This window comes from Flammeovirga sp. AWQ4_249, from assembly GCF_056161045.1.
Genome location: NZ_JBSWYJ010000029.1, coordinates 1 through 57,671, shown reverse-complemented (window position 1 = coordinate 57,671; position 57,671 = coordinate 1). Strand labels below are relative to the sequence as shown.

Annotated in this window: 46 protein-coding genes and 1 riboswitch (1 of these 47 running past the window's edge); of the genes, 13 read left to right on the top strand and 33 right to left on the bottom strand. The window is 31.8% G+C overall.

Annotated features, from left to right (window positions below):
- From ACXAHM_RS18650 to ACXAHM_RS18620, 7 genes are all read right to left on the bottom strand, one after another.
- Positions 1 to 1,253: the 5' portion of a sulfatase family protein gene (locus ACXAHM_RS18650; protein WP_474963018.1), read on the bottom strand. The gene continues 217 nt to the left of window position 1, outside the view; only the first 1,253 of its 1,470 coding nucleotides appear in the window; its start codon is at positions 1,251 to 1,253; the stop codon falls past the left edge of the window.
- Positions 1,254 to 1,257: 4 nt separating this feature from the next.
- Positions 1,258 to 2,811 (bottom strand): sulfatase, encoded by a 1,554-nt coding sequence (locus ACXAHM_RS18645; protein WP_474963016.1) that lies wholly within the window; start codon positions 2,809 to 2,811, stop codon positions 1,258 to 1,260.
- A 140-nt stretch (positions 2,812 to 2,951) separates the two neighbouring features.
- Positions 2,952 to 6,125, bottom strand: coding sequence for a beta-galactosidase, LacZ type (gene lacZ / locus ACXAHM_RS18640; protein ID WP_474963013.1), 3,174 nt, complete (start codon positions 6,123 to 6,125; stop codon positions 2,952 to 2,954).
- Between the two features lie 23 nt (positions 6,126 to 6,148).
- Positions 6,149 to 7,582 carry a sulfatase family protein gene (locus ACXAHM_RS18635; protein WP_474963010.1) on the bottom strand — a complete coding sequence of 478 codons (1,434 nt, stop codon included), beginning with the start codon at positions 7,580 to 7,582 and terminating at the stop codon, positions 6,149 to 6,151.
- A 224-nt stretch (positions 7,583 to 7,806) separates the two neighbouring features.
- Positions 7,807 to 8,454 carry a T9SS type A sorting domain-containing protein gene (locus tag ACXAHM_RS18630; RefSeq protein ID WP_474963008.1) on the bottom strand — a complete coding sequence of 216 codons (648 nt, stop codon included), beginning with the start codon at positions 8,452 to 8,454 and terminating at the stop codon, positions 7,807 to 7,809.
- Between the two features lie 10 nt (positions 8,455 to 8,464).
- Positions 8,465 to 9,997 (bottom strand): SUMF1/EgtB/PvdO family nonheme iron enzyme, encoded by a 1,533-nt coding sequence (locus ACXAHM_RS18625; RefSeq protein WP_474963006.1) that lies wholly within the window; start codon positions 9,995 to 9,997, stop codon positions 8,465 to 8,467.
- 188 nt (positions 9,998 to 10,185) lie between these two features.
- On the bottom strand, positions 10,186 to 10,560 hold the full coding sequence (locus tag ACXAHM_RS18620; RefSeq protein WP_474963004.1) for a hypothetical protein: 375 nt from the start codon (positions 10,558 to 10,560) through the stop codon (positions 10,186 to 10,188).
- A gap of 332 nt (positions 10,561 to 10,892) precedes the next feature.
- Here ACXAHM_RS18620 and ACXAHM_RS18615 point away from each other — a divergent pair, with 332 nt between their 5' ends.
- Both ACXAHM_RS18615 and ACXAHM_RS18610 read left to right on the top strand, forming a co-directional pair.
- A complete protein-coding gene (locus tag ACXAHM_RS18615) occupies positions 10,893 to 12,872 on the top strand; it encodes a beta-galactosidase (protein WP_474963002.1) in 1,980 nt (659 codons plus the stop codon).
- A 214-nt stretch (positions 12,873 to 13,086) separates the two neighbouring features.
- Positions 13,087 to 13,461, top strand: a complete 375-nt coding sequence (locus ACXAHM_RS18610; RefSeq protein ID WP_474963000.1) for a hypothetical protein — start codon at positions 13,087 to 13,089, stop codon at positions 13,459 to 13,461.
- 55 nt (positions 13,462 to 13,516) lie between these two features.
- On the opposite strand, the gene ACXAHM_RS18605 is transcribed toward ACXAHM_RS18610, so the two are convergent.
- Positions 13,517 to 15,226, bottom strand: a complete 1,710-nt coding sequence (locus tag ACXAHM_RS18605) for a hypothetical protein (RefSeq protein ID WP_474962997.1) — start codon at positions 15,224 to 15,226, stop codon at positions 13,517 to 13,519.
- A gap of 218 nt (positions 15,227 to 15,444) precedes the next feature.
- Positions 15,445 to 15,539, top strand: a riboswitch (SAM-I-IV-variant riboswitch).
- Between the two features lie 59 nt (positions 15,540 to 15,598).
- Here ACXAHM_RS18605 and ACXAHM_RS18600 point away from each other — a divergent pair.
- Both ACXAHM_RS18600 and ACXAHM_RS18595 read left to right on the top strand, forming a co-directional pair.
- On the top strand, positions 15,599 to 15,850 hold the full coding sequence (locus ACXAHM_RS18600) for a hypothetical protein (protein ID WP_474962995.1): 252 nt from the start codon (positions 15,599 to 15,601) through the stop codon (positions 15,848 to 15,850).
- A gap of 12 nt (positions 15,851 to 15,862) precedes the next feature.
- Positions 15,863 to 16,027 (top strand): hypothetical protein, encoded by a 165-nt coding sequence (locus ACXAHM_RS18595; protein WP_474962992.1) that lies wholly within the window; start codon positions 15,863 to 15,865, stop codon positions 16,025 to 16,027.
- Between the two features lie 62 nt (positions 16,028 to 16,089).
- Here the strand turns inward: ACXAHM_RS18595 and ACXAHM_RS18590 are convergent, their stop codons facing one another.
- A complete protein-coding gene (locus ACXAHM_RS18590; protein ID WP_474962990.1) occupies positions 16,090 to 17,475 on the bottom strand; it encodes a cation:dicarboxylate symporter family transporter in 1,386 nt (461 codons plus the stop codon).
- A gap of 239 nt (positions 17,476 to 17,714) precedes the next feature.
- Here ACXAHM_RS18590 and ACXAHM_RS18585 point away from each other — a divergent pair, with 239 nt between their 5' ends.
- From ACXAHM_RS18585 to ACXAHM_RS18575, 3 genes are all read left to right on the top strand, one after another.
- On the top strand, positions 17,715 to 18,206 hold the full coding sequence (locus ACXAHM_RS18585; protein ID WP_474962988.1) for an RNA polymerase sigma factor: 492 nt from the start codon (positions 17,715 to 17,717) through the stop codon (positions 18,204 to 18,206).
- Entirely contained in the window at positions 18,190 to 18,825 is a 636-nt protein-coding gene (locus tag ACXAHM_RS18580) for a hypothetical protein (protein WP_474962986.1), read from the top strand. Before ACXAHM_RS18585 ends, ACXAHM_RS18580 begins: the two co-directional genes overlap by 17 nt.
- Positions 18,826 to 18,930: 105 nt before the next feature.
- The gene (locus ACXAHM_RS18575; RefSeq protein ID WP_474962984.1) at positions 18,931 to 19,635 is read left to right on the top strand and encodes a cytidylate kinase-like family protein; all 705 of its coding nucleotides are present in this window, start codon (positions 18,931 to 18,933) and stop codon (positions 19,633 to 19,635) included.
- A 58-nt stretch (positions 19,636 to 19,693) separates the two neighbouring features.
- Here the strand turns inward: ACXAHM_RS18575 and ACXAHM_RS18570 are convergent, their stop codons facing one another.
- The 5 genes from ACXAHM_RS18570 to ACXAHM_RS18550 all read right to left on the bottom strand — a co-directional run bounded on the left by ACXAHM_RS18570 (position 19,694) and on the right by ACXAHM_RS18550 (position 24,249).
- On the bottom strand, positions 19,694 to 21,382 hold the full coding sequence (locus ACXAHM_RS18570; RefSeq protein WP_474962981.1) for a glycoside hydrolase family 3 protein: 1,689 nt from the start codon (positions 21,380 to 21,382) through the stop codon (positions 19,694 to 19,696).
- A gap of 26 nt (positions 21,383 to 21,408) precedes the next feature.
- Positions 21,409 to 21,687 (bottom strand): hypothetical protein, encoded by a 279-nt coding sequence (locus tag ACXAHM_RS18565; RefSeq protein ID WP_474962978.1) that lies wholly within the window; start codon positions 21,685 to 21,687, stop codon positions 21,409 to 21,411.
- Positions 21,688 to 21,754: 67 nt separating this feature from the next.
- Positions 21,755 to 22,402 (bottom strand): hypothetical protein, encoded by a 648-nt coding sequence (locus ACXAHM_RS18560; RefSeq protein ID WP_474962975.1) that lies wholly within the window; start codon positions 22,400 to 22,402, stop codon positions 21,755 to 21,757.
- A gap of 87 nt (positions 22,403 to 22,489) precedes the next feature.
- Entirely contained in the window at positions 22,490 to 23,596 is a 1,107-nt protein-coding gene (locus ACXAHM_RS18555) for a DUF2652 domain-containing protein (protein ID WP_474962973.1), read from the bottom strand.
- Between the two features lie 116 nt (positions 23,597 to 23,712).
- Positions 23,713 to 24,249 carry a hypothetical protein gene (locus ACXAHM_RS18550; protein ID WP_474962971.1) on the bottom strand — a complete coding sequence of 179 codons (537 nt, stop codon included), beginning with the start codon at positions 24,247 to 24,249 and terminating at the stop codon, positions 23,713 to 23,715.
- Between the two features lie 167 nt (positions 24,250 to 24,416).
- On the opposite strand from ACXAHM_RS18550, the gene ACXAHM_RS18545 reads away from it, so the two are divergent.
- On the top strand, positions 24,417 to 24,806 hold the full coding sequence (locus ACXAHM_RS18545) for a hypothetical protein (RefSeq protein WP_474962969.1): 390 nt from the start codon (positions 24,417 to 24,419) through the stop codon (positions 24,804 to 24,806).
- Between the two features lie 5 nt (positions 24,807 to 24,811).
- On the opposite strand, the gene ACXAHM_RS18540 is transcribed toward ACXAHM_RS18545, so the two are convergent.
- The 7 genes from ACXAHM_RS18540 to ACXAHM_RS18510 form a co-directional block, all read right to left on the bottom strand.
- On the bottom strand, positions 24,812 to 25,198 hold the full coding sequence (locus ACXAHM_RS18540) for a DUF3037 domain-containing protein (protein WP_474962967.1): 387 nt from the start codon (positions 25,196 to 25,198) through the stop codon (positions 24,812 to 24,814).
- Positions 25,188 to 25,967: a HipA family kinase gene (locus tag ACXAHM_RS18535; RefSeq protein ID WP_474962965.1), complete on the bottom strand. Its 780-nt coding sequence runs from the start codon at positions 25,965 to 25,967 to the stop codon at positions 25,188 to 25,190. The genes ACXAHM_RS18540 and ACXAHM_RS18535 overlap by 11 nt, the downstream gene beginning before the upstream one ends.
- 122 nt (positions 25,968 to 26,089) lie before the next feature.
- A complete protein-coding gene (locus ACXAHM_RS18530; protein ID WP_474962962.1) occupies positions 26,090 to 35,080 on the bottom strand; it encodes a T9SS type A sorting domain-containing protein in 8,991 nt (2,996 codons plus the stop codon).
- Between the two features lie 233 nt (positions 35,081 to 35,313).
- On the bottom strand, positions 35,314 to 37,065 hold the full coding sequence (gene arsA, locus ACXAHM_RS18525) for an arsenical pump-driving ATPase (RefSeq protein ID WP_474962960.1): 1,752 nt from the start codon (positions 37,063 to 37,065) through the stop codon (positions 35,314 to 35,316).
- A 48-nt stretch (positions 37,066 to 37,113) separates the two neighbouring features.
- Complete coding sequence (arsB, locus tag ACXAHM_RS18520; protein ID WP_474962958.1) at positions 37,114 to 38,196, bottom strand: ACR3 family arsenite efflux transporter; 1,083 nt, start codon at positions 38,194 to 38,196, stop codon at positions 37,114 to 37,116.
- A gap of 29 nt (positions 38,197 to 38,225) precedes the next feature.
- Positions 38,226 to 38,846: a low molecular weight phosphatase family protein gene (locus ACXAHM_RS18515; RefSeq protein WP_474962956.1), complete on the bottom strand. Its 621-nt coding sequence runs from the start codon at positions 38,844 to 38,846 to the stop codon at positions 38,226 to 38,228.
- Between the two features lie 18 nt (positions 38,847 to 38,864).
- The gene (locus ACXAHM_RS18510) at positions 38,865 to 39,197 is read right to left on the bottom strand and encodes an ArsR/SmtB family transcription factor (protein WP_474962954.1); all 333 of its coding nucleotides are present in this window, start codon (positions 39,195 to 39,197) and stop codon (positions 38,865 to 38,867) included.
- Between the two features lie 265 nt (positions 39,198 to 39,462).
- On the opposite strand from ACXAHM_RS18510, the gene ACXAHM_RS18505 reads away from it, so the two are divergent.
- On the top strand, positions 39,463 to 40,371 hold the full coding sequence (locus ACXAHM_RS18505) for a TSUP family transporter (RefSeq protein WP_474962952.1): 909 nt from the start codon (positions 39,463 to 39,465) through the stop codon (positions 40,369 to 40,371).
- Between the two features lie 42 nt (positions 40,372 to 40,413).
- Here the strand turns inward: ACXAHM_RS18505 and ACXAHM_RS18500 are convergent, their stop codons facing one another.
- The 9 genes from ACXAHM_RS18500 to ACXAHM_RS18460 all read right to left on the bottom strand — a co-directional run bounded on the left by ACXAHM_RS18500 (position 40,414) and on the right by ACXAHM_RS18460 (position 51,899).
- Positions 40,414 to 41,913 carry a sigma 54-interacting transcriptional regulator gene (locus tag ACXAHM_RS18500; RefSeq protein ID WP_474962950.1) on the bottom strand — a complete coding sequence of 500 codons (1,500 nt, stop codon included), beginning with the start codon at positions 41,911 to 41,913 and terminating at the stop codon, positions 40,414 to 40,416.
- Positions 41,914 to 41,930: 17 nt separating this feature from the next.
- The gene (locus tag ACXAHM_RS18495; RefSeq protein WP_474962946.1) at positions 41,931 to 43,031 is read right to left on the bottom strand and encodes a vWA domain-containing protein; all 1,101 of its coding nucleotides are present in this window, start codon (positions 43,029 to 43,031) and stop codon (positions 41,931 to 41,933) included.
- Between the two features lie 144 nt (positions 43,032 to 43,175).
- A complete protein-coding gene (locus ACXAHM_RS18490) occupies positions 43,176 to 43,718 on the bottom strand; it encodes a TetR/AcrR family transcriptional regulator (RefSeq protein WP_474962943.1) in 543 nt (180 codons plus the stop codon).
- 73 nt (positions 43,719 to 43,791) lie between these two features.
- Positions 43,792 to 44,352, bottom strand: a complete 561-nt coding sequence (locus ACXAHM_RS18485; protein WP_474962939.1) for a GNAT family N-acetyltransferase — start codon at positions 44,350 to 44,352, stop codon at positions 43,792 to 43,794.
- 215 nt (positions 44,353 to 44,567) lie between these two features.
- On the bottom strand, positions 44,568 to 45,728 hold the full coding sequence (locus tag ACXAHM_RS18480) for a hypothetical protein (RefSeq protein ID WP_474962935.1): 1,161 nt from the start codon (positions 45,726 to 45,728) through the stop codon (positions 44,568 to 44,570).
- A gap of 220 nt (positions 45,729 to 45,948) precedes the next feature.
- Positions 45,949 to 48,225 (bottom strand): Orn/Lys/Arg family decarboxylase, encoded by a 2,277-nt coding sequence (locus ACXAHM_RS18475; protein ID WP_474962933.1) that lies wholly within the window; start codon positions 48,223 to 48,225, stop codon positions 45,949 to 45,951.
- A 181-nt stretch (positions 48,226 to 48,406) separates the two neighbouring features.
- Positions 48,407 to 49,732, bottom strand: coding sequence for a H(+)/Cl(-) exchange transporter ClcA (gene clcA, locus ACXAHM_RS18470; RefSeq protein WP_474962931.1), 1,326 nt, complete (start codon positions 49,730 to 49,732; stop codon positions 48,407 to 48,409).
- Positions 49,733 to 50,133: 401 nt separating this feature from the next.
- On the bottom strand, positions 50,134 to 51,558 hold the full coding sequence (locus tag ACXAHM_RS18465; protein ID WP_474962929.1) for a basic amino acid/polyamine antiporter: 1,425 nt from the start codon (positions 51,556 to 51,558) through the stop codon (positions 50,134 to 50,136).
- A gap of 149 nt (positions 51,559 to 51,707) precedes the next feature.
- Complete coding sequence (locus ACXAHM_RS18460) at positions 51,708 to 51,899, bottom strand: hypothetical protein (RefSeq protein WP_474962927.1); 192 nt, start codon at positions 51,897 to 51,899, stop codon at positions 51,708 to 51,710.
- A gap of 383 nt (positions 51,900 to 52,282) precedes the next feature.
- Between ACXAHM_RS18460 and ACXAHM_RS18455 the strand changes: the two genes are divergently transcribed.
- From ACXAHM_RS18455 to ACXAHM_RS18445, 3 genes are all read left to right on the top strand, one after another.
- Positions 52,283 to 52,834, top strand: coding sequence for an HdeD family acid-resistance protein (locus ACXAHM_RS18455; protein WP_474962925.1), 552 nt, complete (start codon positions 52,283 to 52,285; stop codon positions 52,832 to 52,834).
- 86 nt (positions 52,835 to 52,920) lie between these two features.
- Entirely contained in the window at positions 52,921 to 53,472 is a 552-nt protein-coding gene (locus tag ACXAHM_RS18450) for an HdeD family acid-resistance protein (RefSeq protein WP_474962923.1), read from the top strand.
- A gap of 190 nt (positions 53,473 to 53,662) precedes the next feature.
- On the top strand, positions 53,663 to 54,208 hold the full coding sequence (locus ACXAHM_RS18445) for a hypothetical protein (RefSeq protein ID WP_474962921.1): 546 nt from the start codon (positions 53,663 to 53,665) through the stop codon (positions 54,206 to 54,208).
- A 38-nt stretch (positions 54,209 to 54,246) separates the two neighbouring features.
- On the opposite strand, the gene ACXAHM_RS18440 is transcribed toward ACXAHM_RS18445, so the two are convergent.
- From ACXAHM_RS18440 to ACXAHM_RS18430, 3 genes are all read right to left on the bottom strand, one after another.
- A complete protein-coding gene (locus ACXAHM_RS18440) occupies positions 54,247 to 54,732 on the bottom strand; it encodes a DUF1648 domain-containing protein (RefSeq protein ID WP_474962917.1) in 486 nt (161 codons plus the stop codon).
- 102 nt (positions 54,733 to 54,834) lie between these two features.
- On the bottom strand, positions 54,835 to 55,827 hold the full coding sequence (locus ACXAHM_RS18435; protein WP_474962913.1) for a TQO small subunit DoxD: 993 nt from the start codon (positions 55,825 to 55,827) through the stop codon (positions 54,835 to 54,837).
- An 83-nt stretch (positions 55,828 to 55,910) separates the two neighbouring features.
- Entirely contained in the window at positions 55,911 to 56,756 is an 846-nt protein-coding gene (locus ACXAHM_RS18430) for a helix-turn-helix domain-containing protein (RefSeq protein ID WP_474962911.1), read from the bottom strand.
- A 152-nt stretch (positions 56,757 to 56,908) separates the two neighbouring features.
- Between ACXAHM_RS18430 and ACXAHM_RS18425 the strand changes: the two genes are divergently transcribed.
- Positions 56,909 to 57,541 (top strand): peroxiredoxin family protein, encoded by a 633-nt coding sequence (locus ACXAHM_RS18425; RefSeq protein WP_474962909.1) that lies wholly within the window; start codon positions 56,909 to 56,911, stop codon positions 57,539 to 57,541.
- The last annotated feature ends 130 nt before the right edge of the window (positions 57,542 to 57,671 follow it).

Sequence of the window (57,671 nt, the reverse complement as noted above, 5' to 3'; positions counted from 1 at the left end):
GCTGTATTTTCTGCAAGATTTACTTTTTCTAAAGGATCATTTTTTAGATCATAAAGTTCTTCCTCAGGCTTAGCTTCAAAGAACCATTGTTGATATGGTGTCAACTTCCCTTCTTCTTTTAAAGAACGCATCACATGAATTGCTGGTCTATAAAACTCTAAATAAGCTTGATGAGCATCATAGGGTAATTCTGCTTTATTATTTTTAATGTAACGGAAATCCTTTGTGGAAATTGCATAAGATTCTTCCTCAATTTCATCCCATAAACCTCTGAATGATAATACTTCTTGACGGTTAAAATCTTTTTGAATAAATGATTGACCTGTCATCGCCTCTGGAATTTCAGCTCCTGCTAAATCTAAGATTGTAGCTGTTATATCTGGTGAACTGATGATTGCTTGCTCATTTATATGAGGTTTTACACTTTCGGGCCATTTCACAATTAATGGAATTCTTAAAGCAGAATCATACAAATAACCTTTACCTCGCACATTACATCTACCATTGTCGCCAATGATTATGATGACAGTATTTTCATACATTCCTTGTGCTTTCAATTCATCTACGATCATCTGAACTTCTGCATCAGCATATTCCATTTGATCTAAATATTTTGCCCAATCTAAACGAGTTTTAGGATGTTCAGCAATAAATTCTGGCAAAGCAACATCTTCAGTAGCTACAGGCTCTTTCGCTCTTTTTCTAATTCTATCCCACCAATCACCTCTATGTGTTACATGAAGGGTGATCTGCTGCATAAATGGCTGATCCTTTACTTCTGCTTTACCAAATTTATCAAATAATCCTCCGTCTTTTTCCCAATCTCCAACAGGCTTATACTTAAAGTTACAATCTGTTTTACGTCCTTTCTGCATGACTTTATCATGCCCCAAAATAGTCGTATACCCTTGTTGCTTTAGATAGTACGTATAGGGTTTGAATTGTTCTGGCAATTTCATATCCCTATTACTTCTATGGTGTTGAGTATTCGTTTTCAATTGATGAGTTCCCAACATCATTGCCGAACGGTTAGTAGAGCAAATTGAAGCTGTTCCAAAACAATTGTAGTATTGAGTACCTTCTTCAGCCAAAGCATTCATTGTTGGTGTAGATACACCCTTCATACCATAGCTTTCTGTATCTAAACTTACGTCTTCCAACATAATCCAGATGATATTTGGAGGAGTATCTTGTGCTTTAACACCTAAAGTGACAAGGCAAAAAATTAAGGTTAATAGTTTATTTATTTTCATCACTTTATAAGATTTGTTGACCAATAATTTTGTTCATTTCTTTTCTTAATCGCTGAATGTCTTTTTTGTAAGCAGGATCTTCTGCTACATTTGTCCACTCATATTGATCTTTACGGTGGTCATACAATTCTTCTTTGCCATTACCGTAATGGATATATCTGAAGTTTTCAGTTCTATATGAATAAATTTGACCTTCCACTGAGTTATCTTTAGAGTAAGCACCATATACACCAACAATACTTAATGCACCATTTGGTCCTTCCCACTTCGTTGTTTTCGGATTATCTATAAATGGTTTCAAACTGTATCCTCCATTTTTTGAAGAAGCTAATGTTTCATCTCTTTTGTTGCTCACTTCAATATTTGCGTAATCAAGAACAGTTGGATATAAATCCACTAAAGAAACAGGATGAGCTACTTTTGCTCCTTTTTTATTTTTAGGCGCTTTGATGACAAGAGGAATTCGGCAACTTTCTTCCCATGGTGAGTTTTTAAACAAATGTTCTTTCTCCCCCATTTGCCAACCATGATCAGAGGTTAAAATGATAATTGTGTTTTTAGATAATGATGATTTCTCTACTTGATCTACCACTTTCCCAATTTGAGCATCAACAAAAGCTACACATGCTAAGTAAGCTTGTAAGAATGTTTTTAATGCTAATTCTTGATCACCACCATACGATTCTTTCAACATACGGAAGTATTTTGCTCCTTTTTTATCACTTCCCATAATGGATTCAAAGAAAGTATCTTTTTTATCTTCAGGAATCCATTTGTCCAATTCTATTTTATCGATTGGAAACATATCAAAATACTTGTCTGGAGCATGTAAAGGTGTATGAGGTCTTACAAAACCAACACCTAAGAAGAAGGGTTCATCTTGTTTCTCTAATTCCTTTAATTTTTTAACAGCCCACTGTGCATGTTTTTCGTCATATAATAAATCTCTATCGTTGTCATTATTATAGCGAACAGGTCTTTTATTCCAACCTTCTACTATTTGTCCCATGCTAGATAAAGGACCAAAAGAACCATCAATTGGTCCAATCGTGTTATAAGGAGCAGGCACATCAGGATGTACAGACAGCTTCTCTCCATTAAAGGCAAATGGTCCATAATTGTGCTTTTCATTTAAGCCCCATTCTGACCAAATTTCTTTTTCATTTTTATGTAATAGCTTTCCTGAAGCTAAAGTTTTATAACCGTTTTCTTTAAGAATTTGAACGAATGTTTTATTGTTCTTTAGCCCTTTTTGTTTAGTATGAGGTATCCATCCAAAGTCTTTTGAATCGTGAGGATACACACCTGTAAATAGGCTATTTCTTGAAGGTTGACAAACTGGAACATTTGATTGTGCATTCATAAATTGAATACCACTTGCTGCCAATTTATCAATGTTAGGAGTCTTCGCTTGTGGATGTCCACCAAATACTCCTTGGTAATCGTTTAAGTCATCACACATGATAAACACGATATTGGGTTTATCTTGAGCAGATAGATTTGTAGTCAGACTTAGTAAAAAAGTCAGTAATGTACTGTAGTAAATAATTCTTTTCATATCATTAATCGGTATAGATGTTCATTAAAATTAAAATTGATTGATAATGAACTTGGCTAGAAAAGAGGTGGGTTCAAGCCTTATTTCTAAAGCTTGAACCCTGAAAAAGAGATTACTTTTTCATTTTATCTTTCTTTCAATTAAAGTGTATCTTCTGAAGAAACTTTAACGTTAAATTGTAGTTCACATTTCGATAAATCCAATAAGTATTTATCCTTAGTCCATCCATGTTTAGACCAACTGTTATCACCACCTACACCAATTTGTTGAGAATCAATATTGATGTAAACAAATTCTTTTGGTTGAATATCAATTGTATGTCTTTGTTGCTTCGCAAAACCAGCATCAAAATCTGAAGATGGATTTCTTAAAGTATTAAATTCAATAGTGTTTGAAGCCGTTACTTTTAATGTTTCACCTGCTTTTGATGACCATGCTACATTTCTTACATCAGTTCTATGTCCATTTTCTTGAGGACGAATGTAATCTACAAGCATATCTTCAACTGTAGTTGAGTATAAACCGACAAATGCACCTGAATTTCTATCCACGTAGTTTTCTAATGGACCACGACCATAATAAGTTACATTATTCATGTTCTTATCTATTGCGAATTGAATACCATATCTTGGAATATATTTCATCGCATTCGCATCCGAAGCTGTCAATTTAGAATTGAAATCAAAAGTACCATCAGTATAAACTACATATGTAACTGTATTTTTTGCACCTAATTCAGCATACTCAATTTCATACGTAACCTCAATTTGCTCACCTACTTTTTGCTGTCCTAAAAGTTTAACTTGTCCTTTTTCAGCAGCACCTTTAAACTTAAAGAATTTACCTCCAGCAGGCTTTCCTTTTTTCCATGCACCAAAGTCATTGTCCGTCAAAGCTCTCCAGAAAGTAAATTCTGGGCGTTCCTTTAACATCTCATTGTCTCCTTTTTTGATAGAAGCTAAACCAGCATCTTGTGTATCAAAAGTATAAACTAGACTTCCTGCTTGAACAGTAATTGTATTGTCTTTTGTTTCTTCTACTTTCAAATCAACTTTTTTAGCATGCGTCAGTGCAGTTTTCACACCTTCTTGCACTAAAATTTGGTCTGAAGCCACAACATATCCTTTCTCTAATAATGGAGAAGCTTCTTTTAATTTTATATAGAAGTTAACAAAATACTCGCTTTCAGTTGCTAATGCACTTGGAAGGTCAATAGCTAATGCTTTTGACTCTTGAGGTTTTACATTCAATTGATCAATAGACCCAGATTTTACCACTTTTCCATCTTGGATTAAGTCCCAATTCAATGCATAAGCAGAAAGATCTTCGAAGAAGTTTTCATTAAGAATTTGGAATTTCTTTTTGCTTACCGCTGAAACATGAATATTTTGATAAACATGTTTAATTTCTTGAATAGCTGGATGAGGAGCTCTATCTGATCCAATTACACCATTTGCACAGAAGTTGTTGTCTGTATGAATTGAATCTGGCTCATAATCACCTCCATATTGATAAAACACTGTACCATCTTCTGCTTTAGCTTCAAGACCTTGATCCATCCAATCCCAGATAAATCCACCTTGTACATTTCTATGTTTACGAACCCAATCCCAGTTGTCCTTGAAGTTACCATTTGAATTACCCATCGCATGAGAATACTCACACCAAATAAAAGGTCTTTGCTCTTCAATTGGCAATTTAGCTTGTTCTGCTAGGTAGTTTTTATCTACTCGATTAGTTAAACCATACATCCAAGAAGTGATATCAGTTGTACGCACTTTATCCATTCTTTCAGAACGTTCGTAATGTACAGGACGATCTAAATCATAAGCTTTAGCCCAGTCATAAGCATACTTAAAGTTATCTCCGTTACCTGCTTCATTTCCTAATGACCAATAAATGATTGAAGGGTGGTTGAAATCTCGCTTCACCATTCTTTTCACTCTATCTAAATGCTGCTCTTTATATTGAGGATCATTGGCTAACGTTTCATTCTTTTTGTAACCATAACCATGTGATTCAATATTTGCTTCATCCACTACATAGATACCGTACTCATCACAAAGTGCATAGAAGTAAGGATCATTTGGATAGTGAGATGTTCTTACCGCATTAAAATTATATTTTTTAAGATCAATAATATCTTGCAACATGCTCTCTTTAGTCACCACGTGACCATTTTGAGGATCATGCTCGTGACGGTTCACACCTTTAATTAAGATAGGCTGACCATTCACTAATAATTGACCATTTTTCACTTCAGAAGTTCTAAAACCAATTCTTTGGGCAGTAGCATCCACTACATTTCCTTCTTTATCTTTTAAGGAGATTTTTAATTGGTATAAACTTGGTGACTCTGCAGACCAAGTATTCACTTCTCCTACAGCTAAATCAGCTACTTCAATTTTACTTTCAGCTTCTTTTCCTAAAGCAACAGGATGTTTTGAAGTCTTAATTGTGTTGCCCTTAGCATCTATGACAGCAACTTCCAATTCATAACCTTTTACTTTTTTCTTTCCATTGTTTTTCAAATCAACATCGAAAGATAGTAAACCTTTAGAGTAAGTTTCTTTATCTAAAGAAGCCGTGATATTTAAATCATTGATTCTTGTTTGAGGAGCAGCATATAAATACACATCTCTTTCAATACCACTTACTCTCCAGAAATCTTGATCTTCTAAGTAAGAGCCATCTGACCAACGGTATACTTCAACAGCAATATCATTATCACCTTCCTTTACATACTGAGTAACATCAAACTCAATGGCAGTTTTCGAGCCTTGAGCATACCCTACTTTTTCACCATTTACCCAAACATAAAAAGCTGAATTCACACCCGCAAAATGTAAAAATACATCTTGCTCAATCCATTCTTTTGAAACTTTAAAAGAACGCTTGTAGCTACCTACTGGATTATTATGATGCGGAATGTTTGGAGCATCCATTTTAAATGGATATACGATATTTGTATAGATTGGATAACCATATCCTCTCATCTGCCAGTCTGAAGGTACATCAATATTTGCCCATTCCGACACATCATAATCAGTTTTATAAAAATCAGCTGGACGATCAGCCGGTTTGGGTACCCAATTAAATTTCCAAGTACCACTTAAAGATTGATAATCTTTTAACCCTTCAATATCCTTCGTAAATTTTGCTTCTTTACTATGATAAAAAGTGGCATGTGTAGGTAATGTATTTACTCTAATGATTTCTGGATTTTCCCATTCATTGAGTGTTTGTGCTTGTGCATTCACCAATGGTGCAGTTGCGACAAGAACACCTGCAAGTTTATAAAATAATTTGTTCATTCCTTTACTATGAAAAAATAAGTCTAGTATACTTCTGTTTTATATCGATCTGGATGTTGAGCATCGTATTTCTTACCTTGATTTAAACCAAGGTAAGTTGGATCAATCATCTGTTTCACCCAGTTGTCATATTCTTGTTGTAGTGCTTTCTTCTCTTTTTGCGAAAGCTCATTTTTTAAATTCTTTTCCTCAGCGTGATCTACTACTAAATCATAATATTGAACATTAGAAGCACCACTCTTTTTGTTTGTTTGTGAGATAAACTTTATGTTTCCTTTACGCACTGCATATTGATTTGAATCAAACATTCTCCAAGTCAATGTTTCGTGAGGAACTCCCTTTTGTTCACCATTTACAAATGGAATAATATTTACACCATCCAATTTATTTTTGGGGTGCGCATCTGCATAGGCTACCGCTGTTGCCATAATATCAAGAGAACTGATCATCTCATTATAGACTGTTCCTTTCTTTATTTTATTTGGCCAACGAATAGCAAAAGGCACTCTATTTCCTCCTTCGAAGATTGTTCCTTTTTCACCTCTCAATTCACCATTATTACCTCCCCATTTGTATTTTCCACCATTATCTGAAAGAAAAACGACAATTGTATTTTCAGCAATTCCCTTTTCATCTAACATATTCAATACTCTTCCTACACCATCATCTAAAGCAGAAACCATAGCACAATAGGTCTTTCTCTTGCCTTCTTCCATATTCGGAAAACGATCTAAATATTTCTGAGTGGCTTGTAAAGGTGAATGTGGAGCATTATAAGCTAAATACATGAAAAATGGTTCTTCTGAATTATTTTCAATAAACTTTGCTGCTTCTCTTGATAAACCATCAGTGATGTATTCTTTCTCCTCTACTCTTGTATCGTTGTGTAATAACTTTGTTCTGTAAGGATGGTATTGACTTGTGATTTTCGATATATCAGAAACGTCCAATAATTCAGGGAAGTAATTGTGTCCTCCTGTCAAGAAACCATAGAATTCATCAAAACCTCTTTTTAATGGTCTTAAGGCTTTGTGAGCCCCTAAATGCCATTTACCCAAAGCCATTGTTTTATAACCTTCACGTTTTAAAACTGTAGCCATTGTCTCTTCTTCAAGACTTAGTCCTTGTGTAATATCATTAGGCGCCCAAAGTGGATTTCTTCCAGAACCAAATCTATCTTGATATCTACCAGTGATTAGACCTGCACGAGAGGGACCACAAACAGAATAAGTCACATATCCATTTGTGAATTTTGCTCCTTCATTTGCAATACGATCTATATTTGGAGTAGGTATTTCTTTACTTCCATTGAAACCAACATCATTGTTGCCTAAATCGTCCGCAAGAATTACAATAACGTTAGGTTTTCCCTTTGTTTTTTCTGAGGTAGATGTACTCCGGAATGCCCAAAAACATAGCATTAAAAGGGTAGTCATCAAAAAGTAAAAATATTTCATTTCAAAAAATAAGATGTTCGTTTTACAATTAATCACTAATTACACAATCATACATATATTACCCAAATTTTTACTTATCAAAATCAATTATTAGTAGTTCAAGGTCAATATAATGTTAATCAAAGCTTGATTAGTGTCAATTGTAAAAAGTTATTAGCAAAAAACCACACTCAAAATTAAGCGTGGTTTTTTGTTGAAAATTGTAATTACATTTATTTAAATTCTTAATCTTTAAGGATTTTATAAGTAGCCTTTTTTGACTTTAAAATATAGAGTCCTTTTTCTAAAACCGTAAAATCATAAATGTAGAAAGAACTACCTTCCGACTTACCTAATTTAATTTCCTGACCATTAGAATTAAAAAGTTGTAATGTTTCTAATTCGTCTACATCAGCAGATACTGTTAGCGAAGTGATAACAGGATTTGGATAAGCTAATAATGTAGATTCAATCTTACTTGAGTTTACTCTAATAATAGTTGAATACTCGAATTGACCATCAAAATCAACTTGTTTTAAACGGTAGTAATTCTCTTTATTCCTTAATTTATCATCCGTAAAATTGTATCGTAATATAGTATTGGAATTACCTGAACCTTCAACTTTTCCAATGTTTTCCCATTCTCTTTTATTACTTGAATATTCAATCATAAAGTAGTCATTATTTTGCTCTGAAGCGGTTTCCCATTTTAGCAATACTTTGTTTTCTTCTAATTGAGCATTAAACGAAATCAAGTTCACAGGTAAATCTAATGAAGCAAAACCTACTTGATCTACTATAGTTGATCCACCTCCTTCTCCTCCAACATATTGTGCATGAAGAGAAAAGTTTGTAAATAATAAAATCGGTAATAATAAAATAATCTTTTTCATAGCATTAAAATTAATCAGCGTTTCTTACTCCTCTTCCTCCATAATGACCGTGTTGTCCTTTCAATGCATTGGCAGCAGCTACTCTGTCAGATACACGTAATAGGTTACTTTTATCCCAAAAACTACCACCTCGTGTTCCAGTACCAGTACCCACACTATCTGGCCAGAAAAATTCATCTGCCAAACCATTAATAAGTTCTCCATCACCATGAATTCCAGTGTAAGCTCTTCCTTCAGCATTACCAATAGATATCACCCATTCTCTTACATTATCGGACATTTGCATCACACCATAATACGTTGCTCCTGAAGTCAATCGGGTACTGATTGCTGTTGCAAAAATTCCTGATCTGTATGGACCCATATCATTGGATCTATCTATTAATTCTTTATAGTAATTAGCATTTCCACTGTTTGTAGAATCAGTAACTGAACCATATTTTCCTCCATCATCATTTTTTAATACATAGTCAACTGCATATATATCCGTGGTTCCCCAAGCATAATCATTATTGACAATTAGAGCTAAATCTGTATTTGGACCACGGCAAATTTTTTCGAATTCTAATTCTGTCATTGGTCTTAATCCCGCCCAATCCAAATAAGCAGAAAGGTCGGCCCAAGCTAAAAAATTATAAGCTCTATAAGGTGTTTCTGTTGTATAACCACTATTTGGCGCCCCATTAGTAGAATGTCTTTTTGTGGATGTTGTAGCTGCTCTTGCTTGTTGTTTGTAAGGATCAGAAAGTGAATTTAAAAAATCAATATAGGCACCATGCATTAATTCATATTTCATACAATAAATTGCTTGAAATCCTTTAGGAAAAGAAGAAGTTATTGGACCTCCTTGATCACCTCTTGTTTCCACTTGAGATGGAAAAACATTATAATATAAGCCATCTGTATTGTTTACTTCAATTTGCATTTCAGATTCAACAAGGTAAGGGTCATTAGAAGTTGAAGCATCATAAAAATGTGAAGATTCATTTCCACCAGAACCCAAAAAATACTTCCCTTCATTGATGTATACCATTTCGATCCCAAAAACTCTAATTTCAAATAAGTTATTATCCGAAACACCATCTTGACCATAATTCCATTTTACAATTGCATCATAAGTCACTTCCTCATTATTTAAATCTGCTGTTCCATCACTATGAATCATAGCACCGATACCAAATCCAATTCCTCTATCATCCCTAACGGAAATAGTAGGATTAGGAAAAGCTCCGGTATTTGCATCATATACTTCATTGCCTGAAAGTTCTATCGATGCATGATTCCATACATCAGTATCTTGTTCTTGGTATTTTATAAAAACCCATGCTGCATCCCAATTATTTGGTGCACTTGAAGTCAATCTCCATGAGTTTTTCCAACTTACCGTAAATTCTATATTCACTGTTTTATTTGACTTATCAATTGTTCCGATTTGAACATTTGAAATGGATAAATCATTTGCATAGAGTTTGATATCATTAAAAAGTAAAAGCTGAAAAAGTAGCATTAATACTAATCCTTTCAGAGTAGTTATTTGTTTCATAGCATTTCATATTAAAAGTTGTTAGTATTATAAAAGTAGAGAAATATTATTGAGTAAAGGACCACTATTTTGACACATAGTAGGAGATAATTTACATTATTTGCAATGTTATATGTATATAAAAAAAGACGATATCAATTAACTTGACATCGTCTTTTATAAGAACTATTTATCATAAAAAAGAAATATTACATCTCTTTTTGTTTCCAAAATTTAGTCGTAATTGCATTAAATTCTTTCCAGTCTTTTTTCGTCAATTTTGTTGCTTCTTTTGTTTGCTTTTGACGGTGAGGTGTCATTTTTTGATTAAACTCTTGTTGAGTAATCTTTCCTTGCTTTTTAAGACCACTATAGTATGAAGAATATCTAGAAAACTCTAAACGTATTTCGTATAATTTTGCTGTTTTTTCTTCATTCAAACCCCATTCTTTTGCTACAAAATCAGCAAATTCTTGAGAACTATCCATTGCCCATTGTGTCGCTGGTGGAACTTCATCTTGTGCCATTGCAAATTGAGCTACAAATAAAAAAGCGAAAGAGAATAATAAATTCTTTAGTTTCATCACAGTTTAATTTTAATCATTAAAAAATTATTGAAGGAATACCTTCCACTCCATTTATTAAAAAATCATTTCATTTCAAACCAATAAATGAAGTATGTGTTTCAATTTTGTATATCCAAATATTATATATCTAAAATTGATATTAAACACATTTATCAATAATAGTAAAAAAAACATTTATTCAGATCAAAATAGTACTTATTGTACAAAGAAACTAGAATTGAAAATATTAAGTCATCAAAATAATACTACTAAAAGTAAATTAGAGTATGTCGATATATAGCAAAATAGTATTAGTTTTGAGAAAACGTGATAAACTTATGAAAAAAGAAATGAATAAATTACTGTGTGCTATTTTTTTACTTTTATCTAACTCTGTTCTAGCACAAAATTTTGACAATCTAAATCCTTCAAAAGTATCCTCTTCTGATTGGACTAAAGTTCAATTGTCATCTGCTGATAAGCAAGGAATCAGAATTCGATATAATAATAACCCAATGGATTTAACAGCTTACGATAACGCTGGGATGTGGGTATATAATTCATCTAAAAAACCGTTAGATGTTACGCTCATCGTGAAAGGTACTGTGAATTATAAAAAACATACTTGTCGATATACTATTGCACCAAAAGATAGTGTCCTTACGCAAGTAATTTTAATGCGTTCCAAAAAATTAGTTTCTGAGGATTGGAAAAAACACCTAGGTGCTGTTTTTATGTATCCTTACAACATGCATCCACATTGGACAGCATTTGATAATAGTACGATAAAGGAGTTTAGTTTATTAATCAATTCAAAGGATAATAGACAATTTTCTATCAAAGCACCTCAAGGAATTGGAGAATACACTTTCGACCAACATCAAAATTATGACTTGCCTCTACCGTTAGTAGATAAAATGGGACAATTGAATAGTGAAGAATGGGAAGGAAAGTTAACCTCTACAACTCAGTTAGAAGAGCAAGGTAAAGCTGATCAAAAACAATTTATAGGTGCAGATTTTACAAATCCTGAATACAATAAATTTGGTGGTTGGAAAAATGGTCCTACGTTTGAAAAAACGGGTCATTTCTATACTAAAAAATATAAAGGAAAATGGTATTTCGTGGATCCAGAAGGTAAGTTATTTATTTCAATGGGTATCACTGGAGTAGGACAAGGTTCTGGTTCTCCAACTAATAATCGTGCGTTTTTATTTACTGAAGATAAGGAAATTGAAGCCCTTTATACGGATAAAAATAATTTCATTAATCATTATGAAAGAAACCTTGTTCGTAAATATGGTAAGGACTGGAAAGCGATTCATAAAAAAATATCATTAGGTAGATTAAAACAATGGAATATAAATACTTACGGAGCTTGGTCTAGTATCGAAAGAGAACAAAAAATCCCTTACACGATCATCGTTCATCCACCAACAACAAATTTTGGTAAAATGACAAAAGTTCCAGATCCATATGCTGATAATTTTGAACAATCTGTTCGTTCAAGGATAAATATGGCTGCCAAAAAATACAATGGAGATGAGTGGAATCTTGGGATATTTGTCAATAATGAAATCCATTGGGGTACTACTCCAGAAGAACTTTCATTTGCTATTTTTAATGAATCGAAAAATGTTCCTGCAAGAAAAGCTTTCGTTTCTTTCTTAAAAAAGAAATACGATACAATTAAAGGTTTGAATAAGGCTTGGAACAAAGAATTTACTTCATTTGATAACGCTAAACTTAATAACGTTAAAAAATTAAATTCAACTGTAAAAGAAGACCTAACAGAATTTACGCAACAATTAGCGGATAGATATTATGCTACTTGTGCGGAAGCTGTTCATGATATTATGCCTGGACATTTATACTTAGGAAGTAGAATTCATGGAAATGTAAAAAATAAAAACGCCACTATTCAAAATGCAGCTGCAAAACACTGCGATGTGGTAAGCTATAATATCTACGAGTATGATGTACTAAGTTTTAAGCCATTATACAAGGAAGATAAACCGATTCTAATAGGTGAATTTCATTTTGGTGTAAATGAACATGGTGTATGGGGTGATGGTCTTAAATATGCGATATCTGGAGAACATCAAGGTCAATTATATGAAACGTATATGAGGGAAGTTGTTGCTCATCCTAATTTAGTGGGTGCACATTGGTTTCAGTGGTCAGATCAGCCTGTGACAGGTAGAAAAGATGGAGAGAATTATAGAATTGGCGTTGTAGATATTACCGATCAAATTCATCAACCTCTTACAGAAGCTATGAAAAAAACGTCTAAATCTCTTTACAATAAGAAAAAAGGAAAATCCATCTAGTCTCTATATTAAGAACATGCTAGGGTTGATATAATAAACGATATCAACCCTTTTTATTTTTAAAAACATTAAATATTTATAAGATGTAACTAAGTACTATCAAAATATGCTTTTTATGAAATAAATACTCTTCTGTAAGTAGTGTAAACTATACGATAGTTGTACTATTAATAGCAACATAAAAAGTAAGCTACACTACAATTATTATTTATAAATGAAAAAAGCAGTAATAACATTTTTCGCACTATTTGTAGTCTCATTTGCAGCCAATGCTCAATATTATGGTTATCCATTAGAGATGATTTTTGGCAAAAAAAATAAAGACAAAGCAACATTGGATGTAAAACTTGGAGATCCATTGTACACACATCCTACCCAACAAAATGAACCTTTTAAACAAGAAAAAAGGGAAAAAAAGAAAAGGAAAAAGAAACATAATAAACATTCTGAAGTAAATATTGAAGCTATTCATGCAGTTGAAAACTCTAATAGAATGGCGACAACGCTAGATGTTTTTACTAACTTCTTGTTTACTTCGAAAAAGGAAAACTTTGATAAAAAAGAAGATCAACCAACTATTGTTGATTAAAAAAAAGGTCACTCATTTATAAATGAAGTGACCTTTTCTTCTAGATTAAATTGCATTAATCTGTTATACTTACTCGCATTGAACCACCAATACTATTAAAAATTAAATCGCCATTTTCATCATATTGAATTAAAGCATAGGCTCCATTTCCAAATGATGATTTACCAAAATTGACAATTTGAACAGGTTCACCTGTTGTCCAATCTAGACCAAGTACTTGCCAGCCTTTTTCATCGTCATAAGTATTAATACAAACGACATTTGAAGTAGAGCTTACTGCTGGAACCATGCTAGTCGATGCAATATCAGAATTGGCCCATACCCTTTTCCATTTGTTCGTCTTTGTGTTCCATTCAAAACGCTCAATACCTTTTCCTGCTTGTACTACAGGACCTACAGCCAAAACATTGAAGATTAGATCATTTACTTTATGAGTGGGATCAAAATCTCTTAAACCTTCTTTCTGCGGAGCAATATTATTCACAACAAATGCACCATAACCTAAAGTAGCAACAGATTGTTCAGATTGAATAAAAGCTGGAGGTGTATCACCATAACCACAATTCACTTCAATTTTATCAGCTAATTGTTGTTCATTATCTTGACGATCTCTCCAAAATGCTGTTAAATGCATTCTATTTTCTCCATCCGTGATCACAACTAATTTATCTTCATCTTTTCCAAAACCCATCAATGTTGGTGTTGACCCCGTACCCGTACCATATTTAATTGTTGGAGATAAATCTCCTGTTTGGTATTTTTCTGACCATGCACCATCTTTTGCCTCCATCGAGAATAGTTTTCCATTCCAAACGATTTTGTTCATCGTTGTACCACTTGCAACGTAAACAGCATTATTTTCATCTATGGCAAATGAATTCGAAATAAATTCTGGAGTTTCTCTTCTATCAGGAGGATATGAAGTATAAAAAGATTCAATTGGTAAAGCTAGATTATCTTTTATTTCTTTAAGATCTCTATCAATTGCCATCAAACCAAAGATGGTACCCACGATAATAGTTCCATCATAAGAAATTTGAGCACCAGTTATACCTCCAGGAATTTGATTCAAGTCTATAAACTTCTTCATTTCTTCTGGAACTGCCATTCTTTCTTTTACATTGATTTTATTTACCAATGTTACTTTATCTTTATCAAAAGCTAATTTATAAATATATCCTGAGGCTGTTAAATACAAATAACCATCTTTGTCAACAAAAGCATAAATACTATTTCCAGTCAACATACGAACTGTAGGGTTTAATTCTTTTGAAGGAGCCCATAGTTGATCATAATCTTTTGCTAAAGCTTCTGAAGAACTATATTTTTTACTTAATAAAGCATCTAAATTTTCATTTGAAATAGGTGCAACTTTAGGCAATTGATATTCAGCTATTTTTAGCCATTGGCCATTTCTACCATCTATGTAAGAGATTTTATCAGTAGATAATGCCCACCAAAAGTCTTTGCTTGTTGATTTTAGAGTAATAATGTTTACAGGACCTGCAGTTACTCTTTGTACATGAGTACTGTCTAAAGGATCAATATTGAATTCACCTCCAATAATTGGTGCTTCAAAATTATCCGTTTGCCCCATATCAAAATGTGTTGTGGCCATTTTATCTGCTGATAACCATGGATTATGTGTTGGCTGAGAATATTTCTTCTTTTTATTAATTCCTTCTTCTGTGTCTGTGGTTGCAAAAGAAGTTATTAAGAATAAGCTAAATATTCCTAATGTTATTTTGTAAAATAAATTGTTCATAAAAAATTGATGTGAATTAGGTTCAAAAGATAAAACGGTATTCCTGAGCAAAAGTCTATCAAAAAACGGTTATCAATGTATGTAGAATGTTTATTTTTATGAATTTATAACCGTGTATTTTAAATTGTAATATTTTTTTAAAAGCAATAAAAATTGAATTAAATAATTAATTTTATCAATGTAATTTTGCTTTTTATTAAAGAATTAAGCTAACTTTGTAGTATCATCAAGAATCCTTGAATGGATACCAACCGAGTTAAATCCACGGTGGTGAAAAAGATGTGGTCTTAGGAAGACAAAAACCTACCCCACTGAATTCCCCATTTTTCTTGATGTCCTTAATTGATTATTCACTTTATAATCTTTTACAGAATGACATTGACAAAAAATTACGAAGAGAAAGTAACACAACTATCTCATTTACAGAATGAAGAGCTAATCGCTGCATTCAACGAAGAAGTCGGCAATACCTTTTGGAGTAATCCTAGAGGATTGTATTTAAGTGCTTTAAATGAAGAAATTCGAAAGCGGAAATTTAAAGAAGATCGTTTAATTATAAAAAATGGAAGACTTTCTATAAAAAGGAAAGTAAAGCTAATTGAAGATAAAATTGTATCACTTTAAAATCCCAAAGACATGAGTTTAGCACAAGAAATATATATTCAATTCTTAGATCATTTCTCTACATTAAATGATCAAGAATTATTAAAAATAGTAAGAGATTCGAAGACATTAATCTCACATCATAATCAAAGTTTACTAACGGCTTTACAAGATGTAATTGATGCTAGAGGTTTATAAAAAAATACCCCTTGATGATTTTATCAGTTCATCAAGGGGTAAATTCATTTTGTATATTCTTTTTATGATGCTTTGTCAAAAACTTCCATATCCATTAAACCTTCTTTCTTGGAAATAAAGGTCGCAGCAGATGAAACACCAAAAATATTTGTAGCTGTTCTTCCCATATCAATTAATGAATCAACAGATAATACAAATGTCAAAACTATACCCATAACCTCGGGAGTGATACCCATAATTGTCATCGCTGTAATTGCTGCAAATGAAGCCGTACCTGGAAGGCCTGCAATACCAAAAGAGGAAATAATCACTGAAATAAACATGGTAAGAATTACACTTGGGGATGTAATTTCTAAAGGTTGAATTCCCATTGCATTAGTAACTCCTACAGACAAAACGATCATAAATACAGGCCACATTGCACCACATGCATTCATGCCCATTGTAGTTCCTAATGAAGCTCCAATATTTGCAGTTTCAGAATCTACTCCATTTCTTTCAACTAATGAGTTGATCGTAACAGGCAAAGAAGCACCTGAAGATTGAGTAGAAAAACCTGTGATTATTGCTGGTAATAAATTTTGGAAATGCTTAATCGGATTATTGCCTACTGATAACTGAACTAACATATGCATACCAAAAATTAAGGCCATAGTTAAATAAGATACACCAATGAAGATAGCTAAATCTCCAAATAATGTAGGTCCATTTTTAGCAACGGCAATTGTCATTAAAGAAAATACGCCATAAGGTGTCAACTTAATGATTGTCATTGTTATGCTATTGATAATAATCTTAGTACTATCTAATAAACTAATGATTCGCCCCATTTCTTCTGGTTTTCTTTTTTCCATTCGACGAATAGCCAAACCAATTAAGAGGGCAACAAGTAATGTACCTATAATATTATTCTCAGAGAACGCTTGAAAAATAGAGGTCGGTATTTTTTGGGTGAAACCATAAATAACTTTTCCCAAAGAAGCATCACCAATACTTTCAATTCTATTTGCATATCCCTCCGAAATATTTCCAGTATTTAACTTTGAGGCATCAATAATCGTCGAAAAACCAAAAACATTAGCCATCATAAATGCAATAGAAGCAGCACCAGTAATTGATGTCACAAAATATCCAATCACTTTTCCTATTCTATTTCCAATATTTGATTCTTTATTAAGATTTACTAGTGTCGTTGTAATACTAATAAAGACGATGGGAACAATCATTAACTTTAAGAAGCGGATATAAACATTAGAGACAGTCTTCATGTAATACTGTAATTCATGAAAAGTATCTTTTGGTAAAAATTCAAATAATCCCCAACCGAAAACAATTCCCAAACCAATAGCAGTGAGGTTTCGATAATGAAATTTGATTTTTTTATCTGACATAAACCTTAATACGCCTAAAAGACATATAAAAGCTGCTAATGCTAAAATTAAAAACATGTAATTTTATTAATTTAGATTCTTTTGAATTCAACATGAAAAATACTCAAAAATAAATCAATAAAGAATCAAATTAATATTTGTTTGTACAAGTTTTTATATCATTTTTCGTAATCAACTCAGTCTTACAATTTAATCTAAAAATAGTATAAAGAATATTATTTAATAAAAGTGAAAAAAAAATAAGCTAAGGTGTAATAATTTTGAATTTAAGCCACTAATAAAAATAAAAAACAAAAGTGAGCAGTGATTTTTATACTACATACATTCGACCTCATACAGGTATCATCATCAAAATTTGTAGAGCCTATACAAATACACAAGAAGATTTTGAAGATTATTTTCAAGAAGTCTGTTTACAAATATGGAGAAGTAAAGAGAACTTTAAAAGTAATGCGGATTGGTCAACTTGGGTTTATAGAATTGCCCTCAACGTTTGTCTAACATTACTCAAGAAAAAAAAGAATAATGTACAAAATTTTGCATCAGATTATCTACCTCAAGATATGCAAGAAGATGCACAGGTTTTCGTAAATGAAGATCTCGACATGTTATACGATGCAATCCGAAAACTATCTGTAATCGATAGAGCAATCATTCTCCTTTATTTGGAAGAGAAAAGTTACAAAGAAATCGCTGAAACATTTGATGCTACTCCAAATTCAATTGGGGTTAAAATTAAAAGAATTAAAGAACGCTTAAAAAAATTATTAGATGGAAAAGTCAATTGAATCAATCTGGAAAAAAGGATTTATAGAAGAAGATGCACTTATTGCTCCTAAACTAAATGCTTTCTATGAAAAGAAATCAATCAACTTTGTAGATAAGTTTATTCGTGATTTTAAAATAAACTTGTGGGCAATTGTAGGAGCTTCAATTATTCCTACCATATTTGGAATCGTAGGTAAGGCATACATTCCTGGAATTACTATTACTTTGTTACTTTTATACGTAGCATACTATGGAAAATTAAAGCTCGACAAACTATCAAAATTAGAGAAAACAGCATCTAGTTATCATTACATTAAACAATTCAATAATTGGCTTACCGAAACTATTAATGGATATACTAATGTATATAGATTTGTTTACCCTTTGATATTTATATGTACATTATTGATTCTTTGGCAAGGCTTTCTAAGTGAACAAATCATTGATAATTTTAAAGCAGATGAACTTCTCTTTACTATTCCAATTTATTGGGGAATAGGTTCATTAGTTATTGCCTTATTTATTTCAATGGGAGCTAAAAAATTATATCAGTTAGATATGAATATCGTTTACGGTGCTCAATTTACACGTCTGAAAGATATGATCGAAGAAATGGAAGCTTTGAGGAAGGACTCTTAAGTGTAAACTTATGTAAATAATCATCTCTTTTTGATGATCATAATTACTTTTATTTAGTCATTTAAGTGTAATATTTACATATATAAAAAGCTAAATAATAAGATTATGGAACCTGACATTTATAATTACCTCATTAATATTGAGGATCGGCAAGTAAGTGTTCCCAACTCAAATGGAATGATCATTACACTTTCTAGAAATTTTGGAACAAATGTAACCAATGCAGCAGAGCAACTCGTTTTAAAATTAAACCAAGATAGAGTGGGTTTTAACTTACTTAGAAAACCTTGGATTCTTGTAGATAAAACCGTTTTACATCAATTATCTAAAGAATTAAAAGTAGGAAAAGATAAAATCAATGCGTTTGTTCCTATGCAGAATAAAAACTTTTTTGAGCAAATTATGTATGGGTTAGATATTTACAGAAATGCCTTGGATGATGATTTGAGGGAGGGTTTAAAAAAGGTCGTTTACTCCTATTTGGAAAGAGGAAATGTTGTTTTCTTAGGAAGGGGTGCTAGTTTCTTCGCTCAAGGTTTACATAACAGTTTAAAAATAAAGATTAAGGCAACTGAAAAATACAAAATACAACAGTTTTCTAAGAAAAACGATTACCCAAAAAATTATGCTAAAGAGATATTAAAACGTAAGGCAAAGAAACGCAACAACTTTTTGAAATTTATATCCCAAACTATTCCTATTACCTATGATGAGATCATCCAAAGAGATGAACTCTCAGATGATTCCCTAGCGGATCAACTTTTCACTCTCGCAAAAATGAAAGAGTTTGAATTGCTCAAAAGTGTTTGATACTGATTTTAAACATTTTTGTAACTAGTATGTCCAGTCTTTGATTGGACATACTTATTTATATACCTGAACCAGACTTAAATAAATGAGTAGAAACAGGTAGTTTACCCAATGATTTACTTTTTCCTGTTAAACAATTTAATATCGCTTCTTGTTGATACTCTCCATCTTGATAAGCAATAAAGATATGATCTGTTTTTTCTAAATCTTTAATTTCATCAAGAGCATAAGCATTACCAAAAAGAAGAAAAGTCACCTTCTTATTAATAATTTTCGATAATAATGTATTACGAATATATTCTGGAATATCAAAATGATTAAAAGGCTTAATATTTACACCTTGTAAAGAAATAATCACTTCATCTTCTATAGCAATAGCACTTAAAATATCCTCTAATTTTTTATCTCCTTCCGAAGAATACCATTGATAAAAATTAGTCATGTACGACTTATAATTTTCAAAAATAAAATCCTTTTTATCGGTATTAATTTCTTTTAAATGATGAGCAACTTTATCTCTATTTGAAATTGTTTTTTCTTCTCCTATTAATTGTAAAAAAGTAATAGGTCTATCATTGTTTATAGTTACAAAAGATTGATCACCAAGCTGAGTAATACTGGCTTGTGCTAGTTCTTTATTTAAGTTGTGTGAATTTTCAGAATGAAGATCTTGCTGTAAATTATCTAAACCTATTGGTTGAATTTGATCTAATCCTATCCATTTTTTCATAGATAAAATCATTCTAACTACTTGATTTAATGCCTCTTCACTCCATCTATTTTCTTGAATTGCTAATTTAATTTTCTCAACACCTAATGGAACACTTTGACTATTTGTTATAATATGATTACCGGCTAAAATAGCTTTCAAATCAGCTTCTCCCTCATTAAAGTAATTGGTAATACCTTGCATATCTAATGCATCTGTAATTACTAATCCTTTAAAATCTAATGCATCAAAAAGTATTTCTGACAAAACCGTTTCGGAGAGTGTAACTGGTAAATTGTCCTCTTTCTCCCATGCTGGTATAGAAAGATGTGCCGTCATTATACTACTTAATCCTTCTTTTATTAATGCTTTAAAAGGATATAACTCTAAATTTTGTAATCGCGTAGTATCATGCTCTAACACTGGTAAGGATAAATGAGAGTCTACACTTGTATCTCCATGTCCTGGGAAATGTTTTGCATTATCTAAGACATTTTCTGATTGTAAACCTTTCATATAAGCTATACCCTTTAAAGCTACATTTTCTTTATTCTCTCCAAAAGATCTATAATTAATAACCGGATTTTTAGGGTTGTTATTTACATCAACTACGGGTGCCAAAGGAGAAGAAACCCCTATTCTACGACAATCTCTAGCAATCTGTTGAGCCATTTTAAATATCAATTGATTGTCAGTAATTGCTCCTAATGCCATTTGGTAAGGAAAAGTAGTACACCCTGTTAGACGCATACCTAAACCCCATTCGGCATCAATATTAATAAATAAAGGATACTTTGCTATTGATTGATAATGATTCGTTAATTCAACTTGTTTTTCTGCGGTTCCTTGAAAAAATGTCAGTCCACCTAAATGATAATTCTTTATTAAGTCACTTAAACTTTCAATATGATTTTGACCTCTATTTGAAAAAGCTGCCACTTGAAATAATTGGCCTATTTTTTCATCTAAAGTCATATTACCTAAAATATCATTTACCCAATAATCATCTTTGTGATTAATAAAAGGTGGAGTTTTCATGTTAATTGTATTAGGCGATTGTACTGCTATTTTATTAATTGATGTTCTTTCAACAACTTTCTTTTAATTTGAACTATTTGCTGCTTTAAAACTCTTTCTTCAACAGGAAATCCTTTATCTCGTCTAGACTTAAGGTATTTTCTTATCTCAGCAGTCATTTTCTCTTTCAGATTTAAATCTTTATGTCTAACGGCTAAATGATCAAATCTTTTTGAAATAACATCTTTTGCCCCTCTTAATTCTTCAGCTTTAGAAAGTTTCTTCTTTCTCTTTCCTTTGCTTAATAATGGCTTTTTCTCCAACATTTCACTTTATTTTTTGTAAAGATACTAAAGTTTATGTTCTCAAAAATTTGAATTAAAATAAAGAGAGTTAAATTTGATGACGTAGGTATACAAAGAGATTGATGAGGAAAATGGAGATACTTAAGTAAAAAATAAGTTTACCCTTTGTCCGTGTTTCTTTTTTATATACGTATACTTTCTCACCATTAGGAAGTGTTTTTTGAAATGAGAAATGATAATACCCAATGAAGATCCCTAAAAGTCCTCCAAATAAAGCAAATATTACTCCCATTGCCATCCAAAATGAACTCCCAGATTCTTCCTGCTTTAATTTTTCAATTTTTTGTCTTTTTAAGTCTTGTATATCTTCATCCGAAACAGGATAACCTCTTTCATTTAAAATCTTCTGGGCTAAACTAAAATCAACTTTACCCCATTCATCGAAATTTCTGATAATATCAAACAATTCTTGGTCAGAGAAACTATATAAATAGTATTCTTCCTCAAGTTGTTCACTTGTTTCAATAGCTATAGTATCAAGAAGTTTATCAACTTTAGGAAAGTCATTAGGATCTAATTTAATGGCAACTTTGTCTTCAAAAGTATTATGGCCGCTAAAGGTTAAATCAGCTGAAGGCAATAAATTTTCTAGATCATAATCTATATCATTTTCCTTCAAAATATAGATTAATTCTTTAGCTTCTTCATCCGTTTTAAATTTCTTATATGTAACCATTTATTTTCCTTAATTTCTATTTCAACTTAAAAAATAATGATGTATTAAACATACTAATTAAGTGTTCTATTAAATATATTTAGGTACTTAATTTTTATTGGATTCAATTAATAATACATCACTTTCTTTACGAATTGCACCTTCTAGATTCTTAATAGTCTTACCAAGGTTTTTCATAAATAACTTTTTTATAAACAAGTTTTTAGCCAATCTCTTTAGAAAAGAATTTGCTGATAAAAAAATCTCGACCTCTAAACTACATTGATGCTCATTTACAGGGTGGAAGATATAAAACTGATACACCTTATCAAGGACAGCAGGACCATCTGTCATTTCACCATAAACTAATAAATTCGAATGTTCAAACTCATTTTTTGTAATTGTCGTAAAATTCAAATGCTTTCCATTGATCACACAAACATGTTCAGTTCCTAACCTTGTTACTTCATGTTCATCATAAATAAATTCATCAACTCCATCAAACCATAAATGCCTCATTCCGTAATTAGATACCCATTCCATGCCTCTTTCAGTACTACATTCTAAAACTGTATTAAAAATTATATCTGGCTTTCCTTTAAGATCAACTTTTTGTGCTGTTGAAAAAGGTTTGAGTGTTAGGTGTTCTTTATTAATTTCAGAAAATAAATAATTTATCTTCTTATTATCATATATATTTTCTCCATTTTGAAAATGGTATAGTTTACTTTGGTAATTTTGATTTAGTATAATTTCTTCTGCTAAATCTTGACTAATCAAGACATAATTATCACTTCTCACAGTATTTTTCATTAGACGATGTACTTCAATCACTTCTAGTCCAAAAGGTTTCCTTTTATTTTGAACTGTAATAAACTCAACATTACCACAATGAACAATGATTTTCAATTGTAAATTAGGAGCTGATGAACATGCGTTACATGGACATATTCTATTCTTTTCTAATAACTTTAAATGAGAATAAAAGGCAGTAAAAGTGTTTTCTATTTGAACCAAAATCTGTTCTAAAGATGGTATACCTTCTTTAAAGAAAAATAAAGCATCACCTTCTACCTCTGCTAATTCTAAACCTATAGTATTTGAATCTATCATTACTTCTAATAATTCAGCAATGACGTGTTGTGCATGTTGAGTCTCTGTATTTTGTACAAATTCAGTAAAGCCTGTTATATCTGGTAAAAAAAGTAGTGTCATTAAAAAATGTGGCTTGATTCAATATGAAGATACTAAAATTTTTATGTTTAGTAATAAAAAAGACGCTTCCTTGTTGATAAGGAAGCGTCTTTTATGTATTGAAATTGTACTTGTAATTAACCTTTCTGAATCTTAGGTTTTTTAGCAATCGTATTCATATAAGAGGCAACATTAAGTACACTACTGTTTAAAACATTTTTAGTAGATGTATACAATTGTAGTACTTTCAATTTAGTGTCGACGAGTTTTTGTTCTCTATTCTTCATTTTTTTAAGTCGTTCGTAGTCTTCAAAAAACCTTACTTCTTCTATGTCAAGAACGGTTTTAAAAAGAGTTTGTTCATTGATAATTTTAGTATAACCCTTTTGAAAATGAGATATTTCGATTAAACTAATCGTGATATCATACTTTTCTTTTAGGATATTGACGGTTTCGTCAACAAAATTAACAACATTAAATGACATTTGCATACTTTTTAGTAGCTTAAAGTCTTTCATGAACCAATAAAATGGCAAATAAACCCATTGTGACTCAAAAACTCGAGAAGTATATTTACCTTTATAGAAGTCAAACATTGATTTTAATTCTGAAATATATTTTCCATGAATTTGATTATACAATGCTTTGTCTCTTTTTTTTATTTTATTGAACATGGTAATTTGTCTGTAATTTGTTTATGAGAAACGTCAATAGATAATTTTAATACTTTTTCTTACGATAATAGAAATCCTATTGTTGAGAAGAAAATTTTAATTAAACTTAAAAGTCATCATTAAGCGTTAATAAAACTGTATTACTTCTTACCATAAAGTTATTTGAGATGAAAATCACAGAAAAACACACCTATATTATCATTCATTTTGATGTTCATCAATCTTGGGATTTTTTTGATATAATTGGTTTAAAAAGCAAAGAAGCCGATGCTCTCTATCATCAAATCGATCATTTATTATATCAAGCTACTTTGAATGAACAAGAGTTAGATTACTTAGGAATTGAAATGATTATGGCTTTTTGTTTTGAAAAAAAGTTTGATCATTTACGTAATTACCCTCCTGAATTTTTCAAAAACCTTAAGGTGGAATGTGATGGTGAGACTATTGATTTCATCATCAATTTATCTGAAACTATAGTGAAAGAAGCTGCTGTTCATTTATTAAAGCATACAGTTAAGTATGATCTTTTTGAATATCAACTTTTAACTACCTAAATGATTTACAAAACATATTTTTCAAAGAGTTTTTCTAAAATCTTTTGAGGCTCTTCAGTGCACAATCCAGGATGTGTTTTAGAACTTTGGATTAATGTAGAACGTGTAGCGGTTAACCATCTAAACCTACTTGGTAAATCTTGATGTCCAATTACTCCTCCTTTTTTTCCTCCTTCACAAATAAGTTTCCAAGTATTAAGGTATGCTTCTATTTCTTTTGGTGATATCTCGACGTCAAATGCATTTAATCTTTTATCAAAAACTTTATATTTTAAATCTAAGAATTTCAGTGGTTTACTAAAAAGGATCACACCTACATTGATAAATTCTTCTCTTTCTACTTTTGGCATAAAACGAATTACAGCGTATTCGTACACATGTTTATCTTGCATTTTTTGCTTCTTTTGTAAGTTGATCTAAATTTGCAATCCTCTTATTTAACAGAGTCATATATACTTTTTTTCTTTCTTCAATCGTTGCATCAATACTTGGATCTGACAACCAATCATCAGGGAGTAAAGATACTATTCCTTTAATCACTTCTGGCGTTAATAATTCTTTTAATATAGTAGCAGCTTCGTCTAACTTTGTTGCTTTTTCTAAGAGCACATGGTCTTTAATCATTGGAAAAGTACGTACTGCGTGATCTTCCCAACTTTTCCAAGAATGATGAAAATACAAACTTGCCCCATGATCTATCACCCATAAGGCCTTATTCCAATTCAACAAATTAGTATTTCTGTGCGTACGATCAATATTTGTAATAATACTATCTAGTAAGACTACTTTTGAAGCTGCAAGCGGTTCGGCAATGGAAACTAAAGGATCATAAGTAATCGCACCACTCAAGTATGACATTCCTAAATTTAAACCTTCACTAAATTTCAAAAGGTCTTGTATCTCTTCATCACCTTCAGATTTACTAAATGTATCTACTAAATGAATAAAAACAAGTTCTGGCATATTTAGCCCTAACTGCCTAGCCATTTCACCACCTATTAGCTCTGCAATTAATGCTTTTACTCCTTGTCCTGCACCTCTAAATTTTATGACATAATCAAAACCATCATCTGCTTCCACAATTGCTGGTAAAGAACCTCCTTCTCGCAAAGGGGTAACATAACGGGTCATGTTTACGGTACGAATTTCTTTATTATACATTACTCATTCATTGATTCCATACTAAATTAAGGATCTAAGTTAAGGTACCCAATTATTCAGGGTATAAAAAAACACCTTACCTCATTTAAGAAGTAAGGTGTTCAATATTTTCAGAAGTCAGTTTATTCAACAATAACTCTTTTTGATACGATAGATCTACCAGATATTACTCTGATGATATAAACCCCTCTTGGTAGATTATCTAATGATAGTTCTACTACAGGATTATCTCCTAACTCCCATTCGGTTGTTTTTACTTTATAACCTAAAGTATTGTACATCTCAATCTCAGCAGATTTGTTCCAAGACTTTAATACTACATTTAAATTAGCACCTTGAGTAGGGTTTGGATATAAAGTTACATCAGGCTCAATATCATTAGCTCCATCTAAATAAACAGCTATCGGTTCAATAATTTCAAATGCTCCATCAAAATCATATTGAATTAATCTATAATAAGAGATTTGACCTTGAACAGCTTCCTCATCAATGAAATTATAATGTAAAGTCACATCTGAATTTCCAGCTCCTTCTTCTTCACCTATTGTAATCCAATTCTTATTATCGATAGAACGTTGAATTTCAAAATAATCATTATTGATTTCTGAAGCAGTTGCCCAGTATAAATGAACTGATTCTTCTTCAATTTCTGCTTCAAAAGAAATTAATTCAACTGGTAACTCAGTTACTGCATCATCCAATTCATCCGTAAATTCTGTAGATGTAGCAATTGCTAAATATTTTTCACTAAATGAAACTCCGTTAGTAGTTACACCTTCTGAGTTTTTAGAAATAAATGTACCATTTGTTGTCCAATCCTGATCAGCATTATCATCCCAACTTGCTAAAAGTAAATCTAAACTTGTATCAACTCCTCCAAGATCACCATAAAATAAGGTAACATTTGCAGTACTTTGGGCAGATGCATCACCCGTTGAAATATCTGTAACTCTCCATTGATGACCCGCAGAAATTTCTCCAATAGTTCCATCAGGTAGATCTGGGTCTATATTGGTGACATCTAAAATATCACCTGGAGTTAAGTATTCAACTGTCCATAATTTAACATCTAAACCTAGAAGATCTACTTTATCAGTAAATTGAACTTGAATAGGAATCTGACGACCAGAAGCACCTACCAAGAATTTTAATTGATCATCTGTTGTATGATCTAAATATGCTGATAAAGGTCCTAGTACATATGAACTACCTGATAATGATCCATCATTAGCAATAACTAATGTTTCATCACCATTTGCTGAATTATTTAAAGCTGTTGTCAATGTTAGATCAGAAATCACTTTTTGCTGACCATCTGTAACTATATCACCAGTATAATTTTCAATAATAACATTTGCTAAAGTTTTAGCTCCATTGAACTGACCATTGAAAGCTTGATCACCAGATGTACCATCAAAAGTAATTGTAGCACCTGACTCCATTACAAAAGTCGTAGATCCATTATCAATGAAATCACCTCCCACTTGTAAGTTTCTACCTGTCTTAATTTCAAAATTAGCAGTATTGTTAATTGTTAAGTTTTCAACATCAAAAACACCAAAATTTTGAATCAAGACATCACCACTTATTGTAGAGTTTCCTCTTACTTCCATTGTGTTATTATCAACAGTCAAAGATCCATTGTCTTTAATATCAATATAACCAGTAACAATCGTATTCGATGCTGAAGTTAAATCTCCATCTTCTTCAATAATAAGGTTTGTCATATCTGAATCATTGTTCAAAGTAAATGATAATCCATCTACAGTTAAGTCACCAGATAAATTTAGTCCTGAATTAATTTCCCAAGTCTGATTTGTACCTGAACCAATTAAATTTAGACTTCCTAACTGAATTTTATTATCGATAACAATACCATCAATATTGATTGTTTGAGTCGTTGCATCACCTTCGATAGTGACAGTTCCACCATCTGCAAAGAATGTTGTCCAATCTGCATTTGGCATTGCTCCTGTTTCACTATTATTATAATGGAACATTAATTCTCCATTACCTTCGATAGCGTTAATTTTTATTTGATTATCTCCAGCATTAACATCGAATGTACCATCAATTATTATCTTATAATACGTAACAAATCCTAGATCACCGGTTGCCGAAGATGATAGTATTAAACCATCAGGAATTTGAATAATTGTTCCTGCTTCAGGTACCGTATTTGCTGGATTAGTCCAAGTACCACCTTGGTTATCTGAGTATCTCCAATTTGCCATATTGTTAAGATCTCCATTTCCTCCAATAAGTTCGAAAATTCTAATATTATCTGGAGTAGATTCGTCATCACCAGCATAGTAGGCACCAGAAATAACTTCAGATGATAAATCGACACTAAAGATATTTGTAGAATGATTTATTTCCTTTTCAATACCTTTACGGATTGAACCATCACCTTCAATAATAATACCTATATAATCTGCTTCTGTGATTGCACCACCTATTTGTACTTTTGTTTCATCATATTCAAATTCTACTGTAGCACCTGTGTAACCTGATGTTACTGAGAAATCAAGGTCCCAATATTGATCTAAAGCGTAATCATTATTTCCTTGGTTAGCAGGTACAGTATTTATACCTCTTACAGCGTTAATATTTACAGTTGAATTAACAAATGTTCCATCAAAAGTTATTGGAGCATAAATATTATTTCCACCATCAGCATAACCAATAGGAATTATTTGATTGGATAATGAACCATTAGGGAAATTATAAGTAATTCCTTGATCAGCGTTAGATCCATCCATTCTGATCATTAAGTTATTATCAAATTGATTATCAGCATCATTAGCTGTTAGTACTACTGTACTACCTAAGTTTAATAAATATCCTCCGATATCTAGAATTCCTTCAGTAAATACAATCTCATCAGCTACTAAATTTAAATTGTTTGCTAAAGCAACACCATCAAAGTTATCAATTTCCAATCGACCAATACTTCCTCCAATCTGAAGTGATTGCACGCCAGAACCAGAAAGTTTAATTCTTCCAGAACTTGTAGAAGTATGTGTTCCTGAAATATTCGTATCTCCACCAACATTTAAGGTGTAACCTCCATCATCTAATACTCCAGCTGCTAAATCAAATTGATTAGATACATTAAAGTTATTAAATAATGTTACTGTTGATACATTTGAAGTCTCAATATTCAAATCCTCAACTGTAATTTCCTGAGTACCAGCAATAGATTGGTTTTCAGCACCTGTAAAGTTGAATTTAGAGTTTGTAGCTGTAATAGTTCCATTATTTGTTAGGTCTCCTTGAATTGTTAGATCAAGGTTATTAAAATCTAATGAAGTATTTGTTCCTACTGTTAAATCCCCATTCAATACCAATGCGTTAACATCCAATGTTGTGTTTGCTTGTCCTGCACTTACAATTTCTAATGTACCGATTTCATTATTGACTTGTAATGTAATATTCTGAGATGAAACAGCTGAATTTCCTATTTTTAATATACCATCAGCATTTGTAGTTGAATTCCCTGCATCAATATCAACTTTACCTCTATAAACATTGATTTCCCCACCTGTATGAGTAAATTCTGAATTTGTACCAATAATTTCAAGAACACCTCTACTGGCAGATGCGGGGTTTCCAACAACACCAACATTAACTGTACCTCCCGTTTGTGTATAAGTTAATTCAGCACCATCTGCTGATTCACTTCTTCTGATTTCCGCACCTACATTAAGTGTACCTTCATTTACTTCAAGTTCACCACTTACAGAATAAATAATTGGTGTCGCTGCAGAATTCATATTTAATGTTCCTCCGTCCATTAATAATTTACCTCCTAGTAGTAAACTAGCATCAGAACCCGTAACATTTACAACACCATCTTGAAGAGTAAATCCTGATGTTGATGGTAAAACCCAACTAGTACCTGCTGTTGAATTAAATGGAGTAATATTAATATTAGAGTTATTTAATACTAACGTACCATTTGAGAAGGTAATTAACTCCTCATCTGATGCTGTTGGTAACGTAAACTCAGTATCGATAGTAAATGTTGATGTACTATTATTCCCTTTATTCATATTAATCTTATACAAAGCTGGGGTAACAGTTCCTGAGTAGAAATTAGTAAATGATCCATTTGTATCACCTTGTAGCTCAAGAATCATTCTATTTTTATCAGCTGCATTAAATAAATTAAATACAATATTTCCTTGCCCTGATTCACTATCATCTTTTTCTGGTATTGATATATTTCCTGATACAACTAAATTATGAATAGCATCATCTTCTCCATTCACATTGAAAGTATTTGCAATAGATTGATCATTTGAAATAGTATTTTCAAAATTTAAATTTTTACAAGATACTGTGATAGGAGTAGATGAATCAATATTTAAATTTGCTCTTCTATATCCACCAATATTTAAATTGTTTTGAATATCAAGTGATTTATCTAAACTTAAATTAGTACCATCTATCATCAATGATTTGATCTCGATTACGTCTGTTACAGAAGGATCAAATTGGAAAAAGTTACTATATTCCTCATTACCCCATAATCTTACTGAAGGATATTTAGGAAATATAGGAATAGTAAAATCAGAGCCATTACTTTGTAACATAATTTCACTTCTTTCTTCACTAAGGAAATCATTCATATCCTCTGCATTTAAAGTTGCTCCGTTATGTATACGAATAGAACCGATATCTTCAATAACATCAACAGTTAAAGTATTGGACTCAATTCTTACTCTTGCCAAATCTGCTCCTTCTAATGTAGCTGTTTCATGAGAAACAAATTGAATTACACCCACTTCAATATCGGAATTAATTACCACCCTATGTCCTTTTGTTCCAGAGAAAGTTGATCCATCAAAAGAACCATAACCAATTACTACAACATCTCCAGCACTAGGAGTTCCTTGAGATTCAAAAGGGCTTCCTGTATTTTGCCAATCAGCATTAGTCGTCCATCTAGTAGTTTCTCCCCAAGATACTGTTCTTTCGACACTTACGTTTTGTGCTGAATTTCCATTATTATAAGCTTGACCTTGGAATGAATAATAAACAGTTAATTCATTTTCGAATAATGCAGATTCACCTGCAGTATAATAAGCAGTATATGGAATTGATGCAGTAGTAGTGATAACATTAGTAGCATCGTCTACTGCATTAATATCACCAACATCCTCTCTTGCATAATCTCCTTCTAATTTTACACGACCTGGAACGTAGTTAGCTTCAGTTCCTGATACGTGAGTTTCATTATAAGTAAACTGATAAGTAATTTGAGGTTTATTTGCATCTGAACTATACTCATGAACTGTTGTTTTCCATGCATAGTTTAATAAATCACCTACCACATCTTCTGTGAATGATGAAATATTATCATTGTTCGTTGCTACTTGTAAATATCCTGTTTCATTGTAACCTGTTACCGTAGCTTGTGCAGGTGTGTATAATGAACTAGTACCTAAAGGAAAAACATATGTACCATTTTGGTATATACTATAAGTTAAACCTCCATCAGAAGCAGTTTCAGTTCCTAATAGATATTTTGAAGTACCAAAACTAGAACCATTATTAACTAAACCAGATTCACCTACTACAACACCAAATTCATTTGCATTAATGATACCTTCTTCCCAAGTTAATTGGTCAGCATAAATTACATTACTTAAATCAACACCATTGGTATTGTTAATCCATAAGTGTTTAAAATAACCTTGTGTTAGATCAGCTATTTGATTTGCAACTAAATCAAATCCAGCTGAAATTGATTGAGTTGACGAACCATTTAATTTTACAAAACCAACAGATGTACTTGTACCTATTGCTCCACCATTATGAATAGAGCCTTGAATTTCTACTCCATAATTATCATATTCAAATGTACCTTGAGTTAAAGAAAAAGAAGAAGCAATAGATAAACGAACATTTTCATCTGCTACACCAGAACCACTCGATTTTAAATAAAAAGTATCGTCTGCATTTGCAAGATTGATAACTAAATTATCTACATTAAATGCTACATCAGGATCTTGTACATCTATAAAATTATTATCAGTACCATTGAAAGTTAATGTGTTTGAGCCTCCAATTGTTAGGTTTGAATTATCATATAAAGTTACATTACCCCCAATAATTATATCATTAGACCCAGAAGATATCTGTGCATCTTCATATACTAATAAATCATTTGCTAATTCAAGATCAGTAGCATTAATTGTTTGATTAATTAGTTTAATATTTTTTGTTGCGATTGAAACTGTTCTACTTGGAAAAGAAGACCTTATAGACAAATTATATAAAGGAACATTCGAAACAAAAGTAGTATTTTTATCAGTATTGATATCAAAAATTATTTCACCTCCAACAATATTATGATAACCATCATCCATTCCTAATGTTAAAAGGTCCATATTTAATTCTGCATCTTGATTGTGTAGAATTAATGTACCATCTGTCATTGAGATTGAGTTCTCGCTGTAAGGAAGAGATAAAGAAGCTGCTTCGTCATTTGTGTCTTCAATACCAAAGATTTCCATTGTTCCTCCAGAAATTGAAAGAGCTCCTTTATGTTGTGTACCAGCATTTGAAGTTTTAAATTGGTTAAGATAGACTTCACCACCTTCTTGTACAAAGAAACCTTGTTCTCTAAGTGTTATACTACTACCTCTTGTAGAAATATTACCTTCATAATCTGAACCGATCACTAATTTTCCTGACCCAGAAACTTTAATACTACCATTGACCATTAAATATTGAGCCGGGAAATAAACTTCTGAAGTACCATCTATCCAAATTCTATTTTCCTCAGCTAAGTCATAATTTCTTTCTCGAGAGGTATACTGATAGATAAAAATATTATCTCCAAAACGAATAGTACCGTATTGTAAAACAAACATACCATTGTCTGTTGTCATCGAACCTCCTGATGTATTACCAACAAAGTTATTTTGATTATTATGTCCTAAAAACTCACAATTTTGTTGAGTTGAAGCATCAAAATTCAGAACATAATTATCCGATGTCCCTTTGTTCATTACAATTTGATAAAATCTTGTTGGTCCATTACTGACAACATATTGATCTTTATCAGCAGCATTAAACTCAACGATTGCATACTGTCCACCAGCATCTGTTGTATAAAATGTATTTAGCTGATTTAAATAGGCTGTTGATTTAAATGTCTCATTATTTCTTCTTGTTGTAAATGATAAATCACCTGAGTTATTAATATCACCACCAATAGTAACATCATGAATTACATTATCTGTTCCCACTGTAAAAGTACCTGATCCTCCAATAATTAAGTCTCCATTTAACATTAAATCTCTTGAGGTATTTGTACCATCACTTTGACCTAATTCAAAAGTACCGTTTTCAACTTCTAATGATGAAATTACAGTTAAATCTGAATCTAAGATCACAGTACCAGAAGTATTAATTACTAAATTATTGTATGGCAAACTATTAGTAAGTGTTGTTCCTGTACCAGAAATTTCAACAGTACCTCCATTTTCAGATAAAAATCCAGTAGCCGTTTGTGAATTGGCTGCAGATGGGAAATTATCACCTTCCATGATAACTTTTCCTCGACCAGACACTTCTCCTAAAGTATGACCTGTTGTTGAACCAACAAGTAAAGTACCGTAATCAGAAATTGTAACTGATGCAGCTTGAATATTATTTGAAGAAATTGTTAAATCTACATTATCTAGAATAACAACATCATCTGTTGAAGAAGGTATTGTTGATGTCCCATCAGGATCTCCTGAAGGATCTTGGGTCCATATTCCTGTATCAGCGGACTCCCAATCACCACTTATTCTAGCATAATAGGCAATTGGAGCTTGATCAGTGATTGTATAGTAGCCATTCCCATCAAAATCTGCATCATCTAAATCAAAATAAACATAGTCTGAACCGTCAAATGTTGCTGTAACACCTGCCACCTCAGTGTACGCTGAAGCATTGTCTGCAGAATACACTAGTTTATATTCAGAAAGGCTTGCGTCACGATTACCAACATAAGATTTAACATTAAATTTAAGTCTTACGGAAGCTGTACCAGTTTTTTCAATATAAAATTTCTTGTTCCATACTCTTAAACCTGAACCATCTGGAGAATTATTAAATGTTTGTCCTGCTTCATCTGACTCACCTATTAATAATCTATCAGTATCATTAGAACCTGAAGTATAATTTTCAATTTCTAGTGGTGATGAAACTATTCTTTGTGGTATAAAATCAGTAGAATTATCATGTCCATATAATCGCATATTTTGATTATGTGTACTGTAAGCAGCTGTTAATCCATCTGTTTCAGAAAGCTCTTCATGTGATATACCATATTTTGCAGTTAAATAATCATTTACTCTTAAACGTGTATATGGATCATCATTGCTATAAACAATAACTTCCATTACTTCACCATCAAATGTATGACTATTATTATTAGTTGATCCAATTTTACCAATAATGTGATCTTGTGTATACCCAGTATTAGAGATTAAATTATTCTTTTCACCTCCATTACCTATGTAATTAACAGAATTAGAAGAGTTTCTATATGTAGAAATCAAACCAAAATCTGCATCGAAAGACCATGGTAATTGATCCTCTTGGCCTGATGTCCCATTAATACCTCTGATGTACAAGTTGTCCTCCCAATACCCCCAAAGTGAACGATTGGATCCTCCATCACCTCCTAGAAAGAAACCTGCATTTACAGTATTTGCTTTCATAACGATATACACTTGATAATCTCCTGATAGATTAATATCTCCAAAAGATAAACCTTCGTGACCTCCTGCTGAAAAATCAACAGCATTATAACCATTGACTGCAGTACCAGAAATTGAGACAGGATAGGTAGCATTCGGATTTGTAGCATCTCTTCCATTACCACTTCTATCTTTCCAAGTGGTAACAATACCAGAGGTTGTAATAATATCAGTATCGGCATTACCTACATCAACATCATCATGGGTTCTAACCACATTTGGTTTTAACCATAATTCTAAATTATCTTTTGGAATATCTTGGGCAAAGATATCAACTGAATAAAGGGTAAGAATCAATAACAGAAGTCTTCCAAAGGATAAGTTCTTTGTTAAATTAATTTGCAGCATATTTATAGATTTTGTAAGAGTATTTCTAAAAAAAAATCTTTTAAAAAGTTTGTTGAATAAAAATATTAGTTATCCCATAACTAACAGTACAATACTATAGATACAAAATTCTTGCTTTTTTTATATTTTCAAAAAAATATTTAATAATATTTATTAGAAAAAGTTTAAAACAATTAAAAAAAGGCTATAAATTCCACTTAAAGTACAATTTATAGCCATTTATTTTAACTTTTTTACATAGTTAAATCTTTCATTACTTCTGATTCAACTATATAATCAATCTGATAAACTTTTTTTGTAATCTCTTTTTGAACTGACTTCATCATTTTTTGTTGATGAATCCTTTTCCCTAAAAATATAGGATCTATTATATTTTCTTTATTTGATATAGTTTGATTAATTATCCATGCAAAAGGAGTAATATTTGCCCTCTTCAAATCTTCTTGTAAACCTTCTGCTTCTCTTATTGGAGTTGTTTCTGGAAGAGCAACTAATATCACTTTTGTAATACTTGCATCTTGAATCATCTGATAAGGTGTATGTAATTTTGAGGCATCAATATTACTTTGTCTTACCACTTGTTTATGATAACTATCAGTCGTATCTAACAATAAAAGCGTATGACCTGTTGGTGCTGTGTCAACCACTACAAATTCACGTTTAGCACTTCGAATAGCTTTAGAAAAAGCATGAAATACCGCTACTTCCTCTGTACATGGAGAATTTAAATCTTCACGTATTAGTTTAATTTGCTCTTCTGTCTTTCCTGCACCTCTCTGAGCAACAGCCTTTTCAATATACGCCTCTGTCTCAACCTTAGGATCTATACGTTCAATCGTCAAAGTTTCTGGTAATTCAGCGAGTTGATTTGTATAGTCTCTTAAATGAGCTGCTGGATCTGTTGTCGTCAAAGTAACTTTATGCCCCCTTTTAGCTAAACCGACAGCAATTGCTGTAGCTGAAACAGTTTTACCTACTCCTCCTTTACCCATCGTCATGATTAAACCTTTTTTATCTTTTTCAAGATCATTGATTAAATCATCTAAATTAGGCATTTCTGAGTTGATCTCTTCTTTTAAATCTTCCTTTCTTATGATTTGTTCTTGTACTTCTTTAGAGAAAACAGAACGTAATTTTTCTAAACCTAGGATATTATAAGGTAAAAGTGGGAATTCTTGCTGTGGTAAACCTGCTAAAGCTAAAGGGATATTATCTAATTGCTTTTTTGCTTTTTGAGCAATCTTTTGCGCATAATCATCTTCTTCTGAAATTGGATTAAAAATACCATTGATCAAAAGTCTCTGATTAGTCATACCCAACTCTGCTAACTCTTGTCCAGAACGAGCAGCTTCCTTTAAGGCAGTTTCTTCCGCTCTTGTCACTAGATAGAAAGTAGTCTGTTTTGGATCTTTCAAAACCTCAACAACTTCTTTATATCTTTTATGATTACTTTTTAACGCAGTTGTTGGACCAATACAAGAAGCTCCTTCATTATGATCAAGGAAAGTATTCCAAGCATCAGGTAATTCTAATAATCTTAGAGTATGCCCAGTCGGTGCTGTATCAAATACTATATAATCATACTCTTCGGGATTAGCTTCGCCTGAAATAAATCTTGTGAACTCATCAAATGACGCTATTTCTACAGTACACGCTCCTGAAAGTTGTTCTGTCACTTTATTTCTATAGGATGGTGTCGCTAACATCCCTAATGAAGAAATTGCACGGTTTTTATAAGATTCACCCGCTTCTTCTGGGTCAATATTAATTGTTGATAATTGTGGTAGATCAGGGTGTTTCGCAATTGTTTTATCACCTACATTTGTTGCTAAAACATCTGATAAATTAGATGCAGGATCAGTACTAATTAATAATACTTTGTTTCCCTCATCTGCTAATTGAACCGCTACCGCACTTGATAATGAAGTTTTTCCTACTCCCCCTTTTCCCGTAAAGAATAAGAATTTTGTATCTCTAAAATTCATAATAATAAAAAGGTAGCTTCCTCTATTCGAACAAGCTACCTCATCAATTTATTTTTTTGTATAATATTTATCTCTGAAATAGAAGGCTAATTTGACTAAGCCTATCAATGCAGGCACTTCTACTAAAGGACCAATCACACCTGTAAAAGCTTGTCCTGAATTGATTCCAAATACACCAATGGCTACTGCAATCGCTAATTCAAAGTTATTACCTGTTGCAGTAAAAGCTATAGATACATCTTTTTCATAATCAGCGCCAAAGAATTTGGCTAACATGAAACTTAGAACAAACATTGTTACGAAGTAGATCACTAAAGGAACTGCAATTCTTACTACATCCATTGGAATCTCTACAATCATTTGTCCTTTTAATGAGAACATCAAGACAATTGTCAATAATAAAGCTACTAATGTAATTGGTGAGATTGTTGGAACAAACTTGTTTTCGTACCAATCTTTACCCTTTACGGCTACTAAGATTTTACGGCTTAAGAATCCTGCTAGGAAGGGTATACCTAAATAGATAAATACACTTTCTGCAATTTGCCCCATAGTGATATCTACAACAGCACCATCAAATCCAAATAATGGAGGTAAAACTGTGATAAATACATAAGCATATACACTATAGAATAATACTTGGAAAATACTGTTTAAAGCAATTAAACCAGCTGCGTATTCTGAACTTCCTTCCGCTAAATCATTCCAAACAACAACCATTGCAATACATCTTGCTAAACCAATAAGAATTAAGCCTGTCATGTATTCTGGGTAATCATGTAAGAAAATTAACGCTAAGGCAAACATTAAAATTGGACCTACAATCCAGTTTAAAACTAAAGAAACTGATAATACTTTTACGTTCGTAAATACTTTACCCATCTCTTCATATTTCACTTTTGCTAAAGGTGGATACATCATTAATATCAATCCAATAGCTAACGGGATATTTGTTGTCCCTACAGACATATTATTGATAGAATCTGCTGCACTAGGGAATAAATAACCAATCCCTACTCCTATTGCCATAGCCAAGAAGATCCAAACTGTTAAATAACTATCTAAAAAGGACAACTTCTTGGGTTGTTTAGTTGGGCAAATAGGATCTTCAATATTTAATTTATTTTCCATGTAACGTTGTAGTTAAAATGTAATTAGGTTTATATTTTTGAAAAAGCATATAGTAATTCACGAGCAATTTGACGACACCTTTCGTCGTATTTTTCTTCTTGCTCTGGAGTTCCATCAAATGCTTTTGGATCTTCAAATGGTAATGAAATTCTAGTTGCTCCAGGTATAAATGGACAGTTTGCATCGGCATGACCACAAGTCATTACAGCTCCAAAACCTGATTGTGGATTAAAAGAATGATGATAAGCTTTTGAAAAACCGATCACAGCAGGTTGGTTTTCATTGTATTTAATTGCATAAACAGGATTCTCTTCATTTGATAATTTTTGAATCTTTAAACCTGCTCTTTCTAATGCATTGGCAGCAGATGGAAATAATGCTGTAGCTTCAGTACCTCCTGAATAGGCAAATACATTCGTAAATCCATAATGATAAGCTGCAATTTGCGTCCAAACTTGTGACAAATGACTTCGTCTAGAATTGTGAGTACAAATTAAAATCAAATTAGCTAGTCCATCCTCTGCTAATTTCGTTTTGACAAAATTTGAAATAACCTCTAAAGCTTGTTTTCTTTCATTTGAAATTAAATGAAATTCTTCTTTAGCTGATACGATGTACTGATCTAATGTTGTATTAGTAGTGTTTTCCATTTTTTATTGATTTTTTAATTAACACTCACAGTTTTTATTTGGGGTGATTTTATCAGATGAGTTCGTAAAGAAATCTTTGATATCTTTCCATACTTCATCATTGATACAATAGGCAATACAATTTCCTGTAATTGTACCTTTAATAAGACCAACTTTTTTTAATTCAGATAAATGTCTAGAAACAGTAGATTGTGCAAGTGGTAAATGTTCTACCAAATCACCATTAATACAATCTGGGCTGCTGATTAGATACTCTAATATTGCTAATCTTGCAGGGTGACCAATTGCCTTTAAGATTTCGGCTCTTCTTGTCACTTCTTCTTTGAATCCTTCTATCTTTGTAATTCCCATATCGCAATATTACGATATTACTATATTGTACACAATTCTTGTATGTTAATAAAAAGTAAATTATTCATTTGAAGAATGGTAAAGGCTTATAAAATTGAATAATTACAAAACTATCTTTATTAAGAAAAATGAGTTGATAAAGTTTTTCTCATTTAATTAAATTAATAATAAAAGTATTTAACGTCTCCCAACAAAATATACAAGGCATTTAAATTATCCTCAATTTTACAAAGCTAGATAAGATAAAAACTACTGTTTTATGGAAATGATGTCTATTAAAAATGTATTTCTAGGAACTCTTGTTCTCTCAGGAATATGGTTTAGTATTACTTTAATTAGAAAGTTAAATCTAAGAATTAAAGAAGGTAAAATTGAAAAAGAAAGTAGCTTGCTACTTGCTATCACTGGTTTTGTAGCCAATTTTATGGATACATTAGGTATAGGTTCTTTTGCAATAATGACCAGTTCTTTCAAAAATTTCAAACTCGTAGAGGATAAAAAAATCCCTGGAACTTTAAATGTTGGAGTTGCTATAGTTTGTATTGCACAAGCTTTCATCTTTATTACAGCTGTACCCGTTGAAACAACCACTTTAATTTCAATGATAGTGTCAGCTTTAGTTGGAGCACTAATTGGTGCTAGAGTTGTTTCAAAAATGGATAAGACAACAATTCAATTAGTGATGACAATAGCGTTATTTGTCATGGGGGTTACAATGATTTTAGGGAAGATGAATGTTTTTCCTGTTGGTGGTGATGCAATGGGGCTGGAAGGATGGAAGTTAATTGTAGCATGTGGTGCTAACTTCATTTTTGGTGCTTTAAATACTGTTGGAGTTGGTTTGTTTGCACCCTGTATGGTGACAGTGTATTTATTGGGATTGAACCCTGCCGCTACTTTTCCTATTATGATGGGAAGTACCGCATTATTGGTCCCTTTTGCTGGTATAAAATTTATCAAAGAAGATGTACATAGCATGAAAGCATCTATTTTGATTAATATCTTTGGAACTATTGGCGTATTGGTTGCGGCATTCTTTGTCAAATCATTAGATCTTAATTTACTTCAATATTTAATCATTTTTGTAGTCGCATATACTACTTGGTTGATGGGTAAATCATTTGTTATTTCGAAAGTAAATAATAGGAAGAATTTAAAGCAAAAAATAGTCTAAAAATAAAGCACTTAAGAAATTCAACTTAAGTGCTTTTTTGTTTTATTCATCCTCTTCTGAAAAGTTCATCATTCCTGATAAAAGATCAGAGAAGACATTACTTTTAATAAGGTTATGTTTACTCAATTGACTGAATTCTGCCAAACCATGCAGTACAAATTCCATTAAATAATAGGTTTCTTCTAGCGACTCATTTGGATATTTTTTCTCGACAACCTTTCTTAAATTCGGAACACTATCCAAGACTTTTTTGAAATCATCTTCTGAAGCGTCATTGATCAAATCAACTTTATAACCGTCTCCAAACCATTCTACTATTGGTTGGTATACATTATCACCCATTTTCTTTGCTTGTTCTGGAGATGGGAAATAATTAATAAACTGCTTTCTGATCGCTTTACTGATTAAGCTTTGAGCAACTTCTCCTGCCCCTTCCTGTTCTCCTTCATATACCAATTCAATTTTACCGGTAATAGCAGGAATAGTCCCCACTAAATCAGCAACACGAATATAGGTTTTAATTTCACCATTGATTAACGCTCTTCTTTCCGCTGCAGAATAAAGGTTTTCCATTGATGAAATAGTCAAACGAGCAGAAACTCCACTTTTCTCATCAACATATTCATTAGCACGGGCTTCAAAAGCTACTTGTTCAATAAGATTTCGTGTAATATCATTAATTTCTACTGTTTCAAGTTGAGAAGGTTTAATATCCGCTTCTTGTTCGGTGATTTTCCTAGCTATTTGTAGATCTTTTGGATAATGGGTAATTATTTGTGTTTCAATTCTATCTTTCAAAGGCGTTACAATACTGCCTCTATTGGTATAATCCTCAGGGTTAGCAGTAAATACAAATTGAATATCAAGTGGTAATCTTAATTTAAAACCTCTAATTTGAATATCACCTTCTTGTAAGATATTGAATAATGAAACTTGAATTCTTGGTTGAAGATCAGGCAACTCATTGATGACAAACAAACCTCTATGTGATCTAGGTATTAAACCATAATGTATCACTCTTTCGTCAGAGTAACTTAACTTATTTGCTGCAGCTTTAATTGGATCAATATCACCAATCAAATCAGCTACACTTACATCAGGTGTTGCTAATTTTTCTGTATATCTATCTTCTCTTTTCCACCACCCAATTTTTGTATTATCACCATTTTCTGTCAAAAGATCTTTTGCTTTTATAGATAATGGTTGAAATGGATCATCATTTAAATCTGCTCCTTCTACTACTGGAATTACATCATCTAAAAGGTTTACTAAAAGTCGAGCAATACGTGTTTTTGCTTGACCTCTTAATCCTAATAAATTGATATTATGCATAGAAAGTATACCTCTTTCCAGCTCAGGAATCACCGTTTCTTCATACCCCCAAATCTCAGGAAATGGGCTTTCACCTTTCTTTAATCTATCAATTAAATTATTTCTTAACTCCTGTTTTATAGATTTTGATTGGTAGCCTGCATCCTTTAACTCACCAAGCGTTTTAATATTTAGTTTTTCGTCAAGAGTAAGTTGAGTGTATTCTTTCATAATATGTTTTGTTGTTTCTATCTTTTTCTTTTGCTTTTGTTGTAATCTGTAAAGATCATATCTCCTAATCCTTTTAGACCACTGTAATACGCATTACCATTATTCGCTTCAGTAAACTCTTGTACAAATTGCTGTAAGTATGGATCTGAAGCGATCATAAAGGTGGTGATTGGTATTTTGAGCCGCTTAGCTTGAGCTGCTAAGTTGAGGGTTTTATTGACGATCTTTCTATCCAAACCAAAACTATTTTTATAATACCCTGCTCCTTCCTTTATACAAGAAGGTTTGCCATCTGTAATCATAAAAATTTGTTTATTGGTTGTCTTTTTTCTTCTGAGAAGATCCATAGCCAATTCCAGCCCTGCTACAGTATTTGTATGAAAAGGTCCTACTTGTAAATAAGGAAGATCTTTGATGTTAATTTGCCAAGCATCATTTCCAAAAACAATAATATCTAAAGTATCTTTTTTGTACTTTCTTTTGATCATCTCTGATAATGCCATTGCCACCTTTTTTGCTGGTGTAATTCTATCTTCACCATACAAAATCATAGAATGAGATATATCGATCATTAAAACTGTAGAAGTTTGGGTTCTGTATTCTTTTTCTACAACTTCTAGATCCCCTTCATCAATATTAAAGTTATCGATACCATGGTTTATTTGTGCATTTCTGATGCTATCAGTCATGGATATTTGCCCCATTGAATCTCCAAATTGAAAGGCTCTTTTATCAGGTGTGTATTCATCACCTTTATTTCCTGAATAAGGCGTTTTATGATCTCCAGCCCCTCCCTTTCTGAGCTTCCCAAATATCTCATCTAAGGCTTGTTGACGTATACTTTGCTCACTTTTGGCAGTTATTGTAGGGTCTCCATTAGTTACTGGGTCTTCCTTTACGTAACCTTTATCTTTCAAGTCTTGATAAAAGTCGCCCATACCATATCCTTCATTAGTAATGTTATATTGTCGGTCAAGATCATTCATCCAAGAGATTGTTTCACCAACATTACCTGATGTGATATTTATTAATTCTAAAAAAATTTTAAGTAGATCTTGAAAAGTGTTGCCTCCCTCTACTTCAGGGGGTATATATTCTGTAAACCGATATCCGATCATTGGGTGTTGAAGTTAGATTTTTTAATTTCTAAACAAGTTAACAAAATTAGGAACAGATAAAAATCGGAATTGTTTACAATTATTTAAGTTTACTTTATCATGTAAATTAATATTAGTTTTTAATATTGAATCATCTTCTTTCCTCTATGTCAAATAAGCCAGATACCTTTTTAAAAATTCATTTTTTATTTCCACTATTGGATAATCTTTATCTGCATAGATGTAATTCATTCCAATGCCATCTAATTCAGAAATGAATAAGTAGCTATAAACCTTTTGATTTGGAAGCCCTTCAAAAAACCTTAGAGTAAACTGTAATAATACTTCAAATCTTTCTTTTATGAGGTCTTCCAAAACTAATCTAGTAGATGGTTGGAACATCAAATTCATGTACAATCTAAATTCATCCTTTTCGTTCACCATCCCTTCAAATGCCTGATCTACTAAATTTCTAATTTTTTCTTCAGCTGAAAGAGAATCATCTATATTCTTATTCATTTCATAAACCTGTTGTGTTGTTCGTTCAAAAATAGCTCTTAACAACCCATTCTTATTTTTGAAATGATGAAATATTAATCCATGCGAAACGTTAGCAGCAACACCAATTGCAGATACAGGTGTTTTATCAAACCCCTGTTCTGCAAAAAGTGCACTTGCAACATCTATAATCTGTTCTTTTTTATCCATAAAATTATCATTAACTGATTAATCAATCAGTGTATAAGTTAAAAATAAATAAACATAGTTGTTTTTACAAAGATTAATCTTCGAATTGTTCAGATGGATGTGCCCATTGATGTGGTTCTGCGTAAGGACCTGTCATTGTTGTTTTAGATACGATACCATCAAGGCAACCTTTTGTCAATTCTCTTGCAAACCAGTTTTCTAGAGGCATTTCAGATTTTACAGGTAAACCAATGTTGTGTGGCGTACTATATCTTCTACCATAATGGTGTTTTTCACCTGCTACGAAAACTACGTCTGGCTTCAATTCTTCTTCAGCGATTTCCATCAATTTAGTAGCTAGACGCTTACCTTGGTGTTCTGGTAATACTGCAAGTGGCGCGATTACATAACATTTTAAATGTGGAGCTTCATCGATTGTGATTGGTGTATAACATGCGTGACCAACGTTTTCGATGATAATTGAATAGCTTCCGTCGTCGATCATGTCTACTGCTAGTTGAGCATATAGTTTTGCATGACGTTCATCGTAGATACCTCCTGCTTCTTTGAAAGCAGTGAATTCGATATCGTAGGCTAATTGTTTGTGTTCTGTGTTTTGTGCATCTGTGCGATACAATTCTTTTGATTTACTCATGGTTAATAAAATTAGATTTAATTCAACTGACTAATCAGTCAGTTGTTATTAGTAACGTCAATTATATATTTAGGTTACATTTTACTGAAAAAATTATATACTGTTTGTCTTTATTAAAACTTATGATTTTAAAACAAAAAAAAGGACACCCTACTAGGATGTCCCTTTAACATAATTAATCTATTCTCTAACGCTCTCTTTATTATAATCTTTAATTATTTCCAACCTTTTAGTACATCGAATCCAACGCGTACACCTGCCATAACTTGGAAGTAGCCTTCTTTTGTTGGATCAAAACCTGATGCTGCTGGCTTAGTATTTGGAGCAGTGCTGTAGTAATCTTGAGCATTGTCCATGTACATACCTACAAGGTGGAATCTAATATTTTTACCTTCCCAAGGGTAATATTGAAGTGCAAGTTCGAATTGATTTACCTGATCAATTTCTGCAACAGAACCTTGTGCTAAGCTACCGTCAATATCACGAATGTTGTTGTACACATACTTCACATATGGTTTGAATTTCTTACCGTTATACATCACCTTGATAGGCATTGATTGGTATAACTTGTCATCTTGGAAGTTTGGCATATTTGCTGACATTGCGTAGTCAGTATCAATAATGAAATCGCCAAAGAACCATTGTAGACCTACGTTTGCTGAGAATGGAGTACTAGAATTTAAATCTTCTTTATCATCGATTACAGTGAATGACGCTGCTGTATTGATTTTATCTTTGATAATATATCCATACCAATAGACGTTGTATTCAAAGTTATGCTGATTACCAAGTGAATCTAAATCTTGTGAATTTAGAATTTGAACACCAAATGATTGACCTGAAGTTGTATTATACTGCGCAGTGATTCCTGTCTTGTATACACCAAGGTTATATCCCATAACAGACCACATGTATACATCATTTGGATCATAATATTGTTCGAATGTACCAACATTCATAAAGCCTTTACCAGCTTGGAAGAACCAGTGACCATTATCTGATTGGTAAAATAAATTCGCATATTGAATTGCATCAGAAATACCACTTTCTCCAATATTATTTGTCGTTGGTGATAATAAGAAACTAAAACCTATATTTTTAGATAAAAGACCATCAATACCAAAACGGAAATCTGAAAATTGGAATTTTTGATCTGCTGCGATATAATCACCATTGTTATCTATTTGACCGTAGGCTCTATAGTCCATACGTGCATCTAGAGTTACAGATAAGTTCTTCTTAAAGAACTCTCCATATTTTTTTTCTTTTACAGCAACTGAATCTTTATTAGTAGTGTTATCAGTTGTGTCTTGTGCTTGAACATTGGCCAAAACCAATAATAAAGAAGCAACGAATAAAGTAAATTTCTTGATCATAATTGTCTAGTGTGTAGTTCCTTTTTTAAAAGGAGAATCTATGTGTTGAGATTGTTTATTGAAATATCTGAGATAACGAAGTGTGTTTTGAGAATGCTTAATAAAGGCAGCGAAGTTTAATAATTTAGAATCTTCTTCTAATTGGGTAAGAATTCGATAAGAAATCATATTCACCTCGCCAGCCTTTTAGATTAGATTGTAATCTCAGGAAATATATTTTTTATTTTTCTAATTCTGGAGCTTCTTTAATACAAAGTGTTTTGTATTTGATCACACCATCTACTACGTCTCTTTCTACACCGTGGATATCTTTTTCATAACCAGGGAAAGCATTTTCATACTTTTCTAAGATCGATAAGTAATTGAAGATTGATCTTCCTTCTTCATCTAGAATTTCACCACCCATCATTACTGGGATGCCCGGAGGATAAGGAACAAGCATCACTGCAGGAATTTTGTTCATCATGTCTTCAAGGTGAGTATATTCTACATTTTTACGAACTACTTGCTCATAAGCATCAGCAGGTTTCATTGCTTGTTTTGGAAGGTGTTCGAATGCTGATTGCATTTGTTTTAAGAAGTCATTCTCTCTATAGAAGTTGTGCATTGCATCACAAAGGTCTTTTAAGCCCATTGTTGCATACATATCTGATTCTTCTAATAAATTAGGGAAGATTTCTTTGATAGAAGTATTGTTATCGTAATCCTTTTTGAAGTTTAAAAGAGCTGATAATAATTCTCCTTGTTTTCCTTTTGAAGTACCAAAAGAGTGTAACATTAAGAATGAATAAGTATCTGTTTTCTCATTTACAATACCTTTATTCATTAAGTAATCTGCTACAATTCCTGCTGGGATGCCTTGTTCAGTATAAGTACCGTCAGCGTTGATACCAGGCGTAGTGAATGTTAATTTGATAGGATCAAGAAGAACAAAATCATCTTCAAGGTTATCAAATCCATGCCACTTGTCTTGAGGATTTAAAATCCATGCATCTTGGTTAGAAGCTAATATTTCAGGAGCTGTTTCAGCAAAAGATTCTCCTTTATATTCAGTTGGTTGCCACATATTGAAGAACCATTCTCCTTGTGCCGCAAACTCAGCATTCATCTTTGCAACTCTTTGTCTTAAAGCAATTGCATCCAAGATATTATCATGACTCATTTGCTCACCATTATCGTGCATCATTTTAGTAGATACATCAAGTGAAGCAATCATTGGGTAGTTTGGTGAAGTTGAACCGTGCATCATGTACGCTTCGTTGAACTCATCTGGATCGATTGTTTCCTTATCACCATCCTTGATATGAAGCATTGAAGCTTGAGAGAAAGCATTCAATAACTTATGTGTTGAGTGAGAAGTAAACACTGGAGGGTGTTCTTTGTTCTCATCAGGAGTCATTCCGTAGAATCCATCATAGATTTTGTGGAAACGAGCGTATGCATACCATGCCTCATCAAAGTGCATGTATTTTACATGATCTCCTAATTCTTTTTTCACTTTACGAACATTGTAAGCTAATCCGTCATACGTTGAGTTTGTTAAAGCAGACATAACTATGTCTTTGCCCATATCCTCATCCGTAACGATTGCTGACTCTGATTTTTTATGTAAAGCTGCATTCGCTGTCATTTCTGACATTTTAACCGGTCCAATAATACCTAACGCATTACGTCTTGGCATCATGTACATTGGTTTTGCATTCGTGATCACCATGGCATAGTTCAATGACTTATGGCAGTTACGATCTACTAATGCTAAATCGTTTCTTGATACTTGAGATCTCCAAATGATTTGGTTTACTGTAGAAGTACCGTTTAAAACGTAATACGATTTATCTGAATTAAATGTCTCAGAAGCAAATTTTTCAGAGTCACCAATTGGACCTGAGTGATCTAATAAAGATCCTAAATCTGGAACTGAAATTGAAAGATCAGAACGTAAAGTATTTTCACCAAAGAAGTTATAAAGTGCTGTACCTGCAGGAGATTTTTTGAATCCTTCGCCACCCATATGACCAGGTGTGTGCCATGCATATTTATACTCGTCTACATATTTTACTAAACCTTTAAAGAAAGGACCATAATTACTTTCAACATATTCTTTAATCATATGTGAAAGACGTCCTGCCATAAAAGTAATTGTATCATCATCTAACCAATAGAAACCATTTGTAGCTTCCAATATTTCAGTTGGGATATCAGTTGCTTCGCTTTTTTCAGCTAAGATGAAAATTGGTAAATTTTTAAATTTTTGACGTAATTCTACTATTGTATCTTTTTTCAATTGATCATCTGCATCCATGTTGATGTCGATCAATACACCAGCGATTTCTCTTTGGCTAGCACATAGGTCAATTACGTGATTTAATTTCTTTGAAGTTAATGTTGTAATGTTATCCTTTCTAAGCGTTTCAACTAATTCATTCAGTCGTTGTTTTTCAAACTCATCACGAAGATGATCAGCGACTACCAATAATGGCCATTCTAATAGATTCATAATTGTATTTTATTTGTTGTTTTTCTTGATGTTACAAAGGTGAGTGTTTTAGATTTAAATCGTTGGTAAATAATTACTTTCGATTGGTAAATTTTGCACTAATTCCTTTTTCTGTAGTAACATTACTCTTTGTTATACGCACATTAAAAAAGATTAAATTTCTTAATCTGCTTGAAGAATTTTAATTTTTGTCTGTTGTTGACTTTATACTCTCATCTCCAAAAATTCTTATATCTCTTTGAAGAAGTGATTCATATAAAGGTTTGATACCCATTGCTCGCATCATCATTGCAGCAACTAGGCAAACTATACCCATAGGTAATAAAAGTTGATATTGCCCTGTTAATTCCGCCATTAAAATTACGCCCGTCAAAGGTGCTCCTACAACCGCTGTAAAAAATCCAGCCATTCCTATAATTGCTAGTTCAGCAGAATATTGACTTAGACTAGGTGCAATCAGAGCATATACTTTTCCTAAAGAAGCACCTATAAACAGCATTGGAGAAAATACACCACCAACAACTCCACTACAAAATGAAATTGTACCACCTATTAATCTTCCAAAAATTAATGCTATTAAATCAGATAATGATTGAGGTTCATTCAAGTGATTAGCAAGTAATTCCATACCTGAACTATTGTAATCTGAATCAATTTGGTATAAAAGAGCGAATGAAAGAGCTACAACAATAAATGTAGTGTATGGTACCTTAGCTTTTAATACATCAAATACTTTGTAACCCATTTTTAATGCATATAAAAATGCTGCTCCAGTAATTGCCATAAAAATTCCGAAAAATACAAAAGTTAAATAATGTATTTGAGAAATAGCTTCAATGTGGTTTACTCCTACAGGTATATCTAATTTATCTCCAACAATAAATTGTGCTACCCATGTACTAACAAAAGAGGCAATCATAATGCCTGTATATGATCTGAAATTAAATTTAAAAGAGGGTCTCATCTCTTCTATCACCAATAAAACACCTGCTATTGGTGCATTAAATGCTACTGCTAAACCAGCTCCTGCACCACAAGCTAATAGGTGATTTTTGATATCTACTTTACTATATTTAGGTCCTTTCCAAAACCTAGTTAGCATTTCACCTATGGCACCTCCCAGATGAATAGTTGGTCCTTCTCTACCAACAACCATCCCTCCTAATTGTGCAGCTATACCACCAAAAAATTTAACTGGAACTACTTCTTTCCATTTAATTTTTCTCTTTCCAATCATGGTTCCTTCAACTTCCTGGACACCACTTCCTCCAGCTTCAGGAGCAAACTTTTTCACCAAGATGTAGGAAATAAAAGTACCGAGTGCCATTATGATAACAACGCCAGTATCTGATGTATATTCAGCAATAAATTCTCTAAATATATTAAGGTGATTCGTAAGGTAATTGTATATTCCTCCAACTAATCCGACAAGAATACCTACTGCCAATGAGAGAACTAATAGTAGTCTTGTTTCCTTTGTTATTTCTTTTCGTGTTTGTAATTCCATAATAATGAATCGAGACAAAGTTTATTTGATAAAATATGTTGACGAATTCAAGCGATGAGTGTCATTAAAGTTTGATTGATAAATAGACTACGGTGTTAAACAAGTATTACAATTTAAATCAGTGAAGTCATGAAAGGTGGTTGTAGAAAGAATAGTAGAGGTAAGACTAAAAGTTATTTTTAATAAAATATGATACTTCATTTATTTCATTACTTGTACTCTTTTTTTATTTTAATATATATCTAACTGATTCTTTGCTGTTTAATAACACAGTAAATGTCATTTTTTTTATTTATTGATATGAAAATAATTATTTGGATAGGTCTAACTATTAATTTTAAATGAAAAAGAGAGAAAAAGTGAACTAATACCTTTCCTCTCTTTATTTATTTTTATTGAAATTAGAAAGAAACTTTACCCATGTACATTAAGATCACTGCAGCAATACCTGCTAACATAATTAAGATCTCAATAATTCTTTCATTTCTAGTATAAAGTTGTTTTCCAGCTTTAACATCATCTTTATGTGCCATTCTGTAGAAAGGAATACCAATTGCGTAGAAAATCATTGCCATTAGTAAGTAACTAACTCCAGCAGCATAAATTAACCAGATACAGTATAACGTTGCGAATACACCGATTAATAAAGCTTGCTTTCTTTTCTTAGCATCTTTGATAACATCTTCTCCAGAAGCTGCTTTCCATAAATACATTGCTGACAATAAGTAAGAAGGTAGAATCATCACACCTGCGATATCAATTGCTGCTAAATATACATCACTTGCAAAAGCTACACAAAGCATACCTGCTTGCATGATACCAGATGAGATAAACATTGCTACTGCAGGAGTTCCGTTTTTGTTTTCTTTTTTGAAGAATGCGGGTAATACACCATCTTTAGCTGCATCGTGAGGTACCTCTGCAACTAAGATTGACCATGCAATCCAAGCACCAGATACTGATAATAAAACTGCAATATTTACAAAAGTAAGGCCCCATTTACCAACAGCTATTTCTAATAAACCACCTGTAGATGGGTCAGCAAGTTTTGCTAAATCAGGTTGGTGCATTAAACCAAATGCTAATACTGAGATTAAAACATACATTAATAATGCAGTAATGAAACCAATGATTGTTGCTTTACCTACATCTGAAGCCTTTTTTGCTTTAGAAGCGATAACTACAGCACCTTCAATACCAATGAAGCACCATAGAGTAACAAGCATTGTAGATTTTATTTGAGCACCTAATCCTGCAAGATTGTAAGTTTCTCCCCAGAAATCATGTGTTAATGTACTCACTTTGAATGTTATAATAAGTACGCCAATTACGATGATCAAACCAACAAATTTCGCGATTGTAGAAATTGTGTTGATGAATGTCATATTTGCACCAGAGATAGATAAGAAGTTAATTGCCCATATTAAAACTGATCCTAAAACAATTGTTTGCCAGCCATGATTTAATAATACAGGGAAGAATGCACCAAGAGCATCATTAATCATTACTGCAAATGCAACGTTACCTAATGCTGCACTTATCCAATATCCCCAAGCTGAGTTAAAACCTATATAACGGCCAAAACCTGCTTTTGCATAACCATAAATACCTGAACTAATATCTGGGCGACTATCTGATAATGATTTAAAGGCTAACACTAATAAGCCTACGCCAATACCTGAAATAATCCAAGAGATAATAACTGCTCCTAACGAGGCTGAAGCTGCCATATTTTGTGGGATATTAAAAATACCTCCACCGATCATCGAGCCAAATACGATTGCCACGAGACCCATTAATCCAACTTTAGTAGATTTTTGTGCCATAATTGTTTATTTATTTTAATTGTATTGATTTCAAAAGGAATGAAACACTTTTATTTCAGTGTTACTTTAAATTATGAATAGATAATTATTTCACCTTATTTTTATCGTATTCTATATCAAAAGATTTTTCTTTTTTTGACTTACTAGTTTTAAAAATTGATTGTTTCTCCAGTGTAGTCATCTGAAAACATATCAAAATCATCATTAATATCAATGGTAAATTGATTTTCTAGGTTTAAATCATTAAAAACTTTTTCAGTTTCTTCGTCTGTTAAATTAAATGTGTCTAATAGATCAAATTTTTCTGATATTAATAAATTGTCATTTGATTGAGCGTGCATAATGTTGTTTATTTTATGTGATTGTTTTTGATTATGATACAAAGATGGCTGAATCAAAAAAAAAGGATTAGTAAATAAATTAGAGGAATTGGTATAAAATAATTTTTCTATAAAAAAAGCCCTAATTAGGTCTTAAAATGAAGGTATTTAATCGTAAATAATTTACAAGTAAGTAAAAAACAGAAAAAGCGACTATTAATTTATGTCTAGTACTATGATAAATAAGCTATGATTTAAGAAGATTTTTCTAGTCTAGTGACATATATATGATAAGTGTTTGATATAAATTATATTTTACCAATTAGAAATAATTTTTTACTTATCAAACTTTTATAAAAAACTGACTTTTGTACTATCAAATAACAACACTAACGCACTACATCATGAAATTCAACACAAAACATTGGTATTATAACTTATTTGTAGGGTTATTATTAATTACAATTAGTTTTTATTTTCTCATCAATCCGCTAATGGATATTTATTTTGCTAAAATCTCATTTAGTTTCTTTTTTATAATAAATGGGTTATTTCAATTCTTTATTGGTCTACTTGAATTAAAGAAAACCATTAGAAGAGGTTGGGATCTTATATCTGGTATTTTATCGGTAGGTCTTGGAATTTATTTAATGATGAACTTATCGATGACTTTAGAAATATTGAATATTGTAATTTCAATATATTGTATTTATAAAGGAATTGAACAAATGTCAGCTTCATTATATCTTCAAGCCGAGAAACTAGGATGGACATTCAGCAGTGGTTTATTGAGCATTCTTATTGGTATAACTTTATTATTTTTCCCTCACCTATCTCCTTATATAATTTATGTTCTTATCAGTATAATGATCATGAATTTGGGTTGGATGGAATTAATAGTTGCAAGTATTTTTTTTAAAAAGGTAAAACTTCAAAGTACATTAGGCAAAATATGAAATTAGTTAGTCAAATTTTGTGATTCACTAGAAGTGAAAAACAGTTAAACTTAATATAATACAAAAACATTCAAAACAACATCACAATGAAATTCATCACAAAAAACTGGTATTTGAATATATTAGTAGGACTATTATTTGTTGCTTCTAGCTTTTATACAATATATGATCCTTTGATTAGTTACGCCTCTGCTGCTGTACTATTTAGTATTTTATTTTTAGTAAGTGGTATAACTCAAGTTTCCTTTGGAATCAGTAATTTAGGAAAACATCAAAGTGGTATTTGGGATATTTTTGTTGGATCAATTACTTCTTTACTTGGTATTTTTCTAATGAGCAACATTGGGTTTAGTATGGAAACATTAGTTTACTTTATTGGATTCTTTGCGATTTATAAAGGTTTAGAACAAGTTATTATCGCTATGACCACAAAATTTAAAGGATATGGTTGGATTGTTTCAAGTGGTATTATTAATATCTTATTTGGTATGATGATTCTGTTTAATCCTTTCCTAGGTACTATGACGGTGGTATTCTTAATCAGCTTAGGTTTATTAAGTACAGGATGCATGGAAATACTAATAGGTATTCAACTCAAAAAAAGACAGAATTTAGAAGAGCATCTAAAAGTTGCTTAATTCATATATTGATAACCCTTTGATTTCACGATCAAAGGTTTTTTTTTATATCATTAAACTAATTCATTCCCATAACATTGATAACATTTATTTGGAATCTTCTAAATATTATATAAATTTGAGTTGAATTTAACTTTAATACTACGTCAAAATTCGCAACTTAATAAATACCATTCAACTTCAGATTATTATGAAGCATTCTACCTTTAACGATCGATATAAATTATTTGGATTCCTACTCATTACAATTTTAAGTACTTCCTTTAAAGTAAATGCGCAATCCATTAAAGAGAAATATCCCATTTATTCTAGTGCGGATACGGAAATCGAATATGCATTAGAGAGTCTGTATGGTTATAAAGGAACAACCGAAATAAAAAATGTATATACTGGCAAGAAAAAAGGGCAGTATAATTATGGCATTTACGGAATCAATTTCACGTATAATAAAACAGTTAATCAAAAGGAATTAGAGGCTTTGATTTCTAAAATCGAAAAGGATTATGGTATTGATCTAAAAGTACAAATGCGTACAGAGACAGATCAAAAATACAAAGGATCAAAGAAAAATATTGAATATGAATTAAGTTACATCAATAATCAACTTGTTTTTAGCTATGAAGATTTTGATTATTATTCTAAATACCGAAAAAAAGCCTTGAAGGATAATATTAAGGATTTTCGTAAAAAGAAATTAGAAGGAAAAGTTGTTATCACTAAAGATGATTCATTATAAAAAAGTCTTCTCTGAATTAATCAGAGAAGACTTTTTCTTTAGAGGTATTTCGATTTTATGTAGTAATAAATTAATGGACCGAAGATTAAAATTAAAAATATAGGTAGGAAATATACTCCTAACCCACTGGCCTCAATCTGTGTCACTTGATAAATAATAAAACCAAAACAGACTAAAATAATTAATTTAATCAAACGTATTAAACGTGTTGCATTTGTATACTGTTCTTCTGCATTTGCATCTGTAATCTTAAGAGGATAGTTAAACAAATGTGGTATTTTATTAACTAATGTAAGAAGTATGTATAAGAATGTAGAAACTAAGGGCAGAAATACTAAAATTTTCTTGGATCCATAATGATCAGGATTTCCTAAAGCATTAAAATGAACGGCGACTTTTTCAGGTAGGTCACTATAAGCCTTAATAAGAATACCCCATACTACAAACAATAAAACAATACTAATTACTTCGAGCGATTTATCATAAGTGGATAAATGTAACTTTATTTTGGGTTGCTGATTCATAACGTTAGTAATTTAAAAATATAAGATAGTACATATTTATTGTACGTATTACATTTACAAATGTTTGTTAACTTCAGCTAAAATTATAAAAATAATTATAATTTACTGATTTTGAGAGATAAACTCTTTTCCACTGATATCAATAAATTTAATATTCAAATCTTCAATTGTATTATTTTCATATGGCATTTTCAAGATTGCTTTACTTCCTAAAGGAAAAACTAAGCTTCTCTTGTTGTATTTCACTTCATTTATATAGATGTTTTTATATATAAATTGTTTAAAATCATTCGGGAAGAAACGCTTCAGCACTTTACCTTCTTGATTTAAAACTTGAATTTCAATTACGAATGCACCATATGTTTCAGGGCCTTTATCTCTAAATGCAGAAAATGTAATTGTATTATTATCTGATGTTACATCATCAATTACAAAATGTGGTTTAACAGAATCATTACGTAATTTACCCCATACTCCTCCATGTAAAAGTTGATTTGTTCCAATTACGTAAAATAATATTAATAGGCTTGAAGAAACAACGATTTTAGTGTAGTCTTTTCGTTGCAGTAATACCTCTAAATCAGTAATCCAAATCCATATTTTTGTTTTTGTAAAACTATATCCTTTTTGATTAATATAGGTATCTAAAGAATATGATCCACTGCCAAACAAAAGTAATACAACACCTACAGTAGTTAATAAAGAGGCTATTTGCCATTCATCCAAACATGTAGGCCCTAACCACCCTGCCGTATGCATAAGACCAACACCAAGATTAATAAGCAAAAATCCTGTCAACCTTGAAGAAAGTCCCAATAATAAAAGTACTCCGACTATTAATTCTGAATAGGTAAATACATAAGAGAACCAATTCATTTGAATAGGATTCCTAGAAAGGTATTCTAGTATATCATAGAAGAAAAAATTGGCTTGCGGAAAGAAAGTATTAATCTTATGCCCAATCCATTGAACGCTTTCAATATCATGCTTTCCAGGAGCTAAAACAAGTCTTCTTAAAACTGCTGCTAAAAATAACCATGCTGTGACCAGACGTAGAGGAAGAATTACTCCTCCAATAATTTTTGTGTTTTTCATAAAAAAGAGTTTGAATGTCGTATAAAACAAAATTCTTAATAAAATAATTCAAACTGCATGTTTATATTTCCTATAAAAGTACCTCAATTTCCCTTTTTATCTGAAATCATTTTTTTTCGGAAAGCTGAGGGTGCATAATTTGTCAATCGCTTAAAGAATTTTGTGAATGTTTGTGCATCCGTAAAATTTAAATTGTAAGCTATATCACTAATAGATTCTTCTGTAAACTGTAGCTTTCTTCTAGCTTCTAGTAATCTACGTTCTTGTATAAATTTCAAAGGTGAATCATAACCTTGTTTGATAAATACATTCGATAACGTTTTAGGGGATTTATGCATCATATCAGCATATTCAGCTACAGTATGAATTGTTTTGAAATTTTTCTCTACTAAAAAGGTAAATTGTCTTATGATATCAAATTGACTTTTTTGGATGTCATATAATTGCATTTGAAGTTTATAACGTCGTGTAGTCACAATTAAAACCTGCTTCATAAGTGTTTGAAGCATGCTTCCTTGTAGATCTCCAGGTATTGAAAATTCTGAATTCATAAGCTCCCAACATATTGTTAATTTATGAATATCATCAACTGTCAAATCAATAATGGGTAATTGAAATGCACCAAAAAACAAAACACCTTTACAATCGACCTCACTATCATGTTCGACTATACAGTAAAAGTCTCTATTGAACTGAAACATTTTAACATCACCCAATTGCTCTACTTCCAAGTGATAAAACTCTGTTAATGTTATAACTTGATTTTTTGTAAATGTATAAGTCTTATCGTCTATTTTGATAGAAGAGTTATCATCCAGAAACCATAAAAATGTTTTTTCACGATCAATTTTTTGAAATAATGCAGTATAATCTTCTGCATTCAATTCTTCTATTCTAAAATGTTGTCCATTTTTCCCTTTAAAAATCATTCTTTCTTTATGTTATTCTAGTTTATTTAAGTTCAAAAAAGAAAAAAAAATTCCTTCTTGAAAAAAATATTGACCTTTTTTAGGAATTAATAAAATTAAAAAGCTATATTTGACCAATCAGTCAAAAACAAACAATAAAATTTTAATCAACTATGAAATTAATCACAAAATTCATTATCAATCTAGGAGTATTAATCCTATTGACAAACACAGTAACTTTTGCTCAAAAAGATTACGGTGTGACTGAAAACACACTACAACCTGGCTTAGAAGTAGGTGACAAAGCCTTTACTTTTGAGGGAACAACACAAAATGATAAAGAATTTAATTTAGAAGCAGCTCTAAAAGAAGGTCCAGTAGTGGTAAACTTCTTTAGAGGATCATGGTGTCCATACTGTGTAAAGCACTTGATCAATGTAAATGACTCATTAAGCATGATTCAAGATGCAGGTGCAACATTTGTAACAATCACACCAGAATCAAAAGAAAGATTTACTGCATTCGCTCAGAAAAAAGGATTTAACTTCGATCTAGTAGAGGATTCTAACTTAGATATCATGAACGGTTACAAAGTAACATTCGAAGTAAATGAAAGATACACGACGATGTTAAAGAAGTATGATAACGATTTGACGAAAACAAATGCCGTTAAAAAAGCTTCATTACCTGTACCGGCAACTTTTATTATCGGACAAGATGGTAAAATTATCGCAAGACATTATAACCCGAATTACACAGGTAGAATGAGTGTAAAAGAGATTTTAAACTCACTTGAAAGTATCTAATACAATCAAAATATTGTTAATTCAACTAACAAGAGAGTTTAAAATAAACGCTGTCCGTAATTTTTAAATTTTATATATTGAAAATTATGGCAAAGCAATCACAAAAAGAGAGTGCTGAGTTTCAAAAAAT

Bases quoted from the DNA above. Each gene is read 5' to 3' on its own strand.
- ACXAHM_RS18645 (WP_474963016.1), bottom strand. From the start codon at position 2,811: ATGAAAAGAATTATTTACTACAGTACATTACTGACTTTTTTACTAAGT.
- lacZ (WP_474963013.1), bottom strand. From the start codon at position 6,125: ATGAACAAATTATTTTATAAACTTGCAGGTGTTCTTGTCGCAACTGCA.
- ACXAHM_RS18635 (WP_474963010.1), bottom strand. From the start codon at position 7,582: ATGAAATATTTTTACTTTTTGATGACTACCCTTTTAATGCTATGTTTT.
- ACXAHM_RS18630 (WP_474963008.1), bottom strand. From the start codon at position 8,454: ATGAAAAAGATTATTTTATTATTACCGATTTTATTATTTACAAACTTT.
- ACXAHM_RS18625 (WP_474963006.1), bottom strand. From the start codon at position 9,997: ATGAAACAAATAACTACTCTGAAAGGATTAGTATTAATGCTACTTTTT.
- ACXAHM_RS18620 (WP_474963004.1), bottom strand. From the start codon at position 10,560: ATGAAACTAAAGAATTTATTATTCTCTTTCGCTTTTTTATTTGTAGCT.
- ACXAHM_RS18615 (WP_474963002.1), top strand. From the start codon at position 10,893: ATGAATAAATTACTGTGTGCTATTTTTTTACTTTTATCTAACTCTGTT.
- ACXAHM_RS18610 (WP_474963000.1), top strand. From the start codon at position 13,087: ATGAAAAAAGCAGTAATAACATTTTTCGCACTATTTGTAGTCTCATTT.
- ACXAHM_RS18605 (WP_474962997.1), bottom strand. From the start codon at position 15,226: ATGAACAATTTATTTTACAAAATAACATTAGGAATATTTAGCTTATTC.
- ACXAHM_RS18600 (WP_474962995.1), top strand. From the start codon at position 15,599: ATGACATTGACAAAAAATTACGAAGAGAAAGTAACACAACTATCTCAT.
- ACXAHM_RS18595 (WP_474962992.1), top strand. From the start codon at position 15,863: ATGAGTTTAGCACAAGAAATATATATTCAATTCTTAGATCATTTCTCT.
- ACXAHM_RS18590 (WP_474962990.1), bottom strand. From the start codon at position 17,475: ATGTTTTTAATTTTAGCATTAGCAGCTTTTATATGTCTTTTAGGCGTA.
- ACXAHM_RS18580 (WP_474962986.1), top strand. From the start codon at position 18,190: ATGGAAAAGTCAATTGAATCAATCTGGAAAAAAGGATTTATAGAAGAA.
- ACXAHM_RS18575 (WP_474962984.1), top strand. From the start codon at position 18,931: ATGGAACCTGACATTTATAATTACCTCATTAATATTGAGGATCGGCAA.
- ACXAHM_RS18570 (WP_474962981.1), bottom strand. From the start codon at position 21,382: ATGAAAACTCCACCTTTTATTAATCACAAAGATGATTATTGGGTAAAT.
- ACXAHM_RS18565 (WP_474962978.1), bottom strand. From the start codon at position 21,687: ATGTTGGAGAAAAAGCCATTATTAAGCAAAGGAAAGAGAAAGAAGAAA.
- ACXAHM_RS18560 (WP_474962975.1), bottom strand. From the start codon at position 22,402: ATGGTTACATATAAGAAATTTAAAACGGATGAAGAAGCTAAAGAATTA.
- ACXAHM_RS18555 (WP_474962973.1), bottom strand. From the start codon at position 23,596: ATGACACTACTTTTTTTACCAGATATAACAGGCTTTACTGAATTTGTA.
- ACXAHM_RS18550 (WP_474962971.1), bottom strand. From the start codon at position 24,249: ATGTTCAATAAAATAAAAAAAAGAGACAAAGCATTGTATAATCAAATT.
- ACXAHM_RS18545 (WP_474962969.1), top strand. From the start codon at position 24,417: ATGAAAATCACAGAAAAACACACCTATATTATCATTCATTTTGATGTT.
- ACXAHM_RS18540 (WP_474962967.1), bottom strand. From the start codon at position 25,198: ATGCAAGATAAACATGTGTACGAATACGCTGTAATTCGTTTTATGCCA.
- ACXAHM_RS18535 (WP_474962965.1), bottom strand. From the start codon at position 25,967: ATGTATAATAAAGAAATTCGTACCGTAAACATGACCCGTTATGTTACC.
- ACXAHM_RS18530 (WP_474962962.1), bottom strand. From the start codon at position 35,080: ATGCTGCAAATTAATTTAACAAAGAACTTATCCTTTGGAAGACTTCTG.
- arsA (WP_474962960.1), bottom strand. From the start codon at position 37,065: ATGAATTTTAGAGATACAAAATTCTTATTCTTTACGGGAAAAGGGGGA.
- arsB (WP_474962958.1), bottom strand. From the start codon at position 38,196: ATGGAAAATAAATTAAATATTGAAGATCCTATTTGCCCAACTAAACAA.
- ACXAHM_RS18515 (WP_474962956.1), bottom strand. From the start codon at position 38,846: ATGGAAAACACTACTAATACAACATTAGATCAGTACATCGTATCAGCT.
- ACXAHM_RS18510 (WP_474962954.1), bottom strand. From the start codon at position 39,197: ATGGGAATTACAAAGATAGAAGGATTCAAAGAAGAAGTGACAAGAAGA.
- ACXAHM_RS18505 (WP_474962952.1), top strand. From the start codon at position 39,463: ATGATGTCTATTAAAAATGTATTTCTAGGAACTCTTGTTCTCTCAGGA.
- ACXAHM_RS18500 (WP_474962950.1), bottom strand. From the start codon at position 41,913: ATGAAAGAATACACTCAACTTACTCTTGACGAAAAACTAAATATTAAA.
- ACXAHM_RS18495 (WP_474962946.1), bottom strand. From the start codon at position 43,031: ATGATCGGATATCGGTTTACAGAATATATACCCCCTGAAGTAGAGGGA.
- ACXAHM_RS18490 (WP_474962943.1), bottom strand. From the start codon at position 43,718: ATGGATAAAAAAGAACAGATTATAGATGTTGCAAGTGCACTTTTTGCA.
- ACXAHM_RS18485 (WP_474962939.1), bottom strand. From the start codon at position 44,352: ATGAGTAAATCAAAAGAATTGTATCGCACAGATGCACAAAACACAGAA.
- ACXAHM_RS18480 (WP_474962935.1), bottom strand. From the start codon at position 45,728: ATGATCAAGAAATTTACTTTATTCGTTGCTTCTTTATTATTGGTTTTG.
- ACXAHM_RS18475 (WP_474962933.1), bottom strand. From the start codon at position 48,225: ATGAATCTATTAGAATGGCCATTATTGGTAGTCGCTGATCATCTTCGT.
- clcA (WP_474962931.1), bottom strand. From the start codon at position 49,732: ATGGAATTACAAACACGAAAAGAAATAACAAAGGAAACAAGACTACTA.
- ACXAHM_RS18465 (WP_474962929.1), bottom strand. From the start codon at position 51,558: ATGGCACAAAAATCTACTAAAGTTGGATTAATGGGTCTCGTGGCAATC.
- ACXAHM_RS18460 (WP_474962927.1), bottom strand. From the start codon at position 51,899: ATGCACGCTCAATCAAATGACAATTTATTAATATCAGAAAAATTTGAT.
- ACXAHM_RS18455 (WP_474962925.1), top strand. From the start codon at position 52,283: ATGAAATTCAACACAAAACATTGGTATTATAACTTATTTGTAGGGTTA.
- ACXAHM_RS18450 (WP_474962923.1), top strand. From the start codon at position 52,921: ATGAAATTCATCACAAAAAACTGGTATTTGAATATATTAGTAGGACTA.
- ACXAHM_RS18445 (WP_474962921.1), top strand. From the start codon at position 53,663: ATGAAGCATTCTACCTTTAACGATCGATATAAATTATTTGGATTCCTA.
- ACXAHM_RS18440 (WP_474962917.1), bottom strand. From the start codon at position 54,732: ATGAATCAGCAACCCAAAATAAAGTTACATTTATCCACTTATGATAAA.
- ACXAHM_RS18435 (WP_474962913.1), bottom strand. From the start codon at position 55,827: ATGAAAAACACAAAAATTATTGGAGGAGTAATTCTTCCTCTACGTCTG.
- ACXAHM_RS18430 (WP_474962911.1), bottom strand. From the start codon at position 56,756: ATGATTTTTAAAGGGAAAAATGGACAACATTTTAGAATAGAAGAATTG.
- ACXAHM_RS18425 (WP_474962909.1), top strand. From the start codon at position 56,909: ATGAAATTAATCACAAAATTCATTATCAATCTAGGAGTATTAATCCTA.